This window comes from Candidatus Methylacidiphilales bacterium (assembly GCA_025056655.1).
Lineage (GTDB): Bacteria > Verrucomicrobiota > Verrucomicrobiia > Methylacidiphilales > JANWVL01 > JANWVL01.
In genome coordinates, this window is record JANWVL010000055.1 from 1 (window position 1) to 57,671 (window position 57,671).

Genomic DNA, 57,671 nt, shown 5'->3' on the forward strand with positions numbered 1-57,671 from the left:
ACCCCAGAGGGTGAAGATGGAGGGGTTTTCGATCATGAATTGGTCGGCGGGATGGATGTAGATGGGGCAGTGGTAGGTTTCGGCAATGGCTGCGGCGTCGGTGATGTGGTCGAAGTGGCCGTGGGTGAGGATGAGGGCTTGAGGGAGTGGGGCGGAGTTTTTGAAGGGCGTGAGGGGAGAAGCGAAGCTGGGATTTTGTGTGTGCTGTGGGAAATTCCTTCGACGCGAGGGCGTGGGATGAGTTTGTGGTGAGGGGTGGAACTTGGTTAATTTTTATGGAGTGCGTTTTGCCAACGGTGCCGCTTTTCTGACATTTCTCAGATTGATTGAATGTATGGGGTTGGGGTGTGGGCTTGGAAATTTCCACGGTGCCTTGTGGGGTGTGTTGTTTGGTGTTCATCGATGTTTTGGAAAATTGTTATGGATATAGAGGAGGATGAGTTTGAGTTGTGATGTGGGATACCGGAGAGGAGAGATTAACTTGAGTGGTTTTCTATGAGAGTTTTGAATAGGGATATAATTTATGGAAAGTGATAGTGGCAGGTGCTATTGTTCTCGTGATGAGGATGATAGAGTTTAGGGGATGGCTGCAGATTTGTGCTTTGTTTTGTGTGTCTATAGACGGTTTATTTTCTGTTATAGAAAATGTTGATAGATGTTTTGGGGCGAGATTATTATGCTGGGGTGGATGTGAGAATTTTAGAAGATAGAGTTTTGAGCTATTTAGATTTTATGCGTGTCTTGGATATAGATTTTGATAGATTGGCGGATCTCTACGAGGTGCTGGGAGATTTTCTCTTGGGTTTCGTTGCTCTTCATTGAGTGAGTAGCTGTAGGTTGGTAATAAAATATCAGATGTGAGTATAGATTAGGGTAAGAAAGTTTTGTTGGCTTGGGGATGTGGAAGTGTGGAATAGGTGTTTCGGATGAAAGCCTTTTTTGTTGGGTTATTATAGATTATTTTAGAATCTGGATTCTGGCGGTTGGAATTTGTAGAGTTGACTTTGTGGCAATTTATATATAAGAGGTTGTGGTGCGATATGTATAGATAGTGTGGAAATAGAGCTGCTCCCGGGGTGGCTGGCGATACGGTTTGGTCTTATAGTCTTTTTGGTGTGGTGATAGTTGAGTTGATGTGGGGGGTGATGAGGAGAATCTGGAGGATGATGGACAAGGGGATGATTTTGGGGTGGGCAGAGTTATTTGGGTGGTTTTATGGGCGGGGTGGGAGTGTGTTTGGAAGAATTGATGGGAAGAATAAGTGTGCATGCGTGAATGTTGGGGGACTCGGGAACTTGATTGATGGGTGGTGTGAGGAATGTGGGTATAGTTTCAAAAATTTCCTATTAGGTGGGGCTTTGATGTAAATAATGCCTGATTTTACAGGTTTAGATGTTGATTAAAAATTTTTTTTATTCTTTATAAGTGGTTGGAATTAGGATTTGGCATGGGGGGTGCTAGGGGCTGGGGGTATATGATTCGCTTAAATAGGTGGATAGGGTTTAGGTGCGATGTGGGAGGGGTGGTTGTTTTTTTTTGGGTAATGGTGGTTGTGGGATTGGGTGTGGCTCGTGGGGATGGACTTCCGGAAGGGGGGGGGTTTAGGATAGGATCGGGAGAGATCAGGGTGAGCGATGGGAGGATGGAGGTGGAGAGTTATGGTAGGCGTGCGGTGATGAGTTGGGAGAGTTTTAGTATAGGGGAGGGGCGGGAGGTGAGTTTTAAGTTTCCGGAGGGAGGGGGAGCGGTATTGAATCGGGTGGTGGGGGGTGAGGTGAGTGTAATAGAGGGATTATTGTCGAGCAATGGGGAGGTGTATTTGATTAATCCGAGTGGGATAGTGGTGGGGAAGGGGGGGGAGATACGAGTGATGGGGGGGATGTTGAGCACGATGGAGGTGAGTGACGAGGTGTTTATGAGAGGGGGGAGGATGGAGTTTGAGAGTAGGGGGTTGGGTAAGGTGGAGGTGAGGGGTAGGGTGGAAGTAGGAGGGGAGCGGTTTGTGATATTGGGGCATGAGGTGGAAATGGGTGAGGGGAGTGAGATAAGGGCGAGGCATGGGCGGGTGGAGGTGGGAGGAGGGGGGAGGGGTTATGAGGTGTATGTGAAGCCGGAAGGGGGAGGGGGGGCTTATATACGGAGTATGGGGAGAGGGGAGGGTGGGGGCGGTGTGGATATAAGGGGGAGGATCGAGGCGTTGGGAGTGCAAGTGGAGGCTGTGGGCAATCCGTATGCACTAGCGATGAGGTTAGGGGAGGAGGGAAAGCTATTGGGTATAGGTGGGGATGAGGGATATGAGGGGGAGGTAGAGGTGGGGGTAGTGCAGGGGAATGTGGAGTTAGCAGGGGAGGTGAGGGGGAGGCGTATTGAGGTGGTAGCGGGAGAGGGGGATGTGAGGGTGAGGGGGGAGGTAGATTCATCGTCGCTAAGAGGTAGAGGAGGAGAAGTAGTGTTGTTGGGTGAGAGGGTGAGGGTAGAGGGGGGAGCAGAGGTGAAAGCGAGTGGGGAGCTAGGGGGTGGGGAGATTTTGATAGGAGGGGATTGGGAGGGGGGGGAGATCAAGTTAGAGAGAGGGCAAAGGGAGAGGAATGCGAGGATAGTGTGGATAGAGGCGGGGGCACGGATAGAGGCGATGGGAGGGGAGAGGGGGGATGGGGGTAAGGTGGTGATATGGGGGGACCGAGCTGCGGTGCATTATGGTGTGGTGGATGCGATGGGGGGGGATGGAGAGCGATATGGAGAGAGGGTGAAAGGGGGGAGAGTAGAGCTATCGTCGAAGGGGGAGGTGGTGATGGGGGGTGAGGTGCGCACGGCGGCGAGGAGTGGAGATAGGGGTGAGTTTTTGTTAGATCCGGTGGATATTAACATAGTGGCAGGGACGACACCTTTGCCGGGAGGGTTATCGAATAATGATTGGGATTTTAACGAGGACATTGGGGTGACGCAGTTAGGGGCAGTAACGTTATCGAATTTGCTGGCGACGAACACAGTGACGTTGAAGGCACAGAATGATGTGACGATAAATGCGCCGGTGACGTGGAATAGCGCAAGTGGGTTGATAATAAACGCTGGGAATGACATCGTTGTGAATGCGGCGGTGACGAATAATGATACGGTATTGATGGGTAATGGGCTGATTTTTTGGGCTGATATGATGCCTTATAATGATGGGGTCGGAAATGTGATCATCAATGCCCCCGTCCACGTCGGTAATGGGACTGTGGTTGTTATAGGAAATAATGTTACAGTAAATTCGACGTTGAGCGCCCCTAAACCTGGAGGAGATCTTCTCTATATCCAAGCAACAAGTGGATCAATTCAAGGAGGGGCCGCAGGAAAGCTTAAAGCAAATCTGCTTACCCTTGATTCACAGCAAGGGATAACGGGTGCAGGGATACAGAACACGATAGGGGTAGAGGTGAGTGAGGCGATGGATATGAATACGGTCAATGGGGATATAAGGGTTGTGAATACAGCGGTGGGGCCAAGCAGCAGTGTGGTAAGTATAAGCAACGCCAAGACGGGGAATGGGAACATATACATTGGGCAGAATGGGGGCAAGAGCTTAAAGATAGGGGATCAGAATACAAACGGGCCTAATGCAATACAGGCTAATGGTTCGATAACTTTATTGGCAGGTCGGAGTGATGGGACGGATGGGGCATTGAATGTGAATGATGCGGATATGATATTTAGTAAGGGGGCGATAGCTGGGGGACATTTTTTAGCTATAGCTAACGATGATATGACGATACAGAGTGGGGTAGTGGTGGGGAGTCAGTTAAGCGGGACAGGACGAGTGACGTTAGTGGTGGGGGAACAATCACCGAGTGTAGCTGCTGGGGCTGTATTTTTGAATCAGGGGACAGTGCAAGCGGGTGGAGGGATTGGGAGTGGAAAGGTGAGGATATTTGCTGATGAGGCTGGTGGGACGACGTTGGGGAATATTGTAGCGATGCAAGGAGCGGTAAATCAGCCTAGTGAATATCGTGCGACCGCTGGGGCTTACCAACCCGCTGAAAATATGCCAGACTGGTCCCCTGGCTCAGGCTCCCAACCAGGACAAGTGAATTATAAAAATACAGCTAGTAGTGTAAGTGCAAGTGCCTCACAAAATTTGTTTAACAGTTCTAGTGCTTATAACAGCTCGAGTAGTTCTGGTAATAGCGTTTCAGTATACAACAGTTCTAGTTTGTATAATAGCTCTTCAAATAGTAATTCAGTCAACCTTAGTTCGAGTCAATACAGTTCTAGCTATAGTTCAAGCTACAGCTCTAGCGTAAGCTTTAGTGCGAGTTTAAATGGAACCAGCATAAATGCAAGCCAGAGTGCAAGTTTTTCTATTTCTGTGTCTCAGAATGTTAGTATGAGTCAGAGCGTGAGTAATAGTTTTAATAATAGCTCTTTCAATAGTTCGAGCTTGAATCAAAGTATGAGCGTGAGTATTAGTCAAAGCGCCAGCAATAGCTTGAGCAATAGTATTAGTGTAAGCCAAAGTCAGAGCATTTCTCAGAGTCAATCTTTATCTCAAGGTCTATCTCAAAATGCTAGTAATAGCATGTCTCAGAGCATCAGTCAGTCTATTAGTTTCTCGAGTTCTGGAAATCAATACTCTAATCAATTAAGTCAAAGTATTAGCACTAGTCAAAGCATGAGTGCGAGTGCAAGCAGCTCTTGGTATAATAGTTCAGTTCTGAATTTCTCGTCTAATTCAAATTCTTCAAATATTTATACGACTCAATATCTCACATCTGTCTATTCCTCGAGTGCATCTTATTATTATTCCAGTCAATCTAGTTCCTACTCTTCCAGCTCATCGAGTTCGTCGAGCTCAGCTTCGAGTTCATCGAGTTACTCATCGAATTTTGTATATACTGCAATTAAGGCGGTAGGCCCAAATGTGAATGTTTTGGCCTTAGAGGATGAGTTTAGAAAAAGAGAGAGGGAGACCCGAGCTTTACGTGGAACACGTGCACAGAACGAAAGAGATCAATTTACGATTAATTATGCAAATATCATCGAATCTCAGAAAAGAGTGGAGATGCGCAATCAAAAAATCATGAAACATTATCGCGCAACTGGTCGTATCTTGGGAGAAGTCTATTCAGGTGAACTTTACTTAAATCCCGACTCGATTTATGCAGAGATTTTCCAGGCCCGAAAAGAAAGTGGTTTTTCTACTGATGCTCCCGTTAAAGATACTGTGGAGCTGCCTGGAAGAAGAGTTAAAAGGCCAGAATCGCCAGCTAATCGTATAGAACCTCCCTCAGATCGCGAAATACGCCGGAGACGAGAATAATCTCAGCACTATGGATTGATTCGCCCGAACCGCCGTTGACGTTTTGAATAGTCCTCTATGGCTTTAAGAAACTCTTCGCGCCTAAAATCTGGCCAAAGGCACGGTGTAACATAAAGTTCGGTATAGGAAACCTGCCAAAGCAGGAAGTTGCTTAGTCGCATCTCTCCACTGGTGCGGATGAGGAGATCTGGATCAGGATAATAACGAGTATAGAGATGATGCTGAAATATGTTTTCGTCAACTTGTGCAGGATCTAAATGCCCGAGACGGATCTCCGTCAAAATGGATTGCACCGCATCAATGATTTCCTGGCGTCCAGAGTAACTAAGGGCTAAAATTAAAGTAAGACCATTATTTTTTTGCGTGGCTTGAATCGTGCGATGAAGTTGTTTCTGAACCTCTGAAGGGAGATCCTTTAATCGACCTATAGCCTGGAGGCGAATGTTAGAGCGGTTCAATTCTGATATTTCATCTCTTAAGAATTTTTTCAATAATTCCATGAGCGCTTTAATTTCACTAGCCGGACGATGCCAATTTTCTGCAGAAAAAGCATAGAGGGTGATAAATTGTATGCCCAACTCAGCCGCGGTTTTGACCACTTCTCTCACGGACTCAGCTCCCGTACGATGTCCTTGGATACGGGGTAGACCTCGTTCCTTCGCCCAACGTCCGTTCCCATCCATTATGATGGCCACATGGCGGGGGATTTTTTTTAATGAAATACCCTCGGTCTTCATGGGATCAATACGTCACTGCTTTCGTCTTCGCTCTTGTGACTTTTTTTGCGGTAAAGCAAGATTAGATTGCGTCCATATAGGATAGGCAAAAAACATGTGCCCAGGATCGGAGGTAATTTATCCAATCGAATAAAGTAGATTAAAAGAATTATACTTCCCCAAAAGCTCAAATGCCAAAAAATAGGAGGGATGACGACCTGTTTCTTTTTCTCTGAGATAATCCATTGAATGATAAAGCGCGAGGCAAATATTCCGTTACCCAGCAACCCAAAAAAAGTCCACCAGTAGGACTCAGCATAAAACCAAGATTCTAGATGTAACCACGGAAATGCATTCAATAGGAGAGGACGCAACAAACCATCAACCTCATTCATTCTGTCACTCTACCATCAGCCAAGGAAAATAAAGATTATTTGCGCAAGAATAATTTTTGTGATCAATGATAAAGGGTATACACTCGCATAGGCAGTGTTAAGCTCGCTACGATCAACACGTGACTCTGCAAAAGCTAAAGCTGCTGGCTGCGTCTGATAAGCAGAAGCTATTCCCAACATTCGAGCTGGATTCCGCTCCCCAGCAGCCCACAAAAGCGTAAATAGAAGAAAATACCCTACGATTACAATCCCCACCGTCCCAATGATTAAGGGAAGCCCAGAGGAGAGAAATATATCAATAAACCCTTTCCCAGCTCGGCTGCCTACTGTGGCTAAGAAAAAAAGAATCCCAAGTTGCCGAAGAGCAAAATTCGCAGTCAACGGTATATTCCATATCAATGGCCCGGTTCTTCCTAATCTTCCCAGTATCAAGGCGATAATGAGCGGCCCCCCCGCAATCCCTAGCCGAACCGGCTCTGGTAAGCCTGGGATTGGAAACGGAATTAATCCCAGCAAGATTCCTGCTGCAATCCCTAGACCGAAGCTCAGATAGCCTGTCTCAGTGAGGCTTTGCAACGAGTTGCCAAAGAACTTTCGCACCTCTGGCTCCTTTTCATGATATGTGACGGCACGCACTCGATCACCGAGTTGCAGCGTCAAATTGTCAGTCACTGGTATATCTGTATCTCCACGTCTGACGCGCGTGATTACAATGCCCTTCAGATCCAATCGCAGCGATTGAAGTGGCACTCCGACAATTTTTGGATTGGAGACAAAATAACGATGTGCTTGGAAGCCTTCCATTTCTGTGTCCAGCGTGTTCTCCGTAAAAGAGCCCAGCTCTGGTAGTGCCTTATGAATCTGTGCGTCTTTCCCAACCATCACAGCAACTGTTCCAGGTGGCAAAGCCAGATCATCCTTAGCCAAAGTCCTCATTCCTCCAGGCAACTCTACACGAGTCACGATTAACCCAAATTTCTTGTGGATGGCGTCGGGTGTCCAATCAGATCCATCAGATTGTTTCCGTTCGATTAAAATTGGATGAGGAGGATTGTATGGGTTCACAACGGATTGCCCCGATGCTTGGGGCTTGCTGATTAGGATGACGCACTGAAACAATCCCAAGGTCACCACTACTGCAAACGGATACGCCAAACCATATCCAATCACGACTAGATTGGCTAGCTGCTTATCCGTTGTGCTTCGTTGGATCAACTCACTAACAGTAGCCAGAGCCGCTGTATTGGTGACTGCTCCACAAAAAACTCCGCTCATCAACGAAGAAGGCAAATGCAGATGGCGGCTTAATAAATAAATCAATCCACTTACCGTGCACAAAACAACTAAGACGACTAAATTCGGCATCAAGCCGTTGCGCTTAAACGACTGAATAAAATTGGGTGCTGCTTCCAAGCCCAGACAATAGACAAACAGCACTAAGCCCAGCATTCCGATCTCTGTTGGTAAAGCATAAGCGGGATTGATCGCGCCAAAAGCCAATCCCACAAAAAGCACCGCTGCAACACCCAGCCGAAACCCTCCACCGAGTTTGATTTCCCCAAGCAAATATCCTAGGCCTACGACGATGAATAGGCGCAGCAGCGGAGATTCACTTAAGAAATGGTGAATCAATTCCATGGCCTATTCATCGGAAACGCCGGGCAATGTATTTTCCCGCTCCTCTTCTGATTCCTTTTCATTGATTACCGGTGCCATGGCAAGGAGCTTATCTCCTGGCTCGAGATTGATGAGTTTCACCCCTTGTGTATTGCGCCCCGCCTCGCGTATCTCAGCCACGCGTGTCCGGACCATGATACCTTTCTCCGTTATCAGCATTACCTCATCTTTCTCTGATACAGACAGTGCACCGATGACTTTACCCGTTTTCTCAGTAGTCTTCATGGTGATGATTCCTTTTCCGCCGCGATTTTGGCTGCTGTATTCCTCGAATGCAGTTCGTTTTCCGATCCCATTTTCTCCAGCTACGAGTAACTGAGCATCAGGGTTCACGATGTCTACTGAGACTACACGGTCGTCCCCTTCAAGCTCTATGCCCTTAACACCTGCTGCTTGCCGTCCCATGCAGCGGACATCACTCTCGGGAAAGCGAATGCTCATCCCTTCGCGCGTGATGAGCACGATATCGTCGCCCCCTGATGTCAAGCGGACGCCAATGAGAGAATCCTCTGGCTTGATCGAAATTGCGATAATTCCTCCTTTGTGAACGTTGGCAAAGTCCTGCAACGCAGTTTTCTTAACGGTGCCTAATTTAGTAGCAAAGAACAAATACCGGTTACCCTCCCAAGTCACATCCTCATTCCTTTGATTGCGTCGGTATTCGATCCGTATCATTGTGGCAATCTTTTCGTCGGGGCGCAACTCAAGCACATTCGCAATGTTTCTTCCCTTAGCTGTCCGGCTCATTTCTGGGATTTCGTAAACGCGCTCTACATAGACTCGTCCAGTATTCGTGAAAAACATCAAATAATCGTGTGTGGACGCAGTAAAAAGATGTTCAACGAAATCACTCTCCTCTGCCTTTTCACCTTCTTCTGCAGCCGCTCCAATCACGCCGCGACCACCGCGCTTTTGTGAACGAAAAGCTGAAATTTCCGTTCGTTTGATCAGTCCTTTATGGGTTAAGGTAATGATCACCCCTTCATTCGCCACTAAATCTTCGATTTGCATTTCTCCTTCATCTGCGACAATAGCCGTTCGGCGAGGATTTCCGTATTTAGATTTAATTGTTTGCAGCTCATCTTTGATAATCGAAAGGACTCGCGATTCTTTGCGTAATATATCTAGCAAATCAGCGATTGTTTTAAGAAGCTCCTCATATTCACCAGTCACTTTGTCATGCTCTAGTCCGGTGAGTTGGTATAGACGAAGTTCAAGTATCGCGTCTAGTTGACGATCGCTTAATACATATGCCTCTTGAGCTATTCGTGGATTATTATCTACGGCGATACCAATCTTTTTCACTAGTGTTGTGGGAAAGCGAAACGCTTTGAGCTTATCCTTGGCCTCAGACCGGTCTTTAGCTGAGCGAATAATCTTAATAAACTCATCAAGATTAGCGAGTGCCAGCAGATAAGCCTCAAGCTGCTCAGCACGCTCTTCAGCTTTACGAAGCTGATATCGAGTCCGGCGCAACACCACTTCACGCCGATGTTCAATATAGCAGACAAGAATATCTTTTAGGTTTAAAGTCCGTGGTCTGCCTCGATCGATAGCTAGCATGTTCACTGCAAAAGCGGACTGCAGTGCGGTTAGATTGTAGAGATTGTTTATGATGATTTTTGGAATAGCATCTCGCTTGAGTTCGACGACTACGCGAGTATGAACATCACTTTCATCACGCACGTCGCTTATGTCAGTGATCACTTTATTATTCACGAGCTCAGCAATTTGACTAACGAGCTCTGCTCGATTTACGTTAAACGGAATTTCGGTTATGATTATTGCTTGGCGACCGCCCTTCAGATCTTCAACCTGGACTTTGCCACGCACTTTGATCGAGCCACGTCCAGTCGTAAAATAATTGCGTATCCCTTCGCGTCCTAGAATTTCACAGCCCGTGGGGAAATCTGGGCCTTTAATAAATTTCATTATATCTTTCGGTGTGAGGTTCGGATTATCGACTAACGCGCAAGTGCCCTCGATCACCTCAGACAAGTTGTGGGGCGGAATGTTGGTTGCCATTCCGACAGCGATTCCAGTGCTACCGTTGACGAGCAAGTTTGGAAAAGCAGCAGGGAAGACAGTCGGCTCCGTGCGCGTATCATCATAGTTAGGATTGAAATCCACTGTCTCCTGATCCATGTCTTGCATCAAAATTGCTCCAAGAGGAGTCAGACGCGCTTCGGTGTAGCGCATCGCTGCAGGCGGATCACCTTCGATGGAACCGAAGTTTCCTTGTCCATCAATGAGAGGCTCACGCATAGCCCAAGGTTGAGCCATGTGCACCAAGGTCGGGTAAATAGCCTGGTCTCCGTGTGGATGGTAATTCCCCATCGTTTCTCCAACGATTTTAGCGCACTTAAGAGGTTTTTTATTGGGTTGAAGCCCAAGCTCGTTCATCGCAAAAAGAATTCGGCGCTGTGAAGGTTTGAGGCCGTCACGAACGTCAGGCAGTGCCCGGGAAACAATCACCGACATAGCATAATCAAGGAATGAATTTTTCATCTCCTCGGTGACATCCACCGGCACGACCCCTGGCGATGAATTTGATAAGGGAAGTTTTTCGTCAGACATAAAAAGAAAGATGTAAAACCTCTAAATATCGAGGTTTCTCACATTCAAAGCGTTATCTTCAATGAAACGGCGCCTTGGCTCTACCATGTCGCCCATGAGAGTTGAAAAGATTTCCTCTGCTTCGATAGCATCGCTAAGTTGCACCTTTTGTAGAACTCGCCTCTGTGGATCCATCGTCGTCGCATAAAGCTGCTCTGGGTTCATTTCGCCCAAGCCTTTGAATCGTCGAATTTCTACGCCCTGTCGCCCGATTTCTTTAATTTTTTCTAATATACCCGACACGGAATAGATCGCGTGACGTTTTTCCTTATCTCCCTCACCTTCGATTAAAGTATAAAGAGGTTCTTCAGAGACGAGGTGATGATCAAGTTGAAACCCTTTATCTGAGAGCTTTCGCAGGATTTCCTGGATCGCCTTGCTCTCGTGAAGCTCTACATGGATAGCACGGCGTTGTGCTCTCTTATCTTTTTCGGTGTTTTTTGCACTTTCTTCTCCCTGATTTTTTGACGAGTCATTTGGGAACAAATCCAAATCAGGATTTTCTTCAGCGAATGTTGCCAGGGCCGATTCTGAGTTGAAATAGTATGTGGTCTCTTCATTACCTGAGCGCACCTTTACAAGATGACGCGGCAACTCTTGAGTCTCAGGATTACGAGCCTGCAAATAGGCCCCAAAGTCACCTCCATGGCGACGAATAGCCGCTTTGTATTTTTCGAGGGATTCTAGAAGAAAAAGCACTTCCAGGAGTGGTTTCCCAGCAAGGATCTTTTTGTGTTGATGATCCTCGACGCGCACTTCACTAGCTCCTAACTCGATTAAAATTTTATTCAGTGCTGCATCGTCTCTGACATATTGTTCCTTTCTCTTTCGCGTTACTAGGTAGAGCGGAGGCTGGGCAATGTAAACAAAACCCTCGCGAATGAGGTCGGGCATTTGTCGAAAAAAGAACGTCAGCAGCAAAGTGCGAATGTGCGAACCATCGACATCCGCATCAGTCATAATGATGATTTTGTGATATCGTAGACGGCTGATATTGAACGCGCCTTCACCTTCTCCACTACCGATTCCTGTCCCGACAGCAGTTATGATCGTCTTGATTTCATCATTCTGGAGCACTTTATCGAGACGGGCTTTTTCTACGTTTATGATTTTTCCTTTGATAGGCAGAATCGCTTGATACTGGCGATCGCGTCCTTGCTTCGCCGAGCCGCCGGCAGAATCTCCTTCGACGATGTAAAGCTCGCACTCTTCAGGGTTGCGAGAGGAGCAGTCTGCTAGTTTCCCAGGCAATCCTCCACCGCTGAGCGCTGTCTTGCGGACGGCTTCGCGAGCTTTGCGCGCAGCTTCTCGAGCGCGAGCTGCTGTAAGGGCCTTATCTATAATTTTTCGAGCGACATTCGGATTCGCATCGAAATACGACATCAGCCCCTCATACACACAGGATGAGACGAGGCCCTCAACCTCAGGATTTACTAGCTTAACTTTAGTTTGAGATTCGAAGCTTGGCCGGGGATGCTTGATTGACAGCACGCAGATTAATCCCTCCCGCACGTCATCCCCAGTGATGGTCGGGTCTTTTTCCTTTAGTAGATTATTGCTCTTGGCATATTGATTGATGGCGCGAGTTAAAGCCGAGCGAAATCCGCTTGCATGTGTGCCACCGTCGGGGTTTGGAATGCCATTGGTGTAACACAAAAGCTGCTCATTAAAGCCGTCGTTATATTGCAAGACGCATTCGATAATGATTTCGTCTTTCTCTTTAACAATCCGAATTGGCTTGGGATGGATGGGCGTGCGGCTGAGATTGAGTTGCTTTACAAATTCCTCAATCCCGTCTTTGTAATAAAAGACTTCTTCTTTAATGGATTGGCCTTCTGCGCCTCGCTCATCTTTGAGCACAATTTCTAGTCCAGGATTCAAAAAGGCCAACTCACGCAATCTCTTCGATAAAATTTCAAATTTAAATTCCGTGGTGAAGGTGAAGATTTCAGGATCGGGTTTCCAAGTGACGAGAGTGCCTGTGGCTTTTGTTTTTCCAATTACCTCAAGTTTTTTTACGGTTTTTCCACGACTAAACTCCATGTGATAGACTAAGCCATCACGAGAGATTTCTACTTCAAACCACTCTGATAGAGCATTTACACATTTAGCGCCTACGCCGTGCAAGCCACCTGAGTATTTATAAGCGCCCTGTCCGAATTTTCCTCCCGCGTGAAGATTGGTTAAAACAAGTTCTACGGCGGGAATCTTGAATTTAGGATGAATATCAACAGGGATACCTCGCCCATCGTCTCTCACAGAAATCGAGCCATCCACGTGGATGCAGACCTCGATCTTTTTGCAATAACCAGCGAGATGTTCGTCGATTGAGTTATCTAGAACTTCAAACACGCAGTGGTGTAAACCGCGTTCATCCGTGTGACCAATATACATGCCGGGGCGTTGGCGAACGGCATCGAGCCCCTCAAGCTTATCGATTTTAGATGCATCGTAGACACTTTGAACTGGCAGATTAACAGATGGAGTATCCTCGGCTGGCATTTTATAAGGTTATGAGACTGGGAGGATTTTTATCTTACCGCAATCGCAAAGTCTAAATCAATCCCTGCCTTGGCAACAAGAAGGCCGAGCCATATACACAGCTCGGCCTTCGACAAAGCTGGAAAAGAATTAGAGGCTCTTCTTAAATTCAGTTCCTGGAACGAATTTGACGGTTTTGGAGGCCTTGATCTTTATTTTTTCGCCAGTCTTGGGGTTGATACCATTACGGGCCTTGCGGTTTACGACTTTGAATGTGCCAAAGCCGATAAGTTGAACGCCTCCGTGTTTCTTGACGCCGGCCTTGATGGAATCAATGACAGCGATAACGGCGCGCTCAGCCGCAGCTTTAGTGGTATCCTTGCCCAGCGCCTTTACGACGCTTTCAACGAGTTGTGCGCGGTTTAACATAATTTATTTTCTCCCTTAGGTTTATTGTGTTGTTGAGGTTGATGTTGTTTTATGCCCTCTACTGCCGACAGTAGAGCGCATAACTCTGGATTTGTGAGAAATTCAGCCGATCGTCAATAGCAAATTCTCTCATCGCTTATTAATCCTTGATTTAGACTGAGTGCATGTTGCGCAATCGCAAAAAAACTACAGACAAAAATACTTTATGCTTGTTAACTATCGAAAATCTAAATTAGCGATGAGTTAAACAATCTCTAAAGTCTTAGCTGCTCGCGTTAGATTTCTGACTCCTTCGTTCGTAATTTGGACGACATCCTCGATTCGGACGCCACCGATTTCAGGATAATAAAGTCCAGGCTCGACTGTCATGATGTGCCCGGGACGAAAATGTGCTGCGGAAAATCGCGGAGACTCATGTATTTCTAAACCAAGTGAGTGTCCAGTTCCATGAAAAAAACCGACCCACCGTCCTTGGCGTAATTCGGTAGGGTAGCCGCGTTTTTTGAATAGCTCTTCAATCTCTTCATGAATAGTTTTGCCATCGACACCTGGCTTCATTTTATTTAACGCTAGTGATTGCGCTTCTTTTACGAGATGAAAGAGCTCGCGAAGTGCTTCTGAAGCACGACCACGGACGACGGTGCGGGTGAGATCGCCGAAATAACCACTACGGGTTTCCCTAGGAAAAATGTCTATGATGATTGACTCATGGGCTTTGAGAGGGCCGTGCCCGCGTTCGTGTGGATCACAAGCTTGCACTCCACCGGCTACAATAGTGCCCGATGGAAGTCCGCCAAGCTTCACTATGGTAGATTCGATTTCGCCACGCAGACGTTCTGAGGTGAGAGGTCTGCCCTGCCAGATCAGTTTTTTGTTTTTTGCAATAGAGGATTCTCGAAGCACTTCTATTGCACGGAATAGGCCTGCTTCGGCCATACGCTGGGCGCGTGTGATAGCCTTGACTTCATCAGCCGTCTTAATTTCTCGTGAATGAAAAAAAAGGCTTTCCTTTTTTGCCACTACCTGAATGCCTAGCTGTTCGAGTTGCACGGCGAGGCCGTGTGGAAAATGTCGAGGGACTTCGATTCTTTTGAATTTTTCTTTCAGCGCGATTTGGTGAATAATTTTGGCGACATCTTTAGTAGGAAAAGATTCGATTGGTAAGACCTCGTCTACGCGGGCTTCTTTTCGAGCGCGGTCAATTTCAAGACGATTTATGGCTATTTTGGTTATTCCTTTCCATTCCCACCAAATAAAAGCGTCTGGAGCCATGAATCGGGTAGCATAGAGCATGTCGGCATCTCTTTCACTCGCTGCGACCATGAGTCGCGCTGTTTTTTCGCGTCGTGTGTGAGTCATTATTGAATGTTTTCACCCTATACGATCAATGGCAATTCTTCTCATAATCCGCGTTGACACCACTTTGATACGTTCTACCATTCACAGTGCATTGCCTGGTGGTGTAATGGTAACACAGCGCCCTTTGGAGGCGTTGTTCATGGTTCGAGTCCATGCCAGGCAGCCAGTTTTCGCTCGATGTTGGGTGAGGTTCAGCATAGTTTGGTAGAGTGATTCGTCTCGACTATACGCCGAAGCTCAAGACGTGGTTGCGTTACTTCCCGCAGGGTCAACTTTCTCTGGATCCTGAGCTTTTGCAGAGCTGCTCAGGAGATGCTTGGATGGCACGAAGCCGGCCCGATGCAGTTTTTAAGCCGAGAAATGTAACAGAAGTGCAACAAATCGTTCGGCTTTGCTACAGGCATCAAATTCCGATCACTGCGCGTGGAGCTGGACGAGGTTATGTGGGGGGATGTGTGCCTCAACGTGGCGGAGTAGTCGTGGATTTCTCCGGTATGAATCGCATTTTGGAGATCTCACCTGAAGATGGTGTGGCTGTCGTAGAGCCAGGGGTCATTACTGCAGACTTGCAAGAAGCCGTTCGAAAACGCGGGTGGTTTTATCCCCCTGATCCGGCGAGTCTGAAGGAATCGACGATCGGTGGCAACGTGGCAACTAATGCAGGCGGACCGCGCTGCTTGAAATATGGGGTGACGCGTCACTATATCTTGGGTTTAGAAGTGGTGCTGGCTGATGGTTCCTTGGCACGTCTCGGGGGACGGACGCATAAGAATAAAACCGGTTTTGATTTGGTCGGACTTTTTGTCGGCTCGGAGGGGATGTTGGGACTCATTACGCAGATTACCTTACGCATTATTCCTCATCCTCCGATGTGTCAGGCTCTGGGTGCAGTATTTTTTTCGGCTCAGCATGCGGCAGCGGCGGTTAATGCCATATTTGCTGAAGGCTTACTTCCGTCGGCAATGGAGGTGGCTGATCGAAACACGATTCGTGCGGCGAGAGACTATTTGGGAGGGCATCCGTTGCTGGGGGGGGAGTCTTTTTTAATTGTCGAATTTGACGGTCATCCTGAGGGGGTAAAGGAGGCGACGAGGCTGGCTAAGAATCTACTTCGAAGGTGTGGAGCTACAAAAGTGACTGAAGCTCGGGATGCAGTAGCTGTGGAGAAATTATGGGAGTTGCGCCGGGCATGTTCTGAGGCGTTGAAGTGCTCGGGGCGGATCAAATTCAATGAGGATGTGGTCGTCCCACGAAGTCGCCTTGTAGAACTTTTTGAGCTGAGTCAGGCACTTGAGAAAAAATATGGTTACGGCGTTGCTTCTTTTGGGCATGCGGGGGATGGGAATATTCACGTGAATCTCATGCTGACGCAAGAGCAGGTGAAAAACCGCCCACTTCTTCATCGTGCTTTAGACGAGTTATTCGAAAAGGTTCTGGAATGGGGTGGGGCGATCACAGGTGAGCACGGTATCGGGCTAGCGAAATTACCTTGGTGGACGAGTGCTACGAGTAGCTCGGTGCGTGCGCTTCATCAGCAGATCAAGGCAGCTCTTGATCCCCGGCATATATTGAATCCTGGAAAATTTATTGAATAGTTTCTCTGTGCCTTTCTTTACAATATTGAAAGCGCTTTCAAGATAGCAGCATGGCATACGGTTCTTTGGCTGATTTCGTTCGTGTGCTCGAGGAACGCGGTGAGTTGATTCGCATTAGCGATCCCGTTTCTACTCATCTTGAGATTACAGCTTTGGCTGACCGCGAGATGAAGAGTAAGGATGGTGGGAAAGCATTATTGATTGAGAAGCCTGTTCTCAGAGATGGCAAGATCAGCCAATTTCCTGTTTTGATCAACGCCTTTGGTTCGCACCGTCGCACGGCTTTATCCATCGGCCAAGAGAGTATCGAGCCAGTGGTATCGCAAGTAGCATATTTACTCAAAGCTAAACCTCCACAGACGTTTACTCAGGCCTGGGAACTTTTGCGAAACGGGATTAATCTGATTCACACTCGGCCGACGCGCGTCCGCACTGGACCTTGTAAGGAAGTGATTCATTTAGCCGGTAAGGATGCGTCGTTCGATCTACACAAGCTTCCGATCCTTCACTGTTGGCCAAAGGACGGTGGGCCGTTTATTACTTTGCCAAATGTCTATACAGTTGATCCTGACACGGGAACGCGGAATATCGGGATGTATCGGATGCAGGTATTTGACGGCTGGACAACGGCTATGCACTGGCAAATACACAAGGTCGCTGCACGCCACGGCAAACGTTACTATGAAACTGGGACTCGCATGCCGGTGGCAGTCTGCCTCGGAGGTGATCCGGTGCTGACTTTTGCAGCGACAGCTCCTATGCCGGACGGGCTCGATGAGCTGCTCTTGGCTGGGTTTCTCCGAAAAAAATCGATTCCATTGGTCCAATGCGAGACGATAGAGCTTGAGGTGCCGGCAGAGAGCGATTTTGTTATCGAAGGTTACATCGATCCGAAGGAACCCCTGCGCGATGAGGGGCCTTTCGGCGATCACACAGGGTTTTACACTCCTGTGGATCAATATCCTGCGTTTCACGTTACTGCGATCACCCACCGTCGAGATGCAATCTATCCTGCTACAATTGTAGGCAGGCCACCTATGGAAGATTTCTATCTTGGGACGGCTTCTGTGAAGTTATTTTTGCCAGTCTTTCAGCTCAATTTTCCTGAGATTGTAGATATGGCTCTGCCAGCGGAGGGGGTCTTTCACAATCTCGTCTTTGTCTCGATCCGTAAGCAATATCCTTGGCAAGCTTACAAAGTCATGCACGGCCTTTGGGGCATGGGACAAATGATGTTTGCAAAAATCATCGTCGTAGTAGACGCGCACGTAAACGTCCATGATACATCAGAGGTGTTGTTTTATCTGTGCGCAAACGTCGATCCACAGCGGGATACCATTTTTGTGAAAAACCCAAGCGACGCTTTAGATCATGCCCCATCCTTAGTAAACATGGGCTCGCATCTCGGCATCGATGCAACACGGAAATTGCCAGCGGAAGGTTATAACCGTCCTTGGCCGGAGGAAATCCGTATGCCCGAAGAAGTATGCAAGCGTGTATTCGAAAAGGTGCTGCGCAGATGGTGAGGCGAAGTCGATCAACACAAAATCAGCACTTGCTTTTTACGGAAAAAGTAGAATTATTTTGGATATGAAAACGTTACTTTCCATCGCCCTATCACTCCTGACTGTCACCTTAGTGCATGCGGATATCAGCATGCCGAAGACCGATAACTTTTACGATAAAGCTGGCCGCGCGGTAGCCGGTATTTTATTATCTCCAGCTCACATACTTGATTCTCACTATTCATACTTGGAACTTGAAGGAACTACAGTCGCTGGCACGAAAGGCATTATTCAAGGTTTTGGGAGGATGTTCAGCGACATGGCTCATGGGATATTTGAGTTGATCACGGCACCTTTTGCGATTGGCCCCAATCAAACCTACGGCTCTTATCGTATGCCGCCTTGGAACTCCATGGTGGTGCAAGATTATCCGCCAGCAGATTTGAAAAACTGGTATTAACACACAGCCTTCTATCTCCGAAGCCCATGCTCCAAGCGGGGTGTGGGCTTTTTTGTTTTATCCCAAGAGCATAATGAGGGCATGATAATGGCATGAAGGTGCAAGATGGCGAGAAGGTGTCGAGGGCGAAATTGTGGGACAAAATTTTATTGGCGCGGGAGGCTTACCAGAGCTTTAACGACGAGGAATGGAAGGCTCTGAAAGAATATGAAAAGGTCGGTTACGTCTTTGAAACGCACCCGTTTTATGGCACACGTTGGAATGTCGCGGAAAGTGTGGATCAGTTGCGCCGCGAGGAATGCGAGGCTTGGCAACGGCTTGTCGGGTTGGAGTGGCCTTGGGAGGTTTATGTTTACGACACGGTGACTTCTACGAATGATGAAGCTCTACGTGCGAGCGAAGCTGTGGAATGGGGAATTTTTGCGGCCAATCATCAGACCAAAGGTCGTGGGCGACGGGATCGCCGATGGGATTCATCGAGTAGTGGAGGGCTCTATTTTTCGCTAGTGGTGGATAAAAAAAATTTTGGGCTGCCTGCATCGTTGATTACAACTGGAATCGGAGTAGCTGTGTATGATGCGCTATCGAAATGGATGCCGCCATTTATGACCTTAAAATGGCCGAACGATCTTATCGTGTATCATCGGAAACTCGCTGGAATTCTCGTAGAAAGACAGATGGGATCCGGGTCGCATTTTTCAGAGGATGGTAAGGTTGTGATCGGCATCGGAGTAAACATTCACCAAAAGGAGGAAGAGTGGGATGAGACTCTAAAAGGGCGTGCGATATCTCTGAGGATGGTTCGCGGCAGAAGCGATGATTTGAGGAAAGCAGAAGTTTTAATGCAAATCGTCAAGGCATGTGAACGCGTTTTTAAGATGGATGCAGGAGAGGTAAGAGCGGCTTGGCATAGACGGTGCACAGATCTGGAAAGGATAGTGATGGTTGTGCAAGAGGATGGTCGTTACCAAGGGCGTTTCCTCGGACTCACTGAGGATGGAGCATTGCTTTTGGTGGATGATCAGGGGGTGACACGGCAGTTTTGGGCAGGCGATTGTTCGCTCGTGCAGTGATCGTTTTAGATTTTTCGATGCGAGTAGTCTTTACTTCGGTCGCCATTGCTTCGCTCAAGGCTTGATTGATGAGGGATTGTTATTTAAATCCTCCACATGCAGATAAAAGTAGACGAGACATTGGAAGGCTCTAGCGTTCGTGTCTTTTTGCGGTTCAAGGGACAAACAGTTGCGCAGCTTTCTTCAAGGGAATTTAGTGGGACATTTTTAAGTAGCGTTGTTTTGCGTCCTGATGCCGTGCGGCGAGAAATATACGTTGGCTTAGGTGAAGAAGTAAAACTGACCCCGGTGAAGGTGAGGCAGGCCATCGGAGTGGCAACGAAGATAGCGCAGGAACTGGGTGTCGAGAGTTTATCGATCGATGCGAGGGGGCTTGAGGCACATGTGCAGGGCATGGTTGAAGGAGCTATGCTTGCTAATTATCGCTTCGAGCGTTTCAAAAAAACGCTCCAATCTGAAAACGGAAAGGAGCCTACCCCCTCGAGTTTACGCAAAATGAGGGTTGTCGTAAGAAAAGAATATCTTAAGCGAGCCCAGACAGAAGTGAATCGAGGACGAGTATTGGCCGAGGCTGTAAACTACGCCAGAGAGCTTTGCAATCTGCCTGGGAATGTGATCAACCCGATTACTTTTGCTCAGGAGGCAGAAAAGCTAGTGAAAGACTTTCCTTCGCTCAAGATTGAGGTGTGGGATGAAAAGAGACTCAAAAAGGAAGGTTGGGGAGGGGTGCTAGCTGTCGGGGGAGGCTCATCCGTGCCGCCGAGAATGGTTAAAGTCTCTTACATAGGGTATGGGCGTGGCCAGCAGCCTGTAGTTGTCATTGGCAAGGGAGTTACTTTCGATAGTGGAGGCATCTCGATTAAGCCCGGCGACCGTATGGATGAGATGAAGTTTGATAAATCTGGGGCGTGCGCTGTGCTCGGGATCATGAGGGCTGTGGCTGCGTTGCAATTAAAGTTGAGTGTAATTGGAATCGCTGTGCTAGCGGAAAACATGCCGGGCCCTACTGCTTATCGTCCAGGAGACATTATTACCACTTGTGACGGACAGACGATCGAAGTCCTTAACACCGACGCTGAAGGAAGAATCATGCTTGCCGATGCGCTTGCCTATGCACGTCTAAGGTTAAAGCCTAAACTCATGATTGATTTGGCCACGCTTACAGGAGCTTGTATTATCGCTCTTGGGCCGAAGCGCGCAGGTTTATTTACTGAAAATGATCTACTTCGTGATCAACTTAGCCTGATTGGTGAGGAGACAGGGGATCGAGTCTGGCCTCTTCCGGTGGGGGAAGAGTTCGATGAAATGATGAAAAGCGACGTTGCGACAGTTAAAAATATTGGCGGTCGCGAGGGGGGCGCTTGCACAGGAGCTTCATTTCTCAAGACTTGGGTAGGTGAAGTGCCCTGGGCACATCTCGATATTGCTGGACCAGCATGGATTACTAAAGAGGAAAAGTTTCTTCACAAAGGAGCTACGGGCTTCGGGGTAAGGTTGATAGTGGAGTATTTGCGTCGACACCATGGATGAGATTTACTCATGAGATTCATCGGAGGCGAGCAAGGCTTTCCGTAACTCTTCCCAACGTTCTAATCGCTCTTTAATTTTAGCCTCCGCGCCTGAGAGCTTGGGTTGGTAAAATGCACCGGTCTTCACACCATAAGTCTGTGGAGCAATTGCTTGAGGATAATCGTGGCTGTATAGGTAAACGGACTTTTGTTGAGCCAATTTTGAGGTCGTAGAGTAGGTATCACGTAAATATGAAGGAATAGGAATTATCGGTTTATTTCTCACCGCGTCCAAGGCTGAATCAATAGCCAGTAGGGCGCTATTGCTCTTCGGAGCAGCGGCAAGATAGATGGTGGTCTGAGCTAGGGGAATCCGTCCTTCTGGCATTCCTATTCGCTCGACTACACCGGCTGTAGCTTCAGCAAGAGTCAACGCGTGTGGATCCGCAAGGCCAATATCCTCAGCAGCTAATATCATCAGGCGACGAGCTATAAATCGAGGATCTTCACCGCCCTCAATCATTTTAGCGAGCCAATAAAGAGCAGCATCTGGATCGCTGCCTCGCACGCTTTTAATGAAAGCTGAAATGGTATCATAATGTTCATCCTCTTGATTATCGTATTGAATGAGTTTTCGCTGTGTAGCGGATTGAACGTCTGAAACAGTAATATGTTTGCTTTCTGAGGATACTGTCAGGCGTTTGCCTGCAAGCTTAGCTGCTATCTCGAGCGTGTTTAACAATCGGCGAGCATCCCCATCGGCATAGAGAATGAGGAGCTCTGCGGCTTGAGATTCAATCGAGGCAGGGGCAATTCCTGCGATTGAGTCTTGTAGCGCGCGGCTAAGGATAACTTTTAGGTTTTCATTTGACAGAGGATGAAGATGAAAGATATGAGAACGCGATAGCAGCGGTGGATTGAGAGAGAAAGTAGGATTATGAGTAGTCGCTGCGATAAGTCTGATCACTCCACCTTCGAGCTCTGGAAGTAAAGCGTCTTGCTGCGACTTGCTGTAGCGGTGGATCTCGTCAAGAAACAGAATGGTTTTTTGTTGAAGAGAAGACCACCGATGTCGTGCGGCTTGAAATATTTTTCTTAATTCGTGGACGCCTGAGTCAGCGGCATTGAGGCGTTCGAAGGCTGAGGTTGTTTTTCTTGCGATGATTTCAGCTAAGGTTGTTTTGCCGCATCCCGGGGGCCCGATCAAAATTAAAGAATGAAAACTCTCTTCCTCGATCATGAGTCTCAACGGCTTTCCGGGACTTAATAAATGTTCCTGTCCGATAAATTCATCTAGTGAACGTGGTCGAAGGCGAGTCGCTAAGGGTTGAGAGACCGGTGTGTGGTTTGTAAGGAGGTTATCTTGAGGCACTTTCACTTATTTGAATAATCGCTAGAGGGCAGATAAAGCATTTTGTTTAAGACAATTTTGGGCTAACCTACAGTTATGGCTAATCCTACTCAGGATAAACGCTTTTTCCATCCTGAATATTTTATCAATCGTGAGCTAAGTTGGATAGAATTCAACCGCCGCGTGTTAGCAGAGGCTCAAGATCGCTCGCAACCCCTTATGGAGCGGCTGAGGTTTCTAATCATCACGAGCTCTAATTTTGATGAGTTTTTTGAAGTGCGCGTTGCAGGAATTAAACAACAAATTGATTCAAACGTTGAAATTACAGAAGCCGACGGGATTACAGCTAAAGAGCTCTCTGTAGCAATCGAGCGAGCTGTAAAGCCTTTTGTAAAAGAACAACATACACTGTGGGAGAAGGAACTACATCCTGCTCTGCAAGCCCACGGGATCTCGATTCATGCTGTTCAAGATTTAAGCCAAAAAGACATGCTGTGGGCAGAGCGTTACTTCATGCGTGATGTGTTTCCAGTGCTGACACCTTTGATCATTGATGCAAGTCATCCAGTTCCTCAATTGATCAACAAAAGCCACAACCTTATCGTTCAGCTCAAAAATCCTCAACAAGTATCACAAAAATATTTCGCGTTTGTCCCTATACCTCGCTTGCTGCCGTTTTTGATACCGCTGCCTAGCAAAAACAAAAAGGAGTATCGTTACATTTATATAACAGATCTCGTCCAAACCTACATCGATAAACTTTTCCCTGGAATGATTATAACAGGTGTTTACACCTTTCGGATTACTCGAAATACAGAGCTCTACATTGATGAAGAAGAAGCTGACAATCTGCTCGAGGCTGTCGAAGAAGAACTTCAAAAAAGAAATCGAGGAAATGTAATTCGTTTAGAAATTGAGGAGAATTGCTCACCGGGAATCGTTCAATTTTTGCAAAAAACTTTTAACCTGACTTCCTTGTATACCTATCTAGTTCCACAACCTCTTAGTTTCATGGTTCTCAATCCGATTGTGCAGCTTGAAGGATTCGGTGCGCTGCACGACCGCTCATTTAAGCCAACACTCTCTCTTTCATTCGCATTTCAAAAAGACATCTTTAGCGTTATAGACCGTCAAGACGTTCTCTTGCATCACCCTTACGAGAGTTTCCAGCACGTTATTGATTTTCTGGAGCGTGCAGCTGATGACCCTTCAGTTCTGGCTATTAAGATGACGTTATATCGCACGAGTGGAGATTCTCCCATAGTGCAGGCCTTAATTCGTGCTGCAGAAAACGGCAAACAAGTCACTGTTTTGATCGAAATCAAGGCGCGTTACGATGAAGCTAACAACATTAATTGGGCGAAACGTCTTGAAGAAGCGGGTGCTCATGTGATCTACGGTGTCGTCGGTCTTAAAGTTCACGCTAAGCTCATCCTAATCGTCCGACAAACTGCGCAAGGGATCAAATATTATGCGCATCTCAGCACGGGGAATTATCATCCTAACACTGCACGATTTTATTCCGATCTAGGTCTTTTCACAGCCCATCCCAAAATTACAGATGAGGTAGCCAAGCTTTTCAACATCCTCTCTGGAGGCGGATTTTATCGTGGTATAGAGCATATCATGACAGCTCCGTTTGATATGCAACCTAGACTACTTGCCCTTATACAGAGAGAGGTTCAGAGCGCTCGTTTAGGTCGTCCTGCGAGAATCATAGCCAAAATGAATTCGCTTGTAGATGCCTCTCTAATCTCAGCGCTCTACGAAGCCTCTTCAGCTGGAGTGGAGATAGATCTGATAGTTCGCGGGATTTGTTGTCTTAGGCCAGGCATTCCTAACGTGAGTGAGCGAATCCGAGTCATAAGCATCATCGGGCGTTTTTTGGAGCACAGCAGGATTTATTACTTTGAGAATCAAGGCCAGCCCCTCATCTACCTAGGTAGTGCAGACTGGATGCCTCGCAATCTCTATCGACGCATTGAAGTGCTTTTCCCGATCCTTGATCCGGCTATTCATATGCGCATCACAAACGAAATCCTTCCAGCTTATCTTTCTGATAACGTCAAAGCTCATCATCTCCGATCTGATGGCACTTACATTCATCCTACGCTTCCACCAGATGCAACGGGAGCCAAAGCTGCTCAAAGAACTTTCCGTAGTCTAGCACGCCGCCAAGCCGCTATAATCAAAGGACAACTGCAGCCAACCGACGAAGATATATCTCAAGAGGATCAGCCTTCTCCTCATCGAAAAATTATACCAATCAAAAAAAACTAATGCCTGTGCCTTGACCGCTGACAGCATCCTTCCTACTTTCTTTCATGCCAGATGCTGATAAATTTGCTGTCTTGATAGGTGAGGAGGCATTACGCCGTCGCGTTATTGAGCTTGGATCACAAATTAGCAAAGATTACCAAAATACTCCACTAACTTTGATCGCACTGCTCAACGGTTCGATATTTTTTCTTACTGATTTAATTCGTGCGCTGGATATTCGCGATCTTCATATTGAGTGTTGGAGGATATCCAGTTATTGCGATACGTATTCGACGGGTAAGGTTACAGGTCTTGAGCATTGTCGTGCTGAGGTCCATCAGCGTCACGTCCTGATCGTTGATGATATTTACGATACTGGTCTTACACTTTCGCATGTCCAAGAACACGTCCGAACACTTCAACCTTTATCGATAAAGACCTGTGTTCTCCTTGAAAAAAAAACAAAACATCAAGTTCTCATACCGGTTGAATATGTTGGCTTCACCATACCTGATGAGTTTGTGGTGGGATATGGCTTAGATTACAACGGCCGTTATCGAGAATTGCCTGACATACGAATTTTTAGGAGTAACTAGAGCTGTTTTACCGATAGTATGGCGATTGAAACTCTCACTCTTCAAGATCTTCAAAAACGGCTTCAAAATATGCCGTCACTTCAAGCGACTGTTCACGGTCAGATTACGGCGATCCGCATCGCGCAAGCGCGCAACAACAAAGACTATCTCGATCTTACTCTTTCCGATACCACTGGAAATATGTCGCTTAAGATCTGGCGTGACCATCCTTTATTTGATTTTCTTTTGCAAGATTCCAAAGGCGCATTTTTCAAGCTCACTGCAACCTGGAGCCTAAATAACTTCGGCATCAATCACGATCAACTGACAGCTACGCGTCTCTCCACGGCTGAAATGAATGATTTGCTTCAGGGGCCACTTGAGCGACAGAAGAGAATTGAAAATGATTTTAATACTATTGCGGACCTGGCGACGTCTATTGTTAATCCTTATTTACGACGGCTATGTGAAGAGTTTCTTACAGAATACGAAGAGCCATTTCGACGCGCTGCTGCAGCGAGAGATTATCACCATGCGCGGCGGGGCGGGTTAGTCGAGCACGTGGCTCAAATGATGCGGGCAGCTGATGCACTTTGTAAGGTGTATCCATCTATCAATCGCGATCTCGTTCTGGCAGGGGTCTTATTTCACGATGTGGGGAAGCTATGGGAGAACGATTATGAGAAAAATGGATTCGGTATGCCTTACACACTGGTGGGAGAGCTGCTTGGACACATTTCGATCGGTGTTGAGTTTGTCAACCGACTTTGGCGTTCTCTCGAGGATGATCCGGAATTCCAAGCAGCAGGTCAGCCATCACGCGAGCATACGCGGTTCCATCTACTTCATCTGATTGCTTCTCATCATGGGCAAAGAGAGTTTGGTGCACCAGTGACACCGCGGACCCCTGAAGCATGGCTTCTGCATTATGTGGATAACCTTGATGCGCGAATAGAAATTCTTCAATCTGCCTATGCTGAGAATCCTCTTCTTGCACCTTATATCTACGAGGTTCGCCGTCCTCTTGAGGGACATCCCGTGCAGCCGCTTCCGCCTTGGCAAGAAAGCTGAGATTATTTTTTAATGGATTCTTGGCTCTGATTGACATTGCGGATGACTTATTGAAACTAATCTTATGCCTATTCGCGTCACAACAGCTTTTACCTCTGAGCCCTATGATGAAGCTACAGTTCAAAGTATAGCTCGCCGGCTTCGTGAAGAGATTGGTTCTCCGATAACGCTTGCGCTTGCCTTTTGTGGGCAATCATACATAAGCGCTGCTGATGAGTTTCTAGAGACGTTGCGGATCGAGGGGCATATTCTTACTTTGGGAGGCTGCTCTGCTCAAGGGGTGATCCATTCAAATCGAGAATATCAAAATCAGGACGGTCTTTCTGTTATAGCTTTAAATTTGCCTGAAGTTGAAATCGTGCCGCAAAAGATCACCTCTGTCACAGATGGGAGTTTTAGTGTTGGATCAATCGATGACAGAGCCATTCGGTTTGCCATAGCTCTTCTGAATCCCTTTGCGATGGATATCGAGGGATGGTTCCAAGAGTGGAACCGTGCTCATCCGAGTTTGCCTCTAATCGGTGGCCTAGCCAGCAGTCTGCTTCCGCCGCCGCATGCTGCTGTTTTTCTTAATGAAGAGATAATTGAGGGGGGGCTCTTGCTGCATTTCAGAGGGCCGATTTGTCTTGAGAGTCTTGTTTCTCAAGCTTGTCGTCCCATTGGTGAACCAATGACGATAACTCAAGCTAACGAAAATATTCTTTTTTCACTGGGCACAGTTTCGGCTTATGAGGTGTTGAATAAGGCGTTTGAGAATCTTCCGGATGCTTTGAAAGCCTATGCTCGTGGCAATCTCTTTGTAGGATTGGCAATAAATGAATACCAAGAGGAATTTAAGCAGGGCGATTTTCTTATTCGCAACATTCTTGGTGCTGATCCCAACAGTGGTGCAGTGGCTGTAGGAGCTCGTGTTCGAGTCGGACAGACGTTGCAATTTCAGCTTCGCGATCCGATTCTTGCTCGGGAGGAGCTGAATCGATTACTTGAATTAAAAGCGAATTCATTGAAGGCGACTCCGGTAGCCGCTTTGCTATTTGCCTGCAATGGGCGGGGTAAACATCTTTTTCAATTACCTCATCATGATGCTGCGTTGATTCACCAGTTTTTTCCAGATACTCCGTTGGCTGGTTTTTTCTGTAACGGGGAGATTGCTCCTGTGCACGGCCGAAATTATCTGCATGGTTACACGGCTTCACTTGCTTTGCTTGTGGATGAGACGAAGGCTAAAAAGTCGAGGGAGTCTACATGAAAGATGTCATTCCAGCTCACTGTGATCATTCTCGGGAGTGGAAAGATTTTTTTTATGTGTATCCAGTGATTTCCAGGCGCTCGCAAGGCTTGTCTATAGGGATTAATTTGAATCCTGATAAGGTTTGTAATTTCGATTGCATTTATTGTGAGGTGGATCGCCGGACTCCACCGAGGCGACTGGATGTTGATCTTGTGAGGCTTGAGGAGGAGCTTGAGTCGCTATTGTCTCTTGCAAAGAGTGGAGCTCTTTTTGATGCTCCACCGTTTTCTGAGACTCCGATGGAGTGGAGGAGACTCAATGATATAGCGTTTAGTGGAGACGGGGAACCGACAACTTATCCACATTTTGATCGTGCGGTAGAGATTGCATTGGCTACTCGGCGAAGGCATCAGCTGAAGGATTTGAAAATTATTTTGATTACGGATTCTGCTTGTCTGGATCGGCCTCAGGTTGTGAGGGGTCTTGACGCGATGTATCGGGATGGGCCTTATGAGGTGTGGGCTAAGCTTGATGCGGGGAGCGAGGCGTATTATAAGCGCGTCAACCGCACGCATATTCCGTATGATCGCATTTTGCGGAATATTTTGTCGACGGCACGGCGGATACCGGTGTTTATTCAGACGCTTTGGATGCGAATTCATGAGGAGGTCCCATCGCAAGAAGAAATAAATGCTTATTGTGATCGGATCAATGAGTTAGTCTCTCAAGGTGCGCAGATTCTAAAACTTCAGCTATATACGGTTGCGAGGCCTACTCCTGAGCCTTACGTCCGTCCGCTAGATCCGCGGACTTTGGATGCTATTGCGCTTCAAATTCATCAAGCTACGGGACTTCCTTTTGAGGTGGCCTACGGTTCTTATCCTGAGGAGAATTTTTCGGTTTATGGGTAGGGGTTGGGATATTATCACGTTGCGGGGAATTAAGGTGCCAGTTTATCTGGGCGTGCCTGATGAGGAACGGGCACGCGCTCAGACGGTCCACATCACGGCTCAGCTTTATGTTGCTTCGGATACTATTAAGGCTGCGGCTCAGAGCGATTGCATTGAGATGACGCTCGATTATGCAGGGGTTTACGAGTGTATTTTGCGAACTGCTCAAAGGCTGCCCTATAGGCTTATGGAACGATTGGCTGAGGAGATTGTAGGGGAGTTATTTGTCTCGTATCCGGTTTTGTCTGCAGTGAGGTTGGAGATTTGCAAGTTTATTTTGCCTCAGGTGCGTGAGGTATCACTGGAAATTTTCAGGGAACGGTGATTTCCTGGGTGTGGGGGTTAGCCGCCTGCTACGATGCGGATGAGCTCGATTGCGTCACCTTCTTGGATGGGTGTTGTGTCCCATTCGTGAAGGTGAAGTGCGGTTTGGTTGAGCTCAATGACGATTCCTTTTCGGGGGAGCTGTAGATGTTCTAGCAGAGCGGATATAGTGTTGATTTCGTTGGGGATTTGGTGAGGTTGGCCTTGTAAATATATCTGCATGCCGAGCTGTGGTGAGTCTTGCCTTTAGGGTTTATTAGTGGAAAGCGCGAAGAGGTCAGTGGCAGGCGAGATAAATTTTTTTTAGAGCTTGGTAATGAGGCTCGAATAAGGGCATTATACTTTTATTCGAGGATCCAGTGATGATTTTAGTTAAACCAGTTTCGGTGAGGATGTATCGACCGTGCTTGTCTGGGGTAAGAGTGTATGTGCCTTTGGCGTTGATTAGGCGTAGGCTAAAAGGAGCTGTTATCTCTTCGGGTTCATAATTTATAAAAAGGGTTCCTTTTAAAACTTTAATATTGAGGACATCGTTGGGCTGCTTGAGCTTTGGCTTGGCGTGCTGTGGGATAAATATACTGAGCTCAGTGTGAGGTAGTGCCTGGAAAATAGTAAAAGTATTGGCATATTGGAACAGTGTTTTATTTGTTGAGGGGTGGAGGATGATTTTCGATGGGCCGTGGGTAAGCTTAGCTCCTGCGAGATGGTGGATGGGGAGGGATTGCGCTAGAGTTGAAGGAATTGTCACCGAGGCGAGGATCGCAACTACGTATAATTTTATATAGGACATGATGTGAGGAGTGATGGTGGATTTTTCTTAATGTGGAAATTATTGGATCAATTTTTCTAATTTATCGTCTTTGGGGACGCCGAGGTCAAGCGCAATTTTATAGTGGCGTCGAGCGAGTTCTTTTGCGGGGGGGCGTTGGGTGGCGTAGATAACTGCGAGGTTGAAATGGGCATCGCCGTAGTTGGGATCGATCTCAATGGCGCGGCGGCATTCTTTTTCTGCGGCTTCTTGCCACCCTTTTTGGGAGCAGGCGATGCCGAGGTAGTTGCGGGTGCGGGCGTCGTTGGGCTCGAGGGCGGTGGCACGGGTAAGGTGCTCGATGGCGAGGTCGTATTGGCCCTTTTGATAGTAGACGATGCCGAGCATGGAGTAGGAGAAGGCGTCAGCGGGGTTGAGACGGATGGCTTGTTTGAGTGCGGTTTCAGCTTGATCGTAGTCTTGTTTTTGGAATTGGGCTACTCCGAGGTTAGACCAGGCGTAGAGGCTTTCTGGGTATTTTTGGATGATTTGTTGGTAGGCTTTGATGGCGTCATCGTATCGTGCTTCAGCAAAGGCGTCTGAGGCTTCTCGTGCTAGGCCGCGGACATCTTCTGGGATGCGGGCTTTGGAGCGGTATTCGATGGCGGGGTCGATTGGGGTGGTGGGCTCTTGCGATGAAGAGGTGGTGAGGGAATTTTTGTTGTCTGCTTGGGGATGGGGAGGGGGCCGGCGTTCTTCAGATATTTGAAGGTTTGAGGGGAGACGAAGGAGGGCGAGTTGTTCTGGGGTGAGGTTTAAGATTGGAGAGGCGAGGATTTCGAGTTGTTGGCGAAGGACGGCGGATTGGATTTTTAGGTTTTCGATTTCTTCGGTGGCGATTTTTTTTGCGGCATCGCGGCGTGCTTGTTCTTGGATTTGGCGAGTGATGATGTCGCGTAGGACTTCATTTTCGCGTTGGAAGGATTCGTTGTCTCGTTGGGAGAGCTGGGCTTTTTGGGCGGCGATGAGGTTATTTTGGGCGGCTTCGAGTTGGTTTTTGAGTTCGGCTGTGGTGCGGCGGAAGGCATTATTTTCTTGCTCTGCGAGGGCGAGTTTTTCTTGGACTTTGCGGAGTTGAGCTTGAAGGTTGGCGAGGGCGGTTGAGGTGGGTTTCGTGGGAGATGAGGTGCTGGGGGAGGAATTGGAGGTGAGTGCTTTGAGTTGCCGCTCGGCTTCATTGAGTTGGTTTTTGAGTTGGCTATTTTCTTGGAGGATGGAGGCGAGTTTTTCATCGAGGTCGCTGGAGCGGGACATGACGAGTTGTTTTTCAGTGGCTTGTAGGCGAGTGCGGAGGAGATTAATTTCATTTTGAGCTTGAGCGAGGCGCTGCTTTGTGAAGGCCAGTTCTTCTTCTAGAGCGTGTATTCTTGAGGAGGGGCGGGTGGGTTCGGTGGAGGGGGGAGGTTGGGGGTCGATTTTTGGCGGAGCTTGGGGTGTGGACTCGATGATGATTTCTGATGTGGGGGGGGGAGTGGGGGGGGGCGTGCGGTCGGTGGCGTCTTGCAGTAGGCGTATTTTGTCTTGGCAGTAGCGTATGCGGTATTTTACTATGCCTTCTTCCCAAGTGGGGTATGCCTCTTTGAGGGCTTGGAGTAGGGAAAGGACTTCCATGTAAACTTTGCGAGCGGAGGCTTTTTGTTCTTCGCGTTCGAGTTTTTCCGCTTCTTGTAGTCTGAGGTAGAGTTGGAGGTATTTGTCTTGAGGGCTTGGGGGTGCGGCTTGGGTTTGAGGAGGTGTGGTGTAATGTAGTGTGAAATTGAGAAGTGTGAGTAGGAGAGTGGCTACCAGTCTATTGCGCATGATAGGGGATGGAGTTTTGTAAAAACAGGTGGTGGTATGGAAGGAATATATTTTTGTAAGATGGGGCGTCAAGATGAGGTGTTATTTGTGGGATGTGAGAGGGGTGAGTGGTTTGTGTTTTGGAAAGTTTCGCGGAGGGAAGGGTGGTTGTATTTTTTTAGGAATTCTTGAATTTCGGCTTTGAGATGGCGATCGTCGGGGGCGTAGATGAGGGCTTGCTGATAGGCGATTGCGGCTTCGTTTTTGTTGTTTAGTGCATGGTGTGCACGTGCGCTGAGATGGAGGAGTGTGGGGTTGGGTGGAGCTGTGGGTTGGTGTTGAAGGGTCGCTAAAGCTTCAGTGGGGCGATCAAGTGCGAGGAGGCTTTTGGAGGTGAGTGTCGGTGATTGAAAATGGGTGGATCGGAGGGTGGAGAGAGCTTCGGTGTATTTGGTTTTTCTGAATAGATACTGGGCATGCCACGGTAATTGAGTTTGCTTGGGCAAGGTTTGAACCCATTCTTGGATATCTGAGTGGAGTTCAGGGGAAATGGAGGTGGTGTGAAACGAGAAAGCCAGTAGTGCTTGAATGAAGAGAGGTGAGGTGTGGTGTTTTGCGGGTGTGTTTTTGATTATGTCCCAGGCAAGTTCGGGATGCTGGGCGGATGCGAGGGTGAGGGCACGGAGAAGTTGGAGCTCGAGGTGGAAATGTGAGGTTGAGTGTGGGTAGTCGTGGAAGAGATAGGCCATGGGCTGGGTGGGGTGATCCGGAAGGCGGGTCCAAACTGAAGCGTTGTGCGTAATGTGGACCGGTCGATATTCTAGTTGGCGCAGTTGTGGTATCCAGGAATAACGAGGGAGGTCAACGATAACGTAATCTGGGTGGTATTGGTTTATAAAGAAGATCAAGCTTTGTGGGCGAGTGTGTAAGAGAAAGGCTTTGCGTCGGGTGCTGGGTGAGTAGCTTTGCGTGATCGGGGTGAGAGTGAGATTAGAAGGCGGGATTCCCTCTAAGAGGAGGTAAGGGAATAAATCTGGATGATGGAGAATTTTGGCTTGGGGAGCATGTCGTGCGAGCCACTTTATCGAGGCATGAGGGGTGAGGGTGAGGTTTTCTCTGTGGTGTTGCCAGGATAAGGAGAGGGAGTTGTTGTGGGAGCCGCTAAAATTTGAATTTAGGACAAGGGAGAGGAGAGTAGCTGATAGGAGTTTACAGACGAGGGATAGGGCATTGGTGTGTGCGTGTGAGAGGCCAGAGATCCTCGAGCTGAAATGCAGAGAGCTGATTAGGGTGAGGATTGTAAAATTGAGAAAAAGTAAGGTGTAGGTGTCGCTAGAAAGAGTGTTCCAACCTAGACACAGCGAGAAGATGGCGAATGTCCAGCAAATTTGGCCGTAGTGTAAGAGAGCATTAAGTAGTGTGAGAAGAATGAGGAGGATGGCAGAAAAAGCGAAAAGGGGGGTTGAGGACCAGGGATTGGTTAGTGTTTCGAGGGGGTAGAGAGTATATTGTCCTGATAAGAGGGACGAGAAAAGGTGAAATGAAAGCTTCCAAGTTGGAGGGGAGAGAAATAGTGTGAAGAAGGAGATTAATACGACTGGGAACCAGTTTTGAATGGCTAGAATACTCCAGCGGCCTAGTTGGATAGACTCGCGAATGATGATTTCGATGCTGAACGTTAGGATGAGAAGGAGGCCGATCCAAAACCAATCGTTGGTATAATTCCAGGCGGTTTGAATAAGGAAAAGTGGCCAGAAACAGAGCCAATCGGCCTGACGGCGATGCGTGAGAAGAAATTGAGCCGTCGCGCTTGTGAAAATTAAGGCTGTAATTTGTGGGGTTAGTTGCCAATCCGATAAGCCTCCGATAAAAAAAGCCGTGATACTGAGAATTGGTATGCTCGATAGGCGGACTTGATGACGTGTAGGTGGGTAAGCGAAGAAAAATAAGATTGTAAATAAAGCGATGAGTAGGGCACTGTGGACGAAGACCAGTCCGTAGTCTCCAAAGTGATAAGCTACTCTGACGATTAAACTAAAAAGTGGAGAGTATGAAATATTCAAGGAAGAGTCTTGAAGAAATCCTTCGGGTTGGGAGGACTTTGTAGTAGAGCTGACGGCATAGGTAACCAGAGCTGCTGTGGTTGGATTTTCAATGTGAGGACGTGCAGCTTGGAGGAGTATAGAGATGGTTAAGAGTGCTATGAATAAGCGATTTGCCGCTGCGTGCATAAAGCTAGAATTTAGGAATGGATGAGTGTTTTTTAAGTAAAAATTCAAGGCAAATTTTTGAGCGACTCATTTGTTTTAGGGTGTTTTATTAGGGCTTGGAGGTGAGGGAGGCGAGGTTGTGGTAGTAGCAGAATTAGTGAGTGAATGAAACATCCTGAGGTGATATGCCTTTTTTTGATGTTCTGATAGGGATTCGTATATAGCGGCTAGGAGTCGGTGAGGTTCTGGAGAGTGAGGCTGAATTTTGGAGGCTTTTTCAAGGGGGAGGATTGCCTCTTGGTATTTTTTTAAGCCTATAAGAGCTGAAGCAAGATTTAGATGAGCATCGTAGGAATTAGGGTCGAGTCGTAGTGCATCTTTTGCGGATTTTAGGGCTGTGGTGTATTTTTGAAGATTTATAGCAGATGCGGAGACTCCAATGTGCGCTTGTGTGAGGGTCGGCATGAGTTGGGTGCAGCGTTCGTAGTATTTAATAGCCTCAGGCCATTTTTTTAGGTGATAGTAGGCGTCTGCGAGTCTATTCAGTATCTCTACATCTTTTGGATGAAGTTTTATATATTGCTCAAAATACGGGATGGATTTTTCGTATTCCTTGGCTTTGAATAAAATTAATGCAATATTGCGAGGCGGTTTATCAAGGTCTGGCCTAACAAATGCCGCTCTTTTTAGATAACGTAGGGCGAGTTCATTTTCGCCGATTTCACCATAGAGAACTCCAAGGGTATTCAGGCCTTCATAGAAGTCGTGTTGAATTTGGACTGACTTTAAAGCATTAGGAATGACTTGTGAAATATCATGAGGATATCGTGTCGAGTAAGCAACCGCATAGTTCACTTGTAAATGTTGACTGAGTGGATTTACTTGAATGTCAGTCTGATAAAGTGTTAGATTGTTTTCCCAACGCTTAGTGTGCTGATACGTAATGCAAGCGATAGGTATGAATATAGAAAGAATGATTAAATAACGTGCTATAATTGGAGTTTTGCTAATTAAAATGAAAAGTGGGGTAGATAGGATTATAGATGCTGGGATAAGAGCCAGGTAAGCATAACGATCGGCCACAGAGGAATATCGGCTTTGGTATTCATAGGATATCAGTCCTAACGTGGGTGATAGAGCGATAATAAAGGCGATGTATAGTAAAATAGAGTTTTTTTGGACAACACTGTTTTTTATTCTATAAATCACTAGACCGATGATTATAGGGATGGAAGCGGTAATGCCCAGCCAAGGTTGTTGAATGAGAAATTGTGGAGTGCGACCGTAATCTATGCACAAGGGAAGTGGCCAGAGAACTTTTGATATATAGAAAAACAAAGAATCTAGGGCTATGTAAACTCGAGCCCAAATTGGGGGATTGAATGTGATTTCATCATGGGGTTGAAACTGTTTTGTGAAGATTAACCAACCTATCGATATCAGGATGAGTCTTTCATTTGAGAGTAGGGACTTACGAAGTGAAATTCTATAATGTAGTATGTCAAGGGTTATGAAAATAATTGGTAAAATAACTGACGAAGGTTTAGATAGTAAACTGCATAGAAAAAGGAGTAGCGCATAAATATAGAAAGCTTTTTTTTCTGTAGAACGATAAAAAATCCAGCATAATAAGCTAGTTAGCATAAAAAATGTGGCGAGCAGGTCTTTAAGACCAGTGACCCACGCAACCACTTCAATTTGAATAGGATGTATCGAAAATAGCAATGCAGAAATAAATCCTAATATATTACTGTTGAGCGGAGAAATTTTACAAATTAAAATATATACTAATAGACTGTTGAGTAAGTGCAGGAGAATGTTAAAAAAATGGAATATTGAAGGATTTAAGTCGGTAGTGTTGAGTTTGTCTTCGGATACATAATTTGGAAAAATAAACCGTGAGAGTTTTGCTTGAAGATACCAAGCCGTATATGTAATAGGAATGTAGAGTTTGGCGTATGCATCTTGCCAAAATGGTGCAAGTTGGGCCGCCTCTTTTTTATTTATATATGGATTTGCAACGATATTGAAGTTGATGTCGTCCCATACAAATTGAAATTTTAAAGTCTGTAGATAAACAGCAGCAACAAATAGAGAGATAATTACACAATGTAAAATGTGTATGAAAGATGGATAATTATGTATAGATTTGCCTAATTCGACTGTTTTTTTAGGCACGACTTTTGTCTATATTGGTGAGTTCTTAAACTGTATAAGTCGTAGAGGAAACGCTGCCCCCCCGTCCGGTCCAGTTTGTATGGAAGAATTCGCCTCGAGGGCGATCTGTGCGTTCGTAGGTATGGGCCCCGAAGTAATCTCTTTGGGCTTGAATTAAGTTGGCTGGCAAGGAGGCGCAACGGTATCCATCATAGAATGATAGTGCTGTAGAAAAAGTAGGAATAGGGATTCCGAGCCTGACAGCTTCGCTGACAACTCTACGCCATGCGGGCTGGCATCGTTTTATTTCTTGGTTGAAGAAGTCATCTAAGAGAAGGTTGGGAAGTTGTGGATTTTTATCATAAGCGTTTTTGATTTTATCTAGGAAACGGCTGCGGATGATGCATCCACCGCGCCACATCAGGGCAATGCTTCCGTAGTTCAATTTCCATTTAAATTCTTTTGCTGCTGCACTTAGGAGCATGAATCCTTGGGTATAGGAGATGATTTTTGAGGCATAGAGGGCGCAGCGTATGTCATCAATGAATTGTGTCTTGTCACCTTCAAATTCAGTTTGAGGTCCCGAAAGAATTTGGGATGCTTGCACGCGCTCGTCTTTTAATGCTGAGAGGCATCGAGCGAAGACAGCTTCTGATATCAAGGTGACTGGAACGCTGCAGTCTAAGGCTGAGTTTACTGTCCATTTTCCAGTCCCTTTTTGACCCGCGGCGTCAAGGATTTTATCGATAAGCGGGAGGCCGTCTTCTTTGTAGGCTAGGATATCGGCTGTGATTTCAATGAGATAGGAATTGAGCTCCGTTTGATTCCATTTCTTAAAAATCTCATGCATCTCATCTGGGTTGAGTTTTAGCCCATCTCGTAGGAGATGATAGGCTTCGCTGATGAGTTGCATATCGCCATATTCAATTCCGTTGTGAACCATTTTTACGAAGTGTCCTGCACCATTTTCTCCGACCCAATCGCAGCATGGAGAACCGTCTTCTACTTTGGCAGCTATGGCTTGAAAGATAGGCTTTATGTGTGGCCATGCTTCAGGCGATCCGCCTGGCATGATGGATGGGCCTCGGCGAGCTCCTTCTTCGCCGCCAGAGACGCCAGCACCGATGAAGTGGATTTGACGTTGAGCCAATTCATGGGTGCGACGGATGCTGTCGGTGAATAGGGAATTGCCTCCATCTATGATGATATCTCCTGGATCAAGGTGAGGGACGATCTGTGCGATAAATTCATCAACGGGTTGTCCAGCTTTTACCATCAACATGATGCGACGTGGTTTTTTGAGTTTTGAAACTAGCTCTGAAATCGAATAGCAACCTATGATCGAAGTGCCTTTGGCCTCGTTGGCGAGAAACTGATCTATTTTGCTCGTTGTGCGGTTATACACTGCTACGCGGAATCCGTGATCATTCATGTTTAGGATCAAATTCTGTCCCATCACAGCGAGACCTATTACGGCGATATCAGCTTGAGACATAGTGGCGGGAATAAAACAGCAAACTTGTATCCCCTACAATGAGTTTTTTTGAAAACTGGGGATCTTGTCTTTGGGTTTGCGTCGCAGATTGTCGAATTAATTATTTTTTGTTCAGCCGACTCGCGGTGGTCTTTTTGCTGGTTGATTTATGCGTGCCGATGAAAGGAATTGTTGCCAGATCTTTTTGAATCGGTCCACAGCCTGAATCGGCCCGATGAGACGTAAGTAGAGATTGCCAGAGGGCTTCTCCACGATAACGCCAAGTAACTGGTAATTTGGCAGGAGCATGGGAGGCGTCGAAATGATGGGACTGGCCATCTTGAGGGTGCCGAGCAGTTGAATGGAGTGCGCTTTTAGTCCTGCTACACTTGAGATTGGAGGGATTTGTTGGGAAGGAGCCGGGGCGAGAGGAGAAATCACTAGCTCTTGCCAAGCTTTGAGATTTAAGCCTACATCTTCGGGACGCGATGGGCCGAAGTAGTAGATAATGAGTTCAAGTGGATTAGAGTCTGAGGGACGGGCTATTGTGGGCGGTGTCAAAAGCGCTGTTTGAGCTTTGAGGGGGCTTCGCTTCGGTGGGGGCTCTGGAAGTTGAGGAATGAGCCAGTGCGCGAGGATGCGGTTTGAGGTGGTAGGGATTGTTTGCCAATTTTTATGGGGATAAAAAATAAGTTCTTGGACTGGGAACGCTACTGTCTGAGCGATTAAGGCTTTGGATCCCGAAGAGAAAAGAGTAAAGACTGCTAGAAATAAAGCTTTGATCAGGTTCATTTAGAGTTTTCGTGCATGGATGGGACTATTTTCCTGAGTTTTGCAAGATGGGAAAGTGCAAAAACGTCTACTGATTTTGCTTTAGTGTTTAAGGGAAGGCGCTAAATGCGGGAGTTTATGTTAAGGACACACGATTGTGGCGAGTTGCGAGCAACGCACATTGGTCAGAGGGCAACTTTATGTGGTTGGGTGCATTCACGTCGGGACCATGGTGGTGTGATTTTTGTGGATCTGAGGGATAGGGAAGGTATCACGCAGGTTGTATTCAATCCGGAGCGAAATGCTGATGTAGCTGCACTGGCTCATACACTGAGGGATGAGTTTGTGATTCAGGTTGAGGGTGAAGTCGTGCCACGGTTGAAGGGAACGGAAAATAGTAAGCTAGCTACTGGTGCGATCGAGTTGCTGGCGGATCGCTTAGTTATCCTGAATCCGTCAGCTATTCCACCATTTCCAATTCACGAAAAAATTGAGAATGAAGATTTGCGAATGCGTTACCGCTATCTGGATCTACGTCGAGCTGAGATGGCGCGTAATTTGAGGCTTCGGAGCAGAGTTGCGACGGCGATTCGGCTTTATATGGAGGAGCAAAAATTCATCGAAGTGGAGACTCCTACGTTATTTAAGTCCACACCGGAGGGGGCACGCGAGTTTTTGGTTCCAAGCCGGATGAATCCTGGAAAGTTCTATGCGTTGCCTCAATCTCCGCAGCAATTTAAGCAGATATTGATGGTGGCGGGGGTGGAACGTTACTACCAACTTGCTCGCTGTTATCGTGATGAAGATTTGCGTGCGGATCGGCAGCCTGAATTTACGCAGGTGGATATTGAGATGTCCTTCGTAGATCGAGAGGATATTTATGCACTGATCGAGGGTTTGCTAGCTCGGGTGTGGAAGGTGGCTTTAGGAAAAGAGATCGTGACTCCATTTCCTAGAATTTCTTTCCGAGAAGCTATGGATCGCTATGGCACGGATAAGCCGGATACACGGCTAAATCTAGAGATAGTGGATTTGACAGATGTTTTTCGTAGCACAGGTTTCAAGATTTTTCAGTTAGCGATTGAAGGTGGCGGAGTTGTAAAGGCGCTAAATGCGAAAGGTTTGGCGGATGTAACCACGGGTGAGATAGAGAAAATGACAGATTACGCTAAAGGCTTTGGTGCTAAAGGTCTGGCTTTTATCAAGGTTGAAGGAGGTGAATGGAAATCGCCAATTGTGAAATTCTTCTCGCAGGCCGAAAAGAGCGCGTTGCAAGAGAAACTCAAGATTGAGGAAGGCGATTTAATATTGTTTGCAGCGGATGCATGGCAGAACGCTTGCGAGATACTTGGGCGAATTCGGCTTTACACTACGGAACTTTATAAAGCGCGAGGTAAGGAGATGTTTGCCTCAGATCAGTTCAATTTTCTCTGGGTTGTTGATTTTCCATTGCTCAGCTTTGATAGGGAGCAGAACCGTTGGTATTCCAGCCATCATCCATTTACAGCACCTCTGCCGGAGGACATTCCGCTTCTTAAAACAAACCCTCGCGAGGTGAGGGGGCTACATTATGATATCGTTCTTAATGGCGTAGAGCTAGGAGGCGGCTCCATACGTATTCATCAACCTGAGGTGCAGAAGACTATATTTGAGGAAATTTTGCGGCTTCCTTCTGAAGTTGTTGAAGCGCGTTTTGGGTATATGCTGGAGGCTTTTCGTTATGGCTGCCCACCGCATGGAGGGATAGCTTTGGGCTTTGATCGGCTGATTGCAATATTGTGTGGGGCGCATTCAATACGTGATGTGATTGCTTTTCCGAAGAATAATCGCGGGGTAGACTTGATGACAGATTCTCCCTCGACTGTAGAAGCGCGCCAATTGAGGGAGCTAGGAGTTCAGCTCAGAACGTGATGAGTGGAAAGAAGGTTTAACGTTTGGCGCGTTTTTTCTTGATTGGTTTATCGGGCTTAGTGACTTTGGTTGAGGCAGCGATAGCTTCTGGGATTATTTCATATTCGATTTTTCCTTCGGCGACCTCTTTAAGAGCGATTTCCATGAGTGTCCATTTGGGATTGACTTGGACGAGGGGGCGGAAGCCGGCGCCGAGTTGGCGGACGCGTTTGGATATAACGTTGACGAGTATTTCGGGACTGTTGATTTTATTCAAAGCTTCTTGGACTAGTTGGCTGATTGAAGTCATAAAGCTCGCTTTATAGCAAGGGGCTTTTTGTCTGGCAAGTTATTATAATTCCAATTGTCCGCATAGAAAATTGGCTTATTTTGCATTGGCGACAAGATGGCTGAGCGACGGATTCATTTGTTGAGTGAAGTTACCGCAAATCAAATAGCTGCTGGTGAAGTTGTAGAGCGGCCAGCTTCTGCACTGAAAGAGCTTATTGAAAATTCTCTAGACGCTGGGGCGAACCAAATTGATGTGCGGATTCGCGGAGGTGGGAAAAGTTCAATCGAAGTGATCGATAATGGTTGCGGGATGGGGAAAGAAGATGCGTTGCTGTGCTTGGAGCGGCATGCTACCAGTAAAATTCGGACTGCTGAGGATTTATATGCGATCGGGAGTTACGGCTTTCGGGGTGAAGCCTTACCGAGCATTGCATCGGTCAGTCGTTTCATTCTGCAAACGCGTGTGTCTGAGGAGCCGATCGGGCACGAAGTGTTCGTCGAAGGGGGAAGAATAAGAAGCGTCAAAGAGGTGGGGATGCCTGTTGGCACTAGGGTAGAGGTGCGTCATCTATTTTTTAATACACCGGCAAGGCAGAAGTTTCTGCGCTCACGTGAAACGGAGTCGGCTCACATTGAACGTGTCTTATTATACTTTGGCTTGGCGCATCCAGAGGTTGGCTTTTCGATTCAGCATGATGAGGGAAATGTAAAACGGTGGCTAGCGGGGCAGACGCTTGAGCAAAGATTGCGCACGATTTTTGGGGAGACATGGTTGCAGCAAGTTATTTCTGTAAGCAAAAAAAACGAGGTTTTTGAGTTGACTGGATATATAGGAAGGCCGGGTGTGAGTCGTCCTGATCGGCACGAGGAAATTCTCTTTGTAAATCGCAGGGTGGTAGAAAATCGCGCATTTCATTTTGGGATCATGGAAGGCTACCAGAATGCGCTGATGAAGGGGCAATATCCGGTTGCGATTTTGAATTTAACGACTCATCCGAGCCAATACGATGTAAATATCCATCCAGCTAAAAAAGAGATCCGCTTTCGTGATGAATTGGCGGTGAGGCGGTTTGTCGTAGAGGCAATACGTGATGCTTTATCGCAATTTGTTTCTCAAACGAAAGGTGGCAGCGGCGTAATCGAAGTAGGGCTTGCTCATGATAAAAGCGCTGATTTCGCTATCAAAGGGAATCAACTTGGTGCTGCTAATCCAACTGGAGCTGCTCATCGGGAGCATTCAGTTCCTCTAAAGCTTGCTGTGCCGATTGAATGTTTTGAGAGCAAAAAAGAGAAAACTGAAGGGAATATCTTAGCTTCGGAGGGATGGAGTCAGAGTCCTGTAATCCAGCACTGTGGCACTTCGAAAGAAATCGAGGGGATGAGGATTCTAGGAGTGGTCGCCCGTTTGTATATTGTGGCTGAGAACAGTAGGGGTCTTGTCTTGATCGATCAGCACGCAGCTCACGAGCGGGTCTTATTCGAAAAGTTGATGAGTGAATACGAAAAAAAAGCTGTGAATGTCCAGAGTTTGCTTTTTCCGATTACGTTACAGGTGACGCCGCTTGAGCAGGAGTTCATCCGTGTGCAACGAGAAGGGCTGCATGCTGTAGGATTGATGATTCACGAATTTGGCTCTGGGGTCTTCATGGTAGATGGGCTTCCAGCCGTTATTTGTGCACCGGCGACAGAGGCCTGGGTGAGGGAAGTCCTACATGATTTGCAAAATGAAGGGGGGGAGACACGTCGTCAACGTAAGTTGAGTGAAGAGGTGATCGTGCGTGTAGCCTGTCGTCGAGCGGTGAAAGCGAATGACCTTTTGAATGAAGAGGCGTGTGAAAAGCTTCTTCGGGATTTGCTAGCCTGTAATTTGCCGTATTGTTGTCCGCATGGGCGACCGACGATGATTCAAATAAGCCTGAATGAGCTTGAGAGGAAGTTTGGTCGTGCGGTATAAGGGCGTTTTTGCTGGCGTGTGTCAATTATGAAAAAAACAATTTCAATATTCCTTTGGGCGATAGTGGTAGCGTTCGTGTTGTCTTTTTTTTTACCCTGGATGAAGTTTGATTTCGAAGAGGTAATGCCGGCATATGAGAGGCAAGCTTTCAGAAAAAGGATTAATGAAGAGGAGCAGAGGGGTTGGGTGGAAAGATGGATTGGGATTCGTGAGGAAGAGAAGGAAAAAGCTTTTGAGAATCCGTTTCTAGGTTATAACGCACTCTCACTGATCAACTTGCTAAGGGATAAACCCATTGGCTCTGAATTGCGTTTGGCAATTTTAAGGCCACATTTTCCATTCAAGGAGGATGAAGATAAGGCGCTATTTATACTCTCATTACCGATTGTAGGTATTTTTGCTGTTTTGATTCAGTTTATAATTTCGGCCAAAAAGATTTTATTGCCATTCCCCTTTTTTGCGTGTCTGGTGCAATACACGGTAGTGCGGTGGCATCTGAACGAACATTATGCCGATCGAGTGATCAACGATGTGCATATTGGAATAGGGCTTTGGATCACTTTGTATGCGCTACTCGCGGTGTGTATGATTTTGTTTTTCAAAATCACAAAGGAGGTTTTCAAAACAGGAGGGGAATAGTTTCATTTATGATTAAGGCAACGGTATTCATTCCTTGCTTTGTTGACCTTTTTTATCCTGAGGTGGGAGTGCGAACGGTGCAAATTTTAGAACGTCTAGGTCATCAGGTTGATTTCAGAGAAGAGGCAGTTTGTTGCGGGCAGCCTCCTTTTAATTCAGGATTGCATGAGGAAGCGCGTAAAATAGCAACCAGAACTCTAAGGGCTCTTGAGCGATCATCGGTGATCATAGTGCCTTCAGCCTCATGTGCTGCTATGTTAAAAATATTCATGCCTCGTCTTTTTGAGGGGTATCCGGAATATGATTTAGCCGTGGAGATAAGGGATAATGTTTATGAAATTTCCGATTATCTTGTTAATCATCTAGGAGTTGTTGATTTAGGAGCCAGATTAAAAGGTCGAGCTGTATTTCATGACGGATGCCATGGACTGAGAGAGCTAGGATTGAAGAGACCGCCGCGTGAGTTGCTGCGCAAAGTTAAGGAGCTGGAATTAGTCGAAGCTTCCGACGCTGAGATGTGTTGTGGATTTGGAGGAACCTTTGCCGTAAGATTTCCCGAACTTTCAACCTGCATGGCAGAGGCTAAATGCGCCACTGCTCGTGACTTAGAAGTGGATTTTATTATCTCATGTGATTCGAGTTGTCTGATGCATTTGCAATCTTCACTGAGATATCATCGAAGCTCCATTACAACTTTACACCTTGTAGAGGTATTAGCTTCTAGATGAAATCCATTCACCGGAAATTTATAAAGTTGTCTCGAAGATTGATTCAGGACAACAACCGACGTCAACGCATCCGTAATGCCCTGAAAGGGTATGAGGCCAAGCGAGGCAGCACAATCGAGCGGTTCCAAAACTGGGAAGCTGCACGCCAGGTTGCTGCTCAAATCAAATGGGAAGCTATAAATCATCTGGATGAATTCCTCCCTCAGTTTGTCGATAATGCGACAAAAAATGGAATGAAAATTCATTGGGCAGACAATTCTTACCAGGCTCAATCTATCATTCTAGATATCGCTCAGAAAAACCAAGCTAAGACGGTTGTTAAATCCAAGAGCATGACGACGGAGGAGATCTCTCTCAATTCCGCACTTAAGAAGAAGAACTACACAGTGATTGAAACCGATCTAGGCGAATTGATTGTCCAACTTAAAAATGAACCTCCTTATCATCTGGTGTTTCCTTCAATGCACCTCTCCAAAGAGGAGATAGGCGAGATTTTTGCAATGCACTTCGATGTAGGACTTACCCATGATCCGGAAACTCTTACGCAAATTGCTAGAGAACAACTCAGGCTAAAATTTCTTCAGGCAGATATTGGCATCACAGGAGTAAATTTTGCTGTCGCAGAGACGGGGGCGATTTGCATAACTGAAAATGAAGGTAATGCACGCCTTGTTGCCACGTGTCCGCGTATCCATATTGCTGTTATGGGGATCGAAAAAATCATTCCCCGCATGCAGGATTTAGCTTTGTTTTTGCCGATGTTAGCGACATCAGGATCAGGGCAGCATCTTACTGCCTACAATTCTCTCTATTTCGGCCCTAGAAAGACGCATGAACAAGATGGCCCTGAGGAATTACATCTTATTATTTTGGATAATCAACGCACAACATTGTTAGCGCGCCCACATCAGCGTGAGCTGCTTCATTGCATACGCTGTGGAGCCTGCTTGAACATATGCCCCGTTTTTCAAAATGCTGGCGGGCATGCTTATGCAGCACCTTATCAGGGGCCGATAGGTTCCGTTATCATGCCTTATCTAAGAGGGATCCATTCATGGAAACATCTAGCTAAAGCAAGCACACTCTGTGGTGCTTGCACAGAGATATGTCCGGTGAAAATCAATCTTCATCACCACTTACTCGACCTGCGAGAGCAAGCCTATCGTCTTAAAAGAAATTTATTAGAGAACAGTTTATTTAAGCTTTACACCTTATATGCACTTAATCAAAGCCGCTTTCGCCCGATTTTGCGGTTATTCTATTATCTTCAAAATCTTCATAAATTTATCGCTGGGAAACCGTTCGATCCATTTCGTAGATGGTGCTTACGAAGAGAGCTTCCGCGTCTACGTCGGCATAGCTTTCGTAGCTTTTGGAGGCGTCAGCGGAAAAACTTACCGCGTCTTATGCTAAAATAAATTGAAATGTCCACAAATTTAGCGACCTCTTCTTTCGATCGGTTCTACAAGCGAATAAAAGAGGCACTTCGTCTTGCAGCGCCATTTCCTGGCACTCATCAGCCTACAGCGGTAGTCACCTCGCGTGATCTAGAAGGTTCTATTCGAAACTGGCTTCCACCGGCGCCCGAATCCACGGATGCAGCGCTCAAGCTATTGTCCAAACGCCTTTCTGAAATCAAAGCTGAGCTTTATCGCTGCGAAGGGCTAGTCTCGCTGGTCAACGGAATTAAAGATCTGGCTTTGCAAGAAAATTGGGTCCGCGTAGCCCTGCATAAAGGCCCTTGGATGGAATCCTGTGCGGAAGTATTTCCAGAAGCACTCTGGGCAGATGAGGCCTACAACCTTACGGACCTTGAACAATGCGACGTAGCCATCACACACTGCGATGCTATTATTGCCCAAACCGGCACAGTTTTAATCAGCACAGCCATTACCTCCTCACGCGCCCTCAGTGCACTTCCTCCTACGCATATTGTATTAGCTACAGAGAAACAAATTGTAGCGGACCTTCCCGCTGCATTCGACCTGATTGCCGAAAAATATGGTTCAGCCTATCCCTCCGCCTTCACTCTGATTACAGGACCAAGTCGGACTGCTGATATCGAACGGACGCTGGTCCTCGGAGCCCATGGTCCGAGGCGATTGATCATAATAATCATTGATTAGAGATGCGATACTTCTAATTGTATTGAGCGTATGAAATTTCATCTTACCGCGCCGCTTCTGCTTGTAGCCCTGGTCTTATATGGCTGTAAATCGGCAGAACAAAAGAAGCGCGAGGAAATTAACCAAAGATTATTCCCCAAAATCAATCAGCTCATAGATGAAAAGAACTATACAACTGCAATTGAAACCCTGAGACAAGCCTTTGCTGAGGACGTCCTCAACCCCCAGATTTATCCAGTTCTATTTCGACTCTTAGCCACAATAGAAAAAGTAGACTTTATCGCCGGAGCTATACGAGATGTCAGCAATTTTCTCATACAGAAAAATAAGCTGCCTCCTGATGCAACACCCGAGTATCCTCCACTCATAGAAGCAATCGAAAAGAACCTTAACCAACTCGACCCTCAACAACGAATTGCAATTATTCGTGGCTTGGCACTCTATCCTGCTCCTTGGACGTTCGAATTGATCAAAGCAAAGATTAAAGATCCTGTGCGAGACGTGCGACAAGCCGCTGTAACAGCCCTAGCTGCTAATCCAACTGATGCCGTGCTCCCAATTCTGAAAGAAGCTACAAAAGATGAATGGTGGTTCGTTCGTGCAGAGGCCGTTTCAGGCCTGGGGCGTTATCGTGATGAATCAACACCTCGGTCTTTCAAGCAAAAACTTGAAGTCATCGATCATCTTTTCGCAATGCTACACGATGTTGATAGCACCGTCCGTTATGCGGCAGAAAACGGACTCCTCACCCTCACAACAGAAAAGACAAAATCTCATTTCGATGCTGTATTTAGACAAGGGGATGAAATAAAAAAACGAGTCGCTGCCATATGTCTGGCTTCATTTCAAAAACCAGAAGTTACTGCCTTCCTAATCTCGACGCTTCCTAAAGTCCAAGACAAAGATACCCAAGCAAGGATTATACGAGCACTTGGACTATCTCGAGACTCGCAGGCATTGCCCCTCTTAAGAAGTCTGCTTAACCAAACCGATAGAGATGTTCGAGGCGAGGCAATTGTAGCTTTGGGATTGCAAGCAGATCAGCAATCGCTTGGACGACTTCAAATGATCGCTAGGGATAATAATGAACCTTTAGAAATTCGCCGAGCTGCCCAAATGGCAGTAGGCCAAATCACCCAAGCTCTGATACAAGAACAAAGGCAACGCCAGACGTCTCCCTCTTCCTCACCCTAATCACCCATCGTTCAATGACATCCGACCCCTCAAGTCAGCCCCTTCAAGATTCCGTTCACCATATACCTTTCAAAAAAGTGGTCTTTACTGGCCTAATACGCGACCGCCATGGCCGTAAAATGTCAAAATCACTGGGCAATTCACCAGATCCGCTTTCGCTTATTGAGCAATACGGAGCAGATGGCCTACGATTCGGTCTCATTCGAATCGCCCCACAAGGACAGGATATTCGATACGACGAGAAGCAAATCGAAGAAGGCCGGAACTTCTGCAATAAACTCTGGAATGCAGCCCGATTTCGTGCTCTCCAAGGCCCGATCGCTAAGGATGCCGATCCATATCAAGACTTAGACGCACTCACACCGTTTTCTAAATGGATATTGTCTCGACTTGAAAAGACGCGTGCTTCCGTAGATCAAGCTCTCGATGCTTTTGATTTCAGCGCTGCTGCGCAGACCCTCTATGATTTTGTCTGGAACGACTTTTGCGCACGCTATATCGAAGTCGCAAAAGCAGAGTTCCAATCCCCTCACTCAGCAAGCCGCCACTCCACCCTTCAGACGTGCGATTATGTATTATCTCGGATTCTTCGTTTGTTGCATCCGTTTTCTCCTTTTGTTACTGAAGAGCTTTGGCGACTGCTGGCACTCGGATCAGGAAGCATACAGTTTGCCTCATGGCCGGAAGTTGACCGTCAAGCCCCTATTCACGATGATCATGCACTTGTCCAGGCTGTGTTTTCTACCGTAGACGCTGCTCGCGTGTTAAGAGCTGAACTCAATATCCCTTCATCACAGAAAGTGCCTTACCGCTTATTATCTTATAAAAATATATCAAACGAGACTCTCTCAATCCTCTCGACTTTAATTCATGCTTCTTCATTAGCGCTTACTGAAAATGCGTTGGCCCAAACTCCCGTCACACTTACTCCGCTTGGTGAACTCTATTTACTCACTGACGGATTAATAGACGTGCCCAAAGAAATACAAAGGCTGACCAAAGAAATCGAAAAAGTCCAAAACGACATTGCGCTAACTCAGCAGAAACTCTCTGACCCACTAATTCTGTCTAAAGCTCCTCCCGATAAAGTTGATGCATGGCGAGAGACGGCGAATGAACTAAGAAGCAAACTAAACCGCCTCCAGCAAATTCTTCACGCACTGTCCTCTCACACCTGATTGTGAACCCAAAAGCATCCAATCCGTAGGGTCATTATGATTTCCTCAGAACCTCAACAATCTCTCCCAGCTCACAAAAGCTCTTCACATATTCGCCGTCGCGCTCATCTTGTTCGCTGGCTTCACAAAAAAGGGCTTTCACGCCGCAAACTTCGCCGTCACTGGCTTTTTAAGATGATCGGTTCGAGAATTTTTCACTCCGATCTTTGGCGATTGCGATCGGATAATATCGCTCGAGGCTGGCTAATCGGCTGTATGAGCGGTTCCACACCATTTCTCGGACTCCAAATCATTATGGCAGTGCCTTTTAATATCTTATTTCGAGCCCACTTGCCCACGACTATCCTAATTATCCTTACCACTAATCCAGTAACAGCGCCAATATATTACACCTTTGCTTTTTTGGTCGGCTGCAAAATTCTTGATATTCCAGCTAAAGAATTCAGAGATATTGAGACACTCATTCGAGAAGGTTGGCAACCGCTACTCGTCGGCTGTCTATCCATTGGGCTTGTGGTAGGTGTTCTCGGATATGTAATCATTCGATATTTCGGACATCACTTGGCTCAGAAAATGCAACGTCTCCTTCACCACCACAGCTAGTTTATTATGGCTCACCGACTGTCCAGTCACCTTCTAAATCTACATCTGGCACTCGCGAAAAGGCGATCCTCATGGGAGCTGCATCTCGAGCTAAAATGGCCCCTCCCCACAAAATTTTGCCGCGGCCGTAATGCCGATTTAATGCATCTACGACTTCACACAACCGCTCTCTTTTTCGGTCGGCTTCAAATAAAGGCTCCGTAGCTACATTCTCGGCTTCAAGATCAGTAAAGATCACCCCTACGCTTAAAAAGCAGGGCTTAGAATTAAATGAGTCGATCTTTTTATTTTCTAAAATTTCACGCCGCAACTCTCTCCACACTTCATCATATGCAGCAAGAAGGCGCATAGTATCTTGCGTGCCGCCCACTCCCATTTCAATGCAGCATCGCGTCCGATCTGTCCATCGGATCCATACTACAAGACGTCCACATGTTAAACGTTGATGGCGCAAACGCATCGCTGCCTTTTGCAAGAGACGGTGTCCGACCGCGTAAGCACCATCAAAATGTCGAGCAGCGGGCGGAAGGACGTGCGAGTGACCTATCGTCCGTGTGCGTCTGCGCTGGCGTTGAATAGGCTCACCCCTTAGCATTTCATAAAACCGCTCGCCTTCGATGCCACCCCATATTTTTCTAAGCTTTTGGCGACTTGCATTATAAAGTTCTTCAATGGTCTTGATACCCGCACTTGCCAGGCGTGCTTCCATTCGTTTCCCGATTCCGCACAGATCACTCAGAGAAAGATGTAAAATTCGCCTCGGCACATCCTCTCGACGCAGATAGACATAGCCATCCGGCTTTTCCAAATCAGTAGCTACCTTCGCCAAAAAGACGTTCGGTCCTATGCCTACCGAACATTTCAAATAAGCTCCTACGTTTCTAGCTATACTCCCTTTAATTTTCATGCATAAGGATCGCCCTTCTTCTTCATCCCTGGCTTTTACATAGCCCCACATTTCGTCTATAGAGGAAATCTCCTCAATGTGGATACATTGCTCCACCACTTCAACGATACGTTCATGCACACGGACATAAATCTCAGGGCGAGCTAGCACAACCTTCAACTGAGGACAAAGTCGCCTGGCCTCAGCAACAAGCGTCCCAGTTTTGATACCCCACCGTCGGGCTTCGTAGCTGGCTGCAATACAACATGTCGTATCAGCCTCTACAGGCACTACAGCTACGGGCTTGCCGCGCAGCTCTGGACGAAGCTGCTGTTCCACCGAGGCAAAATAGGCATTAAAATCAATCATCAGGACACACATAAGCAGCTTCCACAAAATCCATCTTTCAAAATTAATAATAACCATTCGTTATTTAGAGCAAGCCACTCCGGGAAAACGCTCGCATTTTCAATCCTTCATCACTAGTCTATTACTGTCTCCTCTACTCATGAAAAAATCCAAACAGAAGAGCCTTTCTCGTTCGGCGCCTCCCCAATCCTCTAAAAAAAAGCGCTCCCCCTCATCTTCCTCAGCAGTGATCACTCATGCTGGCATAGCCAAAACATTGGCCGTTCGCACAAGTCCATCGCGTTCTATTACTGCAGTGCCCGTGCAAGATCGCAAACTTTCCTTCGGCAACGCATGGGACTACGCTCCTGCACCCGAGGCGAGCCACTATATCCGATTTGAAGAACGTTATGGCCACTTTATTAATGGGAAATTCGTCCCCCCTCATTCCGGACGTTATTTTCCGACAATAAATCCCGCGACCGAAGAAGTCCTCGCTGAAATTGCAGAGGGCGATCCAGTCGATGTTGATAAAGCCGTTCAGGCAGCTCGCGCTGCGTTCGAAAACGTCTGGAACCCCATGCCTGGCCGCGAACGCGCCAAATATCTCTTCCGCATCGCGCGAATCATCCAAGAAAAATCACGTGAATTAGCTGTAATGGAGTCGATAAATGGCGGCAAAACAATTAAAGAATCCCGCGATGTGGATCTTCCGCTTGTCGCGGCGCATTTCTTCTACTACGCAGGATGGGCAGATAAACTACAATATGCATTCCCTGGGCGCATGCCTCGCCCAATCGGAGTCGCAGGACAAATCATTCCATGGAATTTTCCTCTGCTAATGGCCGCTTGGAAAATCGCTCCCGCTTTGGCCTGTGGAAATACCGTCGTCATCAAGCCAGCTGAGACAACCCCTCTTACCTGCCTCGCCCTTGCCCGCATATTTCAAGAAGCAGAGCTTCCTCCTGGCGTTGTGAATGTTATCACTGGAGCTGGCGCAACGGGAGCCGCTATCGTTCAACACCCCGGTATCGATAAAATCGCTTTCACAGGTTCCACTGAAGTCGGCAAACGCATCGCTGCAGCTCTAGCTGGCACAAACAAAAAACTCACGCTCGAGCTCGGAGGTAAAGCAGCCCACATTATTTTCGAAGATGCTCCGTTGGACCAGGCAGTAGAGGGCATCATTCAAGGCATCTTTTTTAATCAAGGACACGTCTGTTGCGCCGGATCACGGTTACTTGTTCAAGAAAACATCTACCCTAGAGTGATACAGAAATTACAAGATCGCATCCGTACGATTCGCATAGGCCATCCTCTCGATAAAAACACCGATCTGGGAGCAATCAATTCCGCAGCTCAACTTCAAAAAATCCGCGCCCTAGTCCAAAGTGGAATCGAAGAAGGTCTGGAAGTCATTCAGCCCCCATGCCGCCTTCCAGAAAAAGGCTTTTGGTTTCCTCCCACATTACTCTCAGGCGCGACAATGAGTAACCGTGTCGCTAACGAAGAAATTTTCGGACCAGTGCTTACTATCATGACGTTCCGCACCCCCGAAGAAGCGATCGAACGCGCTAATAACATCCCCTACGGCCTCTCGGCTGGCGTCTGGACAGATAAGGGCTCTAAAATTTTCAAAATCGTAAGTAAGCTCCGCGCGGGTGTCGTCTGGGCAAACACCTACAACAAATTCGATCCGACCTCGCCTTTCGGAGGTTACAAAGAATCCGGTTGGGGGCGCGAAGGCGGTCTTCATGGACTTCTGCCCTATCTTAATCTCACGTAACTTACTTTACACTTCTTAGTGAATATGAACAGTCGTCTCCCCGTTCGAAAAACATACAAACTTTACATCAACGGCGCATTTGTCCGCAGTGAAGGAGGGCGCACTCTTCCTGCCACTACTCCTGATGGCACGTTTTTGGATAATTATGCTTATGCAACTCGAAAAGACCTACGAGATGCCGTAAAAGCTTGCGAAATTGCGCAAAACGATTGGGCAAAAAAAACGGCCTATCTACGCAGCCAGATACTTTACCGTGCCGCTGAGATGCTCGAGCAACGCAAACACGAGCTGATCCATGAAGTGGCACGTTCTACATCCGTAGACTCCAGCACCGCTCAAAACGAAGTAGATATATCCATCGATCGCCTTGTTTACTTTGCAGGCTGGGCTGATAAGTATTCTCAACTCTTTGGAAGCGTAAACCCCGTAGCCACTTCTCATTTCAATTTTACAATTCCAGAACCCATGGGGGTGGTAATTATTTTTGCACCTGAACTACCATCGCTTCTGGCTCCTATTTCACTCCTCGCCTCAGTCATTCTCAGTGGTAACGCAGCAATTCTCATTCCGTCGGAAAAATATCCACTACCATCGCTGACCCTTGCCGAAATCTTAGCAACGTGCGATCTACCAAAAGGTGTTGTAAATATTCTCAGCTCGATTCACGCGGATTTAGCGCCTTTTGCTGCTGAGCACATGGGGATCCATGCAATCGTAGACGCATCCGGAAACATTTCACTGCAAAAGGTGCTGCAAAACGGTTCCGCCATTAACTTAAAACGGTATGCTTGCAGAAGGTTGAGTCCCACTGCATGGGCAACAGAGTCTGCCGAGGATCCCTACTGGATTCTAGACACAGTCGAATTCAAAACGGCCTGGCATCCGATTGGTTTATAAACAGGTCTTCTCTTCCTTGCTACTGCCCAGATCCTCTTAAAATCTGAATCGGATCGAGTGCAGCTGCTCGCCGTGCTGGCGCCCAAGCCGCAATAAACACGGCAATCGCCGCTAGACATGCAGCATACAGATAATGTTCTCCACTCCAGTGGACGACGAAATAGTCAGATCGAATCACTCCTCGCAGTTTGATTGGTATACGAGATATGAAGTCAGTAAGCAAAGCTCCTAAAATGCAGCCTGCACTGATCCCGATCGCCGCTATTCCAGCACCTTGCCAGAGAAAGATGCGGGATATATCACGTCGTGTGTAACCCATCGATCGCAAAATCGCAATCTCCTTCAGTTTCTCCATCACAGAAAGTGAAAGCACATTAAAAATACCAAACCCTGAAAGTAAGATAATAGTCGAAACAGTCACAGCAGCTGAAACCCGCAATGCTCGAAAAATCGTCAGATTCCCCTGTTCGCGTTGTTGCCAAGCCCTAGCCCGATGAGAGAGAAGACGTTCTAAGGTAAGTGCTTCTTCTACCGCTTTACTTGGGTCTCTAAGGCGCACAAGAATTAAGGAAGCACTATGCTTAAATTGCAGCACATTTTGGGCAGCACGACGATGAAGGTAAATGCGGCGTTCATCAATTGCATTGATCCCTGTTTGATAATAAGCAGCGACCCTAAACCGGCGCGGACGCATATCCGGCCCATAGAGAAATAAGTTGCTGCCCGGCTGAATCTCGAGTTTCTCAGCTAGTGCGGAACCAATCAAAACTCCTGATGGATCGTTCCGGAAATCATCCAGAGAACCTCGTTGAATTTGAGAAGCAAGATCGGTGGTCTTCAAATGAAGATTAAGATCGATTCCATACACTGAGACCGCCTCGTTTTTAATGCCTGTTCTTAAAATAGCCTTGTCTTCAATCACAGGTGCAGCAGCTACAACATTAGGAAACGTATCCAACACTCGGATGATCCGATATGCATCAATGATGCCAGGAAAATATTTGCGTGATTGGCCCCCGCTGATTTCCACTAAATCCGCTTCGTTTTGCAAACTCTGGGTCAGCCCCTCTCGGAAACGATCGCTAATCACAATGCTTCCAGAAGTCCCTAAACTCGTGTTAATAAAAAATTTTTCGAACCCCTGAGTCTGCGCTTGTGCTGCGATAAAAAAAGCCACACCTAATGTAATTCCCAATCCGCTTAAAATCATAGCTCGGCGATGATCGGTCAAAAAACGAAGACCAATAAAGAGAGTCGGGCTCACATTCCGAAAGGACATATCTTGCAGAGCTTCAATTATACAGAAAATGCGTCAAGCAGGGACTTGATAGCTCGTTTCACAGGACTTAAATCCATTCCATGTCTTTGCAGGAGCTTGAACTCTTAAAATCCAAGATCCCATCTGACCACTGGCGTGTTCGTCTCGCCACATGGGTAGAATCAAATACAATCCAGCACATCATCGTCGCTATTATCTTTTTTAATGCCCTTATTTTGGCTTTAGAAACGGACTCCGGAATTATGTCGCAATATGGATTTTTCCTCTCTGTGTTAGATAAAAGCTGTTTGGCTATCTTTTGCCTTGAAATTTTCATCAAGCTCATCGCCTATCGTCGTTACTTTTGGGTTAGCGGTTGGAATATTTTTGATTTTTTAGTCGTTGGAATCGCTCTTCTGCCTGCTGCTGGGACCTGGAGTGTCTTGCGTGCCTTGCGAGTGCTACGGGTCTTGCGTTTGCTCACTATTGTTCCATCGATGCGGCGAGTTGTAGCAGCTTTCATTCACTCAATTCCTGGGCTTGCGAGCGTGATCGCAGTGATGTGCGTCTTTTATTTCACGGGTGCTGTCCTAGCGACAAAACTCTTTGGTCAGACCCATCCACAGTGGTTTGGCAACATTGGTGCTAGTTTATATTCATTGTTCCAAATTATGACTTTGGAAAGTTGGTCTATGGGGATCGTTAGACCACTAATGGAGAAACATCCTTGGGCTTGGGCTTTCTTTGTGCCCTTCATCATCGTGGCCACATTTACCATATTGAACTTATTTATCGGCATTATCGTTTCCACGATGCAAGAGCTTTCACAAAAAGAATCTGAGAACAAGATTTTGCTTCCCCGCGCCCAAGGGAATTGTGAGAGAGAATTCTCAGATACAATAAAAAATATCGAAAGAGAACTGGAACGCCTCCGTTTGTTGATCAGCGGATTAAACTCTAATCAAGCCTCGGATTCTAAAGATGAAAATCATCTCAATTGAAACGATGCGGCGCCTAGAACAAGAAGCGATTCGTGCGGGGATAACAGAAAAAAACCTTATCCATTCGGCTTCGCAAGGCATAGCCAAAATTCTTATGCGCTACTTCCCGATTGCAGAGTATTCTAATCACACCTTTTACTTTTTCTGCGGGGGAGGCAATAATGGTAATGACGGCCGCGAAACAGCTAAAATTCTAAGCGAAAAAGGCTATAAAATACACGTTATCAATGCGAATGAGGGAGCACAGGATTTCGAAATACTTGCCCCCTGCGTGCTGGTGGATGCCATACTCGGAATCGGTGCACGACCTGGACTGGCAGGAAATTATTTAAAACATATCCAAAAATTCTTCCTTGCATCCAAGTATCCAATAGTGGCGATTGATGTGCCAACCGGGATCACTGGCGACGAAGCTCACGTTGATCCTTTTGCAATCAAAGCAGACATCACGATTAGCTGTGGTTTCCCCAAACTTACGCTTTTTCACGACTCGGTTATTAATCACGTTGGTCGCATTGAAGTAGCTCCACTGCCCTTTCCTCAAAGCTCAACAGATTGGCTAGAGCCTTTTCCAGAGTGGATTGATGCCTCTTGGGTTGCTGAGCGACTCATTGAGCGAAGTCGTGATACCCATAAATATAAATGCGGGCATGTCCATCTTTTTGCTGGAAACGTCGGCACTATAGGAGCAGCTGAGCTCATGTGCCAAGGTGCATTAGCGAGTGGTGTAGGGCTAGTCACTCTATGGGTGCGTCCTGAAATCTATTCTATTCTAGCAACTCGTCTCCCACCTGAAATTATGGTGCGGCCGTTACAATCTCTCTCCGATTGCATATCGACAGTAGAAGAACGAGCAGATTCCTTCGGTATTGGACCTGGGTTGGGCATAGACAATTGGAGTGAGTCGATTGTTCAACATCTTCTCGACCTCTCCATTCCGTCTCTTTTTGATGCAGATGCTCTGACCATCATTGGTCATAAAAAGTGGTTATCCCATCTAAGTCCTCAATCAATCGTCACTCCTCATATGGGGGAGATAAAAAGCCTTTTGAATTTCACTGACTTATCACGCATTGAAATGGCAACAGCCTTTTGTGATAGCTCTCGAGCGGTTTTATTGCTCAAGGGGCCGCACACTTTGGTTAAGCAAAAAGATGACCCGATCTCGATTTCCTACAACTCAACTGGAAACCAAGGATTGGCGAAGGCTGGCACAGGGGACGTCTTAGCCGGTGTATGCAGTGGATTGCTTGCACAGGGTTACCCGACTAATGCCGCAGCCCGTATTGCAGCTTATATTCACGGTGCAGCAGCGGATACATTATCCAATCTTCATGGTATAATTGGATGGACAGCATCAGATTTAGCCCGTCAAATCGCAAGGGAGTGGAGACAGCTTCAGTTCAAGAAAATATACTAGAGGCAAAGGGACTGAAACACATCGGACTCAAATTCTACACCTTTGCTCTATTTCGCCTCTCGTGTTCCAGTAAAAGTTTCTTACGCCACGGCTTCCATCGGTAATTAAACTTGGAAAGTGAAGCACTTACCACGCGGTGACACGGTATGATCAAAGCAAGCAAATTCGAACTACATGCCTGCCCTACTGCTCGCGCGGCCGGTTTTCCGGATACTTTATTGCTTACCTCACCATAAGAACAAGTTTCTCCCCAGCTAATTTCAGCAATCGCCTGCCATGTTTTTATTTGAAAATCTGTGCCACATAGGCCGACTTTGATTGAAGAGCAATAGTTCTCCCAGCTTATTTTATCAGAAAAAGCATGGATCAGCTTTAGTGTCTCCTTATTGCGTGTATCAGCTTTGTCCTCAATCTTGAAACGTGACAAACAAGAACGGCACTCGTTTTCTGTATCGAAAAAATGAACTCCTACCAGCACATCGTCAATCCAGACTGTTGACACATTACCAAAGGAACTTTCTTGCCATCCCCAAGAATAACATCCGCTATCTTCAGGATACTCAACTAATGAGATAAAAGAGTGATACAGCATCCCTAAACTTTCAGCTTAGAGGCCTCCTGAAGTAATTTTTCTGACAAGGCTTGAGCCTCCTCGTGAAGACCACCTAGCATACGAGAGACTTCATGCAGACGTTCCTTTTTATCGAGAAGACGCAAGCGAGCATAGGTGCGTTCATTTTTCACCTCCTTTTCAACCACGTAGTGACAATGTCCATGTGCTGCCACCTGCGGAAGATGTGTGATGCAAATCACCTGACGTCGCTCGCCTAAAGCACGAAGCTTTGATCCCACTTTATTGGCCGTGCTCCCACCGACGTTGGCATCGACTTCATCAAACACCAAAACTGGCACTTCATCAACCTCTGCTAAAGTGGTCTTGATAGCCAACATCACACGCGCCATCTCTCCACTTGAAGCGATCATACGCAACGGTCTGAGCGGTTCTCCTGGATTGGGAGCAAACATAAACTCAATTTGGTCAAATCCATTTGCCTCAAGGGACTCTTTGCGTGAAAGATTGACTTGGAATACAGCTTGCAGAAACCCTAAATCTCTCAACTCTCCCTGCACTTTCTCGGCCAAATTCGTAGCCGCTAATTTACGTTTCCTGTGCATCTCCTCAGCAAGTTCCAATGCTTTTTTGTGGTATTGCTCTGCCTCTTTTTTTAAAGCCTCCACTCTTGCTTCGTGGCTGCTTAAGTCATGTATTTCTTGTTCGTATTTCTCAGCAAGATTATTTAATTCATGAATTGGAACACCGTATTTACGCTTCAAACGCTGAAACAAATCCATCCTTGCTTCTAAGCGGTCGATATAGGCAGCGTCCATTTGTGGGTCT

Annotated in this window: 48 protein-coding genes and 1 tRNA gene (1 of these 49 running past the window's edge); 28 read left to right on the forward strand and 21 right to left on the reverse strand. The window is 46.8% G+C overall.

What is annotated here, in order from left to right; genetic code table 11:
- The coding region (locus tag NZM04_02690) for a hypothetical protein (protein ID MCS7062950.1) at nt 1-87 on the reverse strand (87 nt) is incomplete at its 3' end.
- A 558-nt stretch (nt 88-645) separates the two neighbouring features.
- On the opposite strand from NZM04_02690, the gene NZM04_02695 reads away from it, so the two are divergent.
- The 3 genes from NZM04_02695 to NZM04_02705 all read left to right on the forward strand — a co-directional run bounded on the left by NZM04_02695 (nt 646) and on the right by NZM04_02705 (nt 5,299).
- The gene (locus NZM04_02695; protein MCS7062951.1) at nt 646-822 is read left to right on the forward strand and encodes a hypothetical protein; all 177 of its coding nucleotides are present in this window, start codon (nt 646-648) and stop codon (nt 820-822) included.
- A gap of 254 nt (nt 823-1,076) precedes the next feature.
- Nucleotides 1,077-1,367, forward strand: a complete 291-nt coding sequence (locus NZM04_02700; GenBank protein MCS7062952.1) for a hypothetical protein — start codon at nt 1,077-1,079, stop codon at nt 1,365-1,367.
- Between the two features lie 107 nt (nt 1,368-1,474).
- Nucleotides 1,475-5,299, forward strand: coding sequence for a filamentous hemagglutinin N-terminal domain-containing protein (locus NZM04_02705; GenBank protein MCS7062953.1), 3,825 nt, complete (start codon nt 1,475-1,477; stop codon nt 5,297-5,299).
- Nucleotides 5,300-5,307: 8 nt separating this feature from the next.
- Here NZM04_02705 and NZM04_02710 read toward each other — a convergent pair whose 3' ends face one another.
- From NZM04_02710 to NZM04_02740, 7 genes are all read right to left on the reverse strand, one after another.
- Nucleotides 5,308-6,036 (reverse strand): isoprenyl transferase, encoded by a 729-nt coding sequence (locus NZM04_02710; protein MCS7062954.1) that lies wholly within the window; start codon nt 6,034-6,036, stop codon nt 5,308-5,310.
- Complete coding sequence (locus NZM04_02715; GenBank protein MCS7062955.1) at nt 6,033-6,410, reverse strand: lipid-A-disaccharide synthase N-terminal domain-containing protein; 378 nt, start codon at nt 6,408-6,410, stop codon at nt 6,033-6,035. Before NZM04_02715 ends, NZM04_02710 begins: the two co-directional genes overlap by 4 nt.
- Before the next feature lie 15 nt (nt 6,411-6,425).
- A complete protein-coding gene (locus tag NZM04_02720) occupies nt 6,426-8,048 on the reverse strand; it encodes a hypothetical protein (protein ID MCS7062956.1) in 1,623 nt (540 codons plus the stop codon).
- Nucleotides 8,049-8,051: 3 nt separating this feature from the next.
- Entirely contained in the window at nt 8,052-10,664 is a 2,613-nt protein-coding gene (gyrA, locus tag NZM04_02725; GenBank protein ID MCS7062957.1) for a DNA gyrase subunit A, read from the reverse strand.
- A 21-nt stretch (nt 10,665-10,685) separates the two neighbouring features.
- Complete coding sequence (gyrB, locus tag NZM04_02730) at nt 10,686-13,205, reverse strand: DNA topoisomerase (ATP-hydrolyzing) subunit B (protein MCS7062958.1); 2,520 nt, start codon at nt 13,203-13,205, stop codon at nt 10,686-10,688.
- Between the two features lie 129 nt (nt 13,206-13,334).
- Complete coding sequence (locus tag NZM04_02735; protein MCS7062959.1) at nt 13,335-13,613, reverse strand: HU family DNA-binding protein; 279 nt, start codon at nt 13,611-13,613, stop codon at nt 13,335-13,337.
- Nucleotides 13,614-13,856: 243 nt separating this feature from the next.
- Nucleotides 13,857-14,972, reverse strand: a complete 1,116-nt coding sequence (locus NZM04_02740) for a Xaa-Pro peptidase family protein (GenBank protein MCS7062960.1) — start codon at nt 14,970-14,972, stop codon at nt 13,857-13,859.
- 92 nt (nt 14,973-15,064) lie between these two features.
- Here NZM04_02740 and NZM04_02745 point away from each other — a divergent pair.
- The 6 genes from NZM04_02745 (at nt 15,065) to NZM04_02770 (ending at nt 21,135) form a co-directional block, all read left to right on the forward strand.
- Nucleotides 15,065-15,138: transfer RNA gene (locus tag NZM04_02745), tRNA-Gln, on the forward strand.
- A 43-nt stretch (nt 15,139-15,181) separates the two neighbouring features.
- Nucleotides 15,182-16,567, forward strand: a complete 1,386-nt coding sequence (locus NZM04_02750) for an FAD-binding protein (GenBank protein ID MCS7062961.1) — start codon at nt 15,182-15,184, stop codon at nt 16,565-16,567.
- Nucleotides 16,568-16,617: 50 nt separating this feature from the next.
- Nucleotides 16,618-18,093: a menaquinone biosynthesis decarboxylase gene (locus NZM04_02755; GenBank protein MCS7062962.1), complete on the forward strand. Its 1,476-nt coding sequence runs from the start codon at nt 16,618-16,620 to the stop codon at nt 18,091-18,093.
- A 64-nt stretch (nt 18,094-18,157) separates the two neighbouring features.
- Nucleotides 18,158-18,532, forward strand: a complete 375-nt coding sequence (locus NZM04_02760) for a hypothetical protein (GenBank protein ID MCS7062963.1) — start codon at nt 18,158-18,160, stop codon at nt 18,530-18,532.
- Between the two features lie 92 nt (nt 18,533-18,624).
- Nucleotides 18,625-19,605, forward strand: coding sequence for a biotin--[acetyl-CoA-carboxylase] ligase (locus NZM04_02765; protein ID MCS7062964.1), 981 nt, complete (start codon nt 18,625-18,627; stop codon nt 19,603-19,605).
- A gap of 96 nt (nt 19,606-19,701) precedes the next feature.
- On the forward strand, nt 19,702-21,135 hold the full coding sequence (locus NZM04_02770) for a leucyl aminopeptidase (GenBank protein MCS7062965.1): 1,434 nt from the start codon (nt 19,702-19,704) through the stop codon (nt 21,133-21,135).
- Between the two features lie 3 nt (nt 21,136-21,138).
- Here NZM04_02770 and NZM04_02775 read toward each other — a convergent pair whose 3' ends face one another.
- Nucleotides 21,139-22,491 (reverse strand): replication-associated recombination protein A, encoded by a 1,353-nt coding sequence (locus tag NZM04_02775; GenBank protein MCS7062966.1) that lies wholly within the window; start codon nt 22,489-22,491, stop codon nt 21,139-21,141.
- Between the two features lie 69 nt (nt 22,492-22,560).
- On the opposite strand from NZM04_02775, the gene ppk1 reads away from it, so the two are divergent.
- From ppk1 to NZM04_02805, 6 genes are all read left to right on the forward strand, one after another.
- A complete protein-coding gene (ppk1, locus tag NZM04_02780) occupies nt 22,561-24,744 on the forward strand; it encodes a polyphosphate kinase 1 (protein MCS7062967.1) in 2,184 nt (727 codons plus the stop codon).
- Nucleotides 24,745-24,788: 44 nt separating this feature from the next.
- The gene (gene hpt, locus NZM04_02785; protein MCS7062968.1) at nt 24,789-25,319 is read left to right on the forward strand and encodes a hypoxanthine phosphoribosyltransferase; all 531 of its coding nucleotides are present in this window, start codon (nt 24,789-24,791) and stop codon (nt 25,317-25,319) included.
- An 18-nt stretch (nt 25,320-25,337) separates the two neighbouring features.
- A complete protein-coding gene (locus NZM04_02790; protein ID MCS7062969.1) occupies nt 25,338-26,369 on the forward strand; it encodes an HD domain-containing protein in 1,032 nt (343 codons plus the stop codon).
- Between the two features lie 64 nt (nt 26,370-26,433).
- Nucleotides 26,434-27,618, forward strand: coding sequence for an FIST C-terminal domain-containing protein (locus tag NZM04_02795; protein ID MCS7062970.1), 1,185 nt, complete (start codon nt 26,434-26,436; stop codon nt 27,616-27,618).
- Entirely contained in the window at nt 27,615-28,511 is an 897-nt protein-coding gene (locus NZM04_02800; protein MCS7062971.1) for a hypothetical protein, read from the forward strand. The genes NZM04_02795 and NZM04_02800 overlap by 4 nt, the downstream gene beginning before the upstream one ends.
- A complete protein-coding gene (locus NZM04_02805) occupies nt 28,504-28,875 on the forward strand; it encodes a dihydroneopterin aldolase (protein ID MCS7062972.1) in 372 nt (123 codons plus the stop codon). The genes NZM04_02800 and NZM04_02805 overlap by 8 nt, the downstream gene beginning before the upstream one ends.
- 17 nt (nt 28,876-28,892) lie before the next feature.
- Here NZM04_02805 and thiS read toward each other — a convergent pair whose 3' ends face one another.
- The 7 genes from thiS to NZM04_02840 form a co-directional block, all read right to left on the reverse strand.
- A complete protein-coding gene (gene thiS / locus NZM04_02810) occupies nt 28,893-29,096 on the reverse strand; it encodes a sulfur carrier protein ThiS (protein MCS7062973.1) in 204 nt (67 codons plus the stop codon).
- A gap of 55 nt (nt 29,097-29,151) precedes the next feature.
- Entirely contained in the window at nt 29,152-29,664 is a 513-nt protein-coding gene (locus NZM04_02815) for a hypothetical protein (GenBank protein ID MCS7062974.1), read from the reverse strand.
- Nucleotides 29,665-29,703: 39 nt separating this feature from the next.
- Nucleotides 29,704-31,482 (reverse strand): tetratricopeptide repeat protein, encoded by a 1,779-nt coding sequence (locus NZM04_02820; GenBank protein ID MCS7062975.1) that lies wholly within the window; start codon nt 31,480-31,482, stop codon nt 29,704-29,706.
- A gap of 68 nt (nt 31,483-31,550) precedes the next feature.
- Nucleotides 31,551-33,692, reverse strand: coding sequence for a hypothetical protein (locus NZM04_02825; GenBank protein ID MCS7062976.1), 2,142 nt, complete (start codon nt 33,690-33,692; stop codon nt 31,551-31,553).
- Nucleotides 33,693-33,767: 75 nt separating this feature from the next.
- Complete coding sequence (locus tag NZM04_02830; protein ID MCS7062977.1) at nt 33,768-35,849, reverse strand: tetratricopeptide repeat protein; 2,082 nt, start codon at nt 35,847-35,849, stop codon at nt 33,768-33,770.
- Nucleotides 35,850-35,874: 25 nt separating this feature from the next.
- Nucleotides 35,875-37,323: a decarboxylating NADP(+)-dependent phosphogluconate dehydrogenase gene (gnd, locus tag NZM04_02835; protein MCS7062978.1), complete on the reverse strand. Its 1,449-nt coding sequence runs from the start codon at nt 37,321-37,323 to the stop codon at nt 35,875-35,877.
- 111 nt (nt 37,324-37,434) lie between these two features.
- Nucleotides 37,435-38,094 (reverse strand): hypothetical protein, encoded by a 660-nt coding sequence (locus tag NZM04_02840; GenBank protein ID MCS7062979.1) that lies wholly within the window; start codon nt 38,092-38,094, stop codon nt 37,435-37,437.
- 117 nt (nt 38,095-38,211) lie between these two features.
- Here NZM04_02840 and aspS point away from each other — a divergent pair, with 117 nt between their 5' ends.
- Entirely contained in the window at nt 38,212-39,984 is a 1,773-nt protein-coding gene (gene aspS / locus NZM04_02845) for an aspartate--tRNA ligase (protein MCS7062980.1), read from the forward strand.
- A gap of 16 nt (nt 39,985-40,000) precedes the next feature.
- Here the strand turns inward: aspS and NZM04_02850 are convergent, their stop codons facing one another.
- Nucleotides 40,001-40,273 (reverse strand): DNA-directed RNA polymerase subunit omega, encoded by a 273-nt coding sequence (locus tag NZM04_02850; GenBank protein ID MCS7062981.1) that lies wholly within the window; start codon nt 40,271-40,273, stop codon nt 40,001-40,003.
- Nucleotides 40,274-40,369: 96 nt separating this feature from the next.
- Between NZM04_02850 and mutL the strand changes: the two genes are divergently transcribed.
- The 8 genes from mutL to NZM04_02890 are packed head-to-tail and all read left to right on the forward strand — an operon-like array spanning nt 40,370 to nt 48,676.
- On the forward strand, nt 40,370-42,208 hold the full coding sequence (mutL, locus tag NZM04_02855; GenBank protein MCS7062982.1) for a DNA mismatch repair endonuclease MutL: 1,839 nt from the start codon (nt 40,370-40,372) through the stop codon (nt 42,206-42,208).
- Nucleotides 42,209-42,235: 27 nt separating this feature from the next.
- Nucleotides 42,236-42,847 carry a hypothetical protein gene (locus NZM04_02860; protein MCS7062983.1) on the forward strand — a complete coding sequence of 204 codons (612 nt, stop codon included), beginning with the start codon at nt 42,236-42,238 and terminating at the stop codon, nt 42,845-42,847.
- A gap of 8 nt (nt 42,848-42,855) precedes the next feature.
- Complete coding sequence (locus NZM04_02865; GenBank protein MCS7062984.1) at nt 42,856-43,575, forward strand: (Fe-S)-binding protein; 720 nt, start codon at nt 42,856-42,858, stop codon at nt 43,573-43,575.
- Nucleotides 43,572-44,993, forward strand: a complete 1,422-nt coding sequence (locus NZM04_02870) for a LutB/LldF family L-lactate oxidation iron-sulfur protein (protein MCS7062985.1) — start codon at nt 43,572-43,574, stop codon at nt 44,991-44,993. Before NZM04_02865 ends, NZM04_02870 begins: the two co-directional genes overlap by 4 nt.
- A gap of 6 nt (nt 44,994-44,999) precedes the next feature.
- A complete protein-coding gene (locus NZM04_02875; protein MCS7062986.1) occupies nt 45,000-45,701 on the forward strand; it encodes a lactate utilization protein in 702 nt (233 codons plus the stop codon).
- Between the two features lie 30 nt (nt 45,702-45,731).
- Nucleotides 45,732-46,895, forward strand: coding sequence for a HEAT repeat domain-containing protein (locus tag NZM04_02880; protein ID MCS7062987.1), 1,164 nt, complete (start codon nt 45,732-45,734; stop codon nt 46,893-46,895).
- A gap of 14 nt (nt 46,896-46,909) precedes the next feature.
- Nucleotides 46,910-48,073, forward strand: a complete 1,164-nt coding sequence (locus NZM04_02885; GenBank protein MCS7062988.1) for a class I tRNA ligase family protein — start codon at nt 46,910-46,912, stop codon at nt 48,071-48,073.
- A 36-nt stretch (nt 48,074-48,109) separates the two neighbouring features.
- On the forward strand, nt 48,110-48,676 hold the full coding sequence (locus tag NZM04_02890; protein MCS7062989.1) for a DUF2062 domain-containing protein: 567 nt from the start codon (nt 48,110-48,112) through the stop codon (nt 48,674-48,676).
- 4 nt (nt 48,677-48,680) lie between these two features.
- Here NZM04_02890 and NZM04_02895 read toward each other — a convergent pair whose 3' ends face one another.
- A complete protein-coding gene (locus NZM04_02895) occupies nt 48,681-49,943 on the reverse strand; it encodes a hypothetical protein (protein ID MCS7062990.1) in 1,263 nt (420 codons plus the stop codon).
- A 127-nt stretch (nt 49,944-50,070) separates the two neighbouring features.
- On the opposite strand from NZM04_02895, the gene NZM04_02900 reads away from it, so the two are divergent.
- Together NZM04_02900 and NZM04_02905 are read left to right on the forward strand one after the other, a co-directional pair.
- Entirely contained in the window at nt 50,071-51,696 is a 1,626-nt protein-coding gene (locus NZM04_02900) for an aldehyde dehydrogenase family protein (GenBank protein ID MCS7062991.1), read from the forward strand.
- 24 nt (nt 51,697-51,720) lie between these two features.
- Nucleotides 51,721-52,593: an aldehyde dehydrogenase family protein gene (locus tag NZM04_02905; GenBank protein ID MCS7062992.1), complete on the forward strand. Its 873-nt coding sequence runs from the start codon at nt 51,721-51,723 to the stop codon at nt 52,591-52,593.
- 19 nt (nt 52,594-52,612) lie between these two features.
- On the opposite strand, the gene NZM04_02910 is transcribed toward NZM04_02905, so the two are convergent.
- The gene (locus tag NZM04_02910) at nt 52,613-53,803 is read right to left on the reverse strand and encodes an ABC transporter permease (protein MCS7062993.1); all 1,191 of its coding nucleotides are present in this window, start codon (nt 53,801-53,803) and stop codon (nt 52,613-52,615) included.
- A 149-nt stretch (nt 53,804-53,952) separates the two neighbouring features.
- On the opposite strand from NZM04_02910, the gene NZM04_02915 reads away from it, so the two are divergent.
- Both NZM04_02915 and NZM04_02920 read left to right on the forward strand, forming a co-directional pair.
- On the forward strand, nt 53,953-54,852 hold the full coding sequence (locus NZM04_02915) for an ion transporter (protein ID MCS7062994.1): 900 nt from the start codon (nt 53,953-53,955) through the stop codon (nt 54,850-54,852).
- The gene (locus NZM04_02920; protein ID MCS7062995.1) at nt 54,833-56,272 is read left to right on the forward strand and encodes an NAD(P)H-hydrate dehydratase; all 1,440 of its coding nucleotides are present in this window, start codon (nt 54,833-54,835) and stop codon (nt 56,270-56,272) included. The genes NZM04_02915 and NZM04_02920 overlap by 20 nt, the downstream gene beginning before the upstream one ends.
- A 34-nt stretch (nt 56,273-56,306) precedes the next feature.
- Here NZM04_02920 and NZM04_02925 read toward each other — a convergent pair whose 3' ends face one another.
- Together NZM04_02925 and recN are read right to left on the reverse strand one after the other, a co-directional pair.
- Nucleotides 56,307-56,864, reverse strand: coding sequence for a methylated-DNA--[protein]-cysteine S-methyltransferase (locus NZM04_02925; protein MCS7062996.1), 558 nt, complete (start codon nt 56,862-56,864; stop codon nt 56,307-56,309).
- Nucleotides 56,865-56,866: 2 nt separating this feature from the next.
- Nucleotides 56,867-57,671, reverse strand: the final stretch of a protein-coding gene (recN, locus tag NZM04_02930) for a DNA repair protein RecN (protein ID MCS7062997.1). The gene runs 878 nt beyond the window's last position; 805 of the gene's 1,683 nt are visible here — the last part of the coding sequence; its start codon lies off the right edge, out of view; the stop codon is at nt 56,867-56,869.

Coding starts and splice junctions, on each gene's coding strand:
- NZM04_02695 (MCS7062951.1), top strand. CDS start 646: ATGTTGATAGATGTTTTGGGGCGAGATTATTATGCTGGGGTGGATGTG.
- NZM04_02705 (MCS7062953.1), top strand. CDS start 1,475: ATGATTCGCTTAAATAGGTGGATAGGGTTTAGGTGCGATGTGGGAGGG.
- NZM04_02710 (MCS7062954.1), bottom strand. CDS start 6,036: ATGAAGACCGAGGGTATTTCATTAAAAAAAATCCCCCGCCATGTGGCC.
- NZM04_02715 (MCS7062955.1), bottom strand. CDS start 6,410: ATGAATGAGGTTGATGGTTTGTTGCGTCCTCTCCTATTGAATGCATTT.
- NZM04_02720 (MCS7062956.1), bottom strand. CDS start 8,048: ATGGAATTGATTCACCATTTCTTAAGTGAATCTCCGCTGCTGCGCCTA.
- gyrA (MCS7062957.1), bottom strand. CDS start 10,664: ATGTCTGACGAAAAACTTCCCTTATCAAATTCATCGCCAGGGGTCGTG.
- gyrB (MCS7062958.1), bottom strand. CDS start 13,205: ATGCCAGCCGAGGATACTCCATCTGTTAATCTGCCAGTTCAAAGTGTC.
- NZM04_02735 (MCS7062959.1), bottom strand. CDS start 13,613: ATGTTAAACCGCGCACAACTCGTTGAAAGCGTCGTAAAGGCGCTGGGC.
- NZM04_02740 (MCS7062960.1), bottom strand. CDS start 14,972: ATGACTCACACACGACGCGAAAAAACAGCGCGACTCATGGTCGCAGCG.
- NZM04_02755 (MCS7062962.1), top strand. CDS start 16,618: ATGGCATACGGTTCTTTGGCTGATTTCGTTCGTGTGCTCGAGGAACGC.
- NZM04_02760 (MCS7062963.1), top strand. CDS start 18,158: ATGAAAACGTTACTTTCCATCGCCCTATCACTCCTGACTGTCACCTTA.
- NZM04_02765 (MCS7062964.1), top strand. CDS start 18,625: ATGAAGGTGCAAGATGGCGAGAAGGTGTCGAGGGCGAAATTGTGGGAC.
- NZM04_02770 (MCS7062965.1), top strand. CDS start 19,702: ATGCAGATAAAAGTAGACGAGACATTGGAAGGCTCTAGCGTTCGTGTC.
- ppk1 (MCS7062967.1), top strand. CDS start 22,561: ATGGCTAATCCTACTCAGGATAAACGCTTTTTCCATCCTGAATATTTT.
- hpt (MCS7062968.1), top strand. CDS start 24,789: ATGCCAGATGCTGATAAATTTGCTGTCTTGATAGGTGAGGAGGCATTA.
- NZM04_02790 (MCS7062969.1), top strand. CDS start 25,338: ATGGCGATTGAAACTCTCACTCTTCAAGATCTTCAAAAACGGCTTCAA.
- NZM04_02795 (MCS7062970.1), top strand. CDS start 26,434: ATGCCTATTCGCGTCACAACAGCTTTTACCTCTGAGCCCTATGATGAA.
- NZM04_02800 (MCS7062971.1), top strand. CDS start 27,615: ATGAAAGATGTCATTCCAGCTCACTGTGATCATTCTCGGGAGTGGAAA.
- NZM04_02805 (MCS7062972.1), top strand. CDS start 28,504: ATGGGTAGGGGTTGGGATATTATCACGTTGCGGGGAATTAAGGTGCCA.
- thiS (MCS7062973.1), bottom strand. CDS start 29,096: ATGCAGATATATTTACAAGGCCAACCTCACCAAATCCCCAACGAAATC.
- NZM04_02815 (MCS7062974.1), bottom strand. CDS start 29,664: ATGTCCTATATAAAATTATACGTAGTTGCGATCCTCGCCTCGGTGACA.
- NZM04_02820 (MCS7062975.1), bottom strand. CDS start 31,482: ATGCGCAATAGACTGGTAGCCACTCTCCTACTCACACTTCTCAATTTC.
- NZM04_02825 (MCS7062976.1), bottom strand. CDS start 33,692: ATGCACGCAGCGGCAAATCGCTTATTCATAGCACTCTTAACCATCTCT.
- gnd (MCS7062978.1), bottom strand. CDS start 37,323: ATGTCTCAAGCTGATATCGCCGTAATAGGTCTCGCTGTGATGGGACAG.
- NZM04_02840 (MCS7062979.1), bottom strand. CDS start 38,094: ATGAACCTGATCAAAGCTTTATTTCTAGCAGTCTTTACTCTTTTCTCT.
- aspS (MCS7062980.1), top strand. CDS start 38,212: ATGTTAAGGACACACGATTGTGGCGAGTTGCGAGCAACGCACATTGGT.
- NZM04_02850 (MCS7062981.1), bottom strand. CDS start 40,273: ATGACTTCAATCAGCCAACTAGTCCAAGAAGCTTTGAATAAAATCAAC.
- mutL (MCS7062982.1), top strand. CDS start 40,370: ATGGCTGAGCGACGGATTCATTTGTTGAGTGAAGTTACCGCAAATCAA.
- NZM04_02860 (MCS7062983.1), top strand. CDS start 42,236: ATGAAAAAAACAATTTCAATATTCCTTTGGGCGATAGTGGTAGCGTTC.
- NZM04_02865 (MCS7062984.1), top strand. CDS start 42,856: ATGATTAAGGCAACGGTATTCATTCCTTGCTTTGTTGACCTTTTTTAT.
- NZM04_02870 (MCS7062985.1), top strand. CDS start 43,572: ATGAAATCCATTCACCGGAAATTTATAAAGTTGTCTCGAAGATTGATT.
- NZM04_02875 (MCS7062986.1), top strand. CDS start 45,000: ATGTCCACAAATTTAGCGACCTCTTCTTTCGATCGGTTCTACAAGCGA.
- NZM04_02880 (MCS7062987.1), top strand. CDS start 45,732: ATGAAATTTCATCTTACCGCGCCGCTTCTGCTTGTAGCCCTGGTCTTA.
- NZM04_02885 (MCS7062988.1), top strand. CDS start 46,910: ATGACATCCGACCCCTCAAGTCAGCCCCTTCAAGATTCCGTTCACCAT.
- NZM04_02890 (MCS7062989.1), top strand. CDS start 48,110: ATGATTTCCTCAGAACCTCAACAATCTCTCCCAGCTCACAAAAGCTCT.
- NZM04_02895 (MCS7062990.1), bottom strand. CDS start 49,943: ATGTGTGTCCTGATGATTGATTTTAATGCCTATTTTGCCTCGGTGGAA.
- NZM04_02900 (MCS7062991.1), top strand. CDS start 50,071: ATGAAAAAATCCAAACAGAAGAGCCTTTCTCGTTCGGCGCCTCCCCAA.
- NZM04_02905 (MCS7062992.1), top strand. CDS start 51,721: ATGAACAGTCGTCTCCCCGTTCGAAAAACATACAAACTTTACATCAAC.
- NZM04_02910 (MCS7062993.1), bottom strand. CDS start 53,803: ATGATTTTAAGCGGATTGGGAATTACATTAGGTGTGGCTTTTTTTATC.
- NZM04_02915 (MCS7062994.1), top strand. CDS start 53,953: ATGTCTTTGCAGGAGCTTGAACTCTTAAAATCCAAGATCCCATCTGAC.
- NZM04_02920 (MCS7062995.1), top strand. CDS start 54,833: ATGAAAATCATCTCAATTGAAACGATGCGGCGCCTAGAACAAGAAGCG.
- NZM04_02925 (MCS7062996.1), bottom strand. CDS start 56,864: ATGCTGTATCACTCTTTTATCTCATTAGTTGAGTATCCTGAAGATAGC.